This is a genomic window from Thainema salinarum CENA647 (genome assembly GCF_057732415.1).
Map to the genome: position 1 here is coordinate 6273418 of NZ_JBYJZJ010000022.1, position 57671 is coordinate 6331088.

A 57671-nucleotide genomic window follows, 5' to 3' on the forward strand; every position below is an offset into this window, starting at 1 on the left:
TGGAATCCGGCAGTGGCCAATGTTGTAGATGCCGTCTCTGGCCTTGAGGTGAACGGGGTGCGGCTATGTGTGATTACCAACGGCCAAATTGACGATGCGGTTGTGACGGTGCCTCGTGCAGTAGTAGATTTGCCCAACTTCGCGCCTCACGCTTACGTCCTGGTTGAGGTGCTAGAAGAGCAGGAGCAAGTCCGGGTTGCAGGTTACTTGCTGCGATCTCAACTCATGCAGCATCAGAGCGAGCTATCTGCTCAGCCGGACTGGACGTATCCATTACCGCTGAACTGGTTTGATGCTGATGTTGATCACTTCCTGCTCCAGCTGCGGCTCGGCCAGCTAGCCAAGCTGCCACTACCTGCACCCATCACCGTCGCTTCAGCCGACCAAGCTGCACTGCGTCAACGACTCCAACAGTTGGCCGCTGATTGGCAAACGCAGACCATACAGCCTTGGGATCGGCTCACCTGGGCAGAAGGACAAGTCTTGCTGCAGTCACCGGAACTGCTGCAATTGCTGTACCAGTGCCAGTCTATCGAGGCGGCAGCGACAGCAACTGCTGCTACTCATACTGCAAGAACTGCAACAACTGCTGTCGCAGTAGCCGAACCAATCGCCAATCAATTGCCTGCAGCGAGTCTCGCTAACCCCGTGATTAACGTTGCCAATTGGCTGCGCGATCGCTTAGATCAGGTTTCGCAGGAATTTAACTGGTTGCTGATGCCAACGCTGACGCCAGCGCTCGGTATGCGATCGATTGCCACCGATCAAGGCATTGATGCGATCGCAACAGCTCTAGATCAGCAGGGGCTTAATATTCCAGACGCAGCGCGGGGCGCTTACAAAGACCTCAAGTGGGGACGTGAGGGAATTCGGCTCTATCTCATCACCTGGCCAGTTAGCCCCAGCGATGAGACGACGCTGACTGAATGGACGATGCTAGTGGTCGCTGGTCATCACCCCGATGTCAGCTTGCCTGAGACTCTGCGAGTTATGGTACGAGACAACGTGCAAACCCTTTCCGATCAAACTCTAGAGGCGAATCGCGAACAATATCTCTATGCCCAAGTCATCGGTGAGCAGGCTGAACAGTTCTGGGTCACAGTTGATTTTATGGACGGCACCCTAATTACGCTGCCACCTTTGACCTACCTGCCGAATGTGAATTAGGACAAGCATCAAGGTGGGGGAAGAGAATTTTGAGTGCTGGGGACTAGGGACTGAGCACTGAGTGCTGAGGATTGGTGGGTTCTGGGTACTGGGTTCTGGGTTCTGGGTTTTAGGGTTTAGTCGTTGCAGCCGTCTACAGTCTTTACAGCCGCTCGCTCCTTACTGCTTCAAACGCTGAAATTGTTTTGTAATAAGCTTTTGGGGCAATAGTATAAGCAAACGTTACCGTCTTCGCAGTGTGGCATTGATGGGTGATCGTGAAAAAAATGCAGTTTTTTGGAAAAAGTTCTAGAAACCGGCTCGCGGTTGTGTTAATATCAATATCCGTTGGACAAACGCGGGTCGATGCCCGAGTGGTTAATGGGGGCGGACTGTAAATCCGCTGGCTATGCCTACGCTGGTTCGAATCCAGCTCGGCCCATGCGCGTCCCGCCCGTGTAGCTCAGTGGTAGAGCGCACCCTTGGTAAGGGTGAGGTCACGAGTTCAATCCTCGTCACGGGCTTTTAACGAAGCCTAATTTGCGATCTGGTCAGCTTGATAATCGCGGCTTTTGTGGTGTTAAGCTTCAGGATAATCGGGATTGAAGCCATCCATTGCTATGCGTGGTTTGATGAATGCTTTGATATGTGGCGGTGCGCGTTTGCAACATGGCGCGATCGCAATTTTTATTCTCTGTATTTTCAGTTTGAGTGGTTGCGATGTGCGATCGCAGATTGCAGGCGGTGGTTCTAATATTGCTCAAACGGATGCCGTAAAGATTTTACTTGTCACGGATCAGCTGTCCGAGCGCACCTTGCGCGTTGATCAGAGCCCAGTTGGATACGACTTTGATTCTCGGATCTTCAAAATTGGCCCGACGGTGATTCAGTACGACGCTCAGGATCGGATTCAGCGAATTGGTGATGATGCGATCACGTACAGCGACCAAGGGCAGATTGTGCAGATTGGTGATCAAGCCGTGACCTATAACGATGCGGGTTGGCTGGTTGCTCTCGGCGATACACCTGTTGCGTACAACCGTAGTGGAGGCATTGTGCAAATTGGGGCAGACGCTTTGCAGTACGACCGTAGGCGCAGAGTAACTGCTGTTGGTGATGTGGCTATTGAATATGGGCCTTGATTGGTGGATCAGGTGTGATGGCTCAGCGGTGCTGGATAGATGGACAGTTAGTTGTTGATCGGTCAGTCGAGCAATTCGTTTCTGAACAAGCTCAATCCGTTCAATTAGGTAACGGTCTGATTCCGGTTAATGATCCAGGTTGGCTCTATGGCGCAACCGTCTTTACGACGCTGCGGGTTTACAACCAATCGCTGTCTCATCCGCTCACGCACTGGTCGGCTCACTGCGATCGCATTCAACAATCTGTTCAATTCTTTAATTGGTCACCATCGAATTGGTCCCAAATCGAGCAGGGTGCTTCAATTTTGGCTGCCGATTATCCCGTCCTGCGTCTGGCAATTTTTCCGGATGGTAAAGAATTAGTTACGGGTCGCAATCTACCTGCGGATCTGGAACAGCGCCAGCAGCAGGGTGTTACGGCATGGATTGCAGAGGGAAAGCCGTATCAGCGCTGGCTACCTGAGCATAAAACTGGCAATTACTTACCCTGCTGGCTAGCGCGACAGACAGCTCTAGCGCAGGGATGTCAAGAAGCCATTTTGGTTAACGATGCGGGCGACTGGCTGGAAACCAGTACAGGCAATCTCTGGGGCTGGAAAGATGGCTGCTGGTGGACGCCGCCGCTGAGGGCTGGAATTTTGCCGGGAATTGTGCGATCGCACTTAATCCATTTACTCAAAGCCACCGGGCAAACGGTACGAGAAGAACCTTGGTCAGCCCAGCGGACAGTCGAATTTGAAGCCGTGGTCTACACTAATAGCATTGTCCAACTGATGCCGATTCACACTGTTCTCAGAAATGATCAGTATCAGTCCTATGACCCCAAACACACTGCTATCAAGATCTTAAGGAATCTCTACGTTCACGGGCAAAGCGAGAAATTCTGATCTAAGTTAATATTAGTTAACATCATTAATATTCGGATATGGCAATTGCTGTTTTAGGACGGAGATGAGCTGCGAGTGGCGGAGCCACTCACCAATACACTCCTGACCCAGGCAGCTAGCGCTATAACATCATTCGGATAAAGCCCTCAAGAGCTGAATATTCATAGGAGGATTAGCTCCAGTGAACAAACGATGGAGAAATGCAGGGCTCTACGCTCTTCTCGCAGTTGTTGTCATCGCCTTGGCAACAGCACTCTTCGATAGTCCTCGTCAAGAGGTCACCACTTGGTCATATAGCCCTCAATTTGTCAATGCAGTTGAGCAAGGCCAAATCGAGCGCGTCAGCATCAGTTCTGATAAGCAGACCGCTCAGTTCACCAATCCCGATGGCACAGGTCGCGTCACGGTTAACTTGCCGAACGACCCTGAGCTGATTGATATTTTGACTGCTAACGACGTTGATATCGTTGTTCAGCCACAGCAGGATGAAAACGTCTGGGCACGAGTGCTCAGCACGTTATTGATTCCCTTTCTGCTGCTGGTTGTTCTGTTCTTTGTCCTTCGCCGTGCTCAAAGTGGCCCTGGCAGTCAGGCCATGAACTTTGGGAAATCCAAAGCACGGGTTCAGATGGAGCCACAAACTCAGGTAACGTTCGGCGACGTGGCCGGAATTGAACAGGCCAAGCTTGAGCTGACTGAAGTTGTAGACTTCCTCAAAAATGCCGATCGCTTCACTGCAGTCGGCGCGAAGATTCCTAAGGGCGTACTCCTAGTGGGCCCGCCAGGAACAGGTAAAACACTGCTAGCTAAAGCTGTAGCGGGTGAAGCAGGCGTTCCCTTCTTCTCAATTTCTGGTTCTGAGTTTGTTGAAATGTTCGTCGGTGTGGGTGCGTCCCGTGTCCGCGACCTGTTTGAACAAGCGAAGTCCAATGCGCCCTGTATCGTCTTTATTGATGAAATTGACGCCGTTGGTCGTCAACGGGGTGCAGGTCTCGGCGGCGGTAACGATGAGCGGGAGCAAACGCTCAACCAGTTGCTGACCGAAATGGACGGCTTTGAAGGCAATACTGGCATTATCATTATTGCCGCAACCAACCGTCCCGATGTGCTCGACGCCGCACTGCTCCGTCCCGGACGTTTCGACCGTCAAGTGGTGGTTGATCGTCCCGACTATGCAGGTCGCTCTGAGATCCTGACCGTTCATGCTCGCGGCAAGACGTTTGCGAAGGACGTAGACCTCGACAAGATTGCTCGTCGGACACCTGGTTTCACGGGTGCTGACTTGGCTAACTTGCTCAACGAAGCAGCTATCCTGGCGGCTCGTCGCAATCTGACCGAAATTTCAATGGATGAAGTCAACGACGCGATTGATCGCGTACTGGCTGGGCCAGAGAAGAAAGACCGAGTGATGAGCGAAAAGCGCAAGCAGCTGGTGGCTTATCACGAAGCGGGTCACGCTTTAGTTGGTGCTCTGATGCCGGACTATGATCCTGTACAAAAAATCAGCATCATTCCTCGCGGTCGGGCTGGTGGTCTGACTTGGTTCACCCCCAGCGAAGATCGGATGGATTCCGGTTTATACTCTCGCTCCTATCTGCAAAATCAGATGGCGGTTGCACTTGGTGGCCGGATCGCTGAAGAGATTGTCTTCGGTGAGGAAGAAGTGACCACGGGAGCTTCCAATGACCTCCAGCAGGTGGCGCGGGTAGCGCGTCAGATGGTAACTCGCTTCGGGATGAGCGATCGGCTTGGCCCCGTGGCGCTGGGTCGTCAGCAGGGCAATATGTTCCTGGGTCGCGATATCAACTCTGAGCGCGACTTCTCTGAGGAAACCGCAGCAGCCATTGACGACGAGGTGCGCAACCTAGTTGAGCAAGCCTATCGCCGCGCCAAGCAGGTTCTGACCGAAAACCGGACGGTTCTAGATCACTTGTCTGAGATGCTGGTTGAGAAAGAAACGGTTGATGCAGAGGAACTACAGCAGTTGCTCAATGAGAGTGATGTCAGCGTAGCTGCGATCGCATAATCGCATAAGTTGCAACCCTGCATTTCTAAACGTTCAATTTGAGGATAAGGCGGCGCACATGCGTCGCCTTTACTCATAAATAGCCCTCTAAACCCCAACAGGATTGAAAAGTGGAGTTTTCCCCAGGGAAAACTCCACTTTTCAATCTAGATTTGGTTGAACAATTACGATTTAGCGATTAGCGGATGAGCCGTTGGCGTTTGCGATCGCATCCTTAGTGTAGTGGTCGTCGAACTTTTCTTGATTGAAATAGTAAAGTGTCCGAATCGGATAAGGAATATTGAAATCGGCCTCGTCGCAGGCTTTCTTCAGCGCAATCACCACACTAGACTGAATTTGTCGCACATGCACCTTTTGCGGCTTTGTCCAGTAGCGCACCACAAAATCAATTGAGCTTTCACCAAAGCCCACCAAATCCACCTCTGGCGCTGGCGTTGACAGAACACCGTCTACATCCGGGAGCGCCATTAGCAGGATCTGACGCGCCCGTTCCAGCGGCGTGTTGTAGTCGAGTCCAATCGCTAAATCCGTTCGACGATGGGGCAAATCCGTCAATACGCGCACGGCACTGGTGAACACGACCGAATTGGGAATGACGATTCGCTCACCCTGATAGGTACGAATTTCGGTCGAGCGGATATTAATCGCTTCTACCGTGCCTTCAAAATCCTCGACCAGAATCTGATCGTTGAGTTGAAACGGCTCATTCAGCAGGAGCAAGATTCCGGCCAAGAAGTTCTGGGCAATGTCCTTAAACGCAAAACCAATGGCGACTGAACTTAAACCAAGTAGCCCGATAATATCGCCCAACCCCAATTCTGGAAAAATGACAATACAGGCTAACAAGATACCGCTGGCCCACGTTGCCACGACCGCAATTTGCACCATTAAAGACTGCAACGAGCGGTTATCGAGAAACTTCTCAGACGTAGCTTTGGCGATACGTCGCACCATGCCCACGAGATAAATCGTCAGGGCAACAATAAAAATCGCCAGCAGCAGTGCAGGCAGGAACTTAATCCCTCCATCTAATAAGTCCAGTAGACTATCGTAAATGGTTTGGATTAAATCGTTAGGCGAGGATTCATTCACAGATTTCGCTAGAATTCGTCAGATATACGCTGAAGACAGCAAAAACGGATGTGCGCGATCGCAGTTTTGCATCACAAGTTTGCAAAGGATTTGCGATCGCAACTGGCCGTCACAGTGTTCCTACTAAGGTAATGAATGCAACGACAATACGCCACCTTGCCGTTGCGCGTATCTGCTTTGGGAAAGAATATTCACTCCGATGACCCATAGCGCATCTCAGCCGCAAAACGCTACAGTGCTAATGCATTCGTGAATAAGTAGGTTGGCATAAATAAAGAAATTCAAAGAAATCTAAAAGCTGGGGGAGCGCTCCGGCGGAGCACTCCCCCAGCTTTTAGATTTATGTGCAGCTACTTAATCCTGGTCAAAATGTGGAGCAGCAACGCATGATCGAGCTATATCAATTTGAGATGTCGCACTACAGCGAAAAAGTGCGGTTGATATTGGATTACAAGGAACTAGCCTATAAAAAGATCGAGGTGACACCAGGGGTGGGGCAGCTCGACCTCTATCGGATGTCGGGACAGCGACAGGTGCCCGTGATTAAAGACGATAAAACCGTGATTGGCGATTCCACTGCGATCGCAAAATATCTGGAGCGAACCTATCCCAGCAGACCCCTGATTCCGACCGATCCGAAGCAAAAAGCCCTGTGCCTGATGATGGAAGAGTGGGCCGATGAATCTATCGGTCTGAAGGGCCGCACGGCACTAATTGGCACCTTCAGTAAAAATTCAGCCTTCCGCAAAGCTGTGTTACCTAATTCCACGCCCGGCTTCTTGAAAGACTTAGTGGGAGCTGTACCGGGCGATATGCTGAGCGTTCTCGGCACAGGCGTTGGCTTTGGCCCGGATGCAGTCAAGGAAGCGATTGACGGACTGCGTCAGGATCTGGAAGTGCTCAGCACTCTGCTGGTCGATCAGCCGTTTCTGCTGGGAGATGCGCCAACACTGGCTGATTTTGCGGTTGCCGGTTTGAGCATGTACCTCAAATTCCCCACGGGCAGCTATCTTGATATTCCCACATCTCTGAAAGGCCAAGGCGTACCGGGTTTGATCGACGATCCGGCCTATCAGCCCTTTTGGGAATGGCGCGATCGCATTTATGCCGACTATCGCAGCATCACCATGCCCTCAGCCACATCCACTAAAACGGCTGCCAGCAGCGGCCCTACCCGCATCGATATTGACTAAATCCGTTGCTACCCACAAGCTAGCGCTCAAGCAGGAAGTTTGTCCCCGAAAGACGACAACAAACTTCCTGCTTTGGCATCTATATTCCGTTTTTTTACTCTCTAATTGCCTACCATTAAAACTGATCCCTCGTTCTATTCGCCTCTAGCATCTGTGAGTTCTGTTCTTCTCCAGTCACCATCTGCTGCTACTGCTGACATGGCTCCGCTGCTGGGCGATGTTTGGCTCGACATCGCAGTGCTTGTGCTGATGCTCGTGCTGTCCGGCTTTTTCTCCGGTTCGGAAACGGCTATTACCGCCCTCGATAATCTCAAACTACGGGCATTAATCCGGGAGCAGGGCGATCCACAAGGACTATTTTCGCTGGTGCTGAATAACCGCGCTCGGTTTATTACCACACTGCTAATTGGCAACAACCTGGTCAATAACTTTTCAGCGATTCTGACCAGTAACTTGTTCGCCATTTGGTTCGGCAGCGCGGGATTGGGGATCGCAACCGCCTTTGTCACCGTTTTGCTGCTGATCTTTGGGGAAATTACGCCAAAATCCCTAGCGATCAACAATGTGATGCCCTTCTTCAAGACAGCGGTGCGGCCCATTTACTGGTTTTCTCGCTTTCTGTCGTCGTTTGGCATTATCTATCTGCTGGAAACGATCGCTCAAACCGCGATTCGGATATTTCAAGGCAATGTCACCCAGCAGGGCGAATCGGTGAAAGATTTACAGTTGATGATCGAGATTTTGAGTGGCAAAGGTCAGCTATCACTCGATAAGCATCAGCTGTTGAGCAAAGCGCTGATGCTCGATCGGCTGACGGCGAAGGATGTAGTCAAGCCCCGTATTGATATGCGGACGATTGCCTATGATGCGACGCTGCAAGACTTGATTAATTTATGTTTGGAAACAGGCTATTCTCGAATTCCAGTGCAGGAGGAATCCAAGGATCAGATTGTGGGGGTCGTTCACCTGAAAAATGCGCTCCAGCGCCTGCAGCAGCTGCGTCAGGAAGAACAGCATGACGGTTCCGTCACTCTAGCAATGGATGCACCTGTCTATGTACCCGAAACGAAGCGGGTTGCTTCCCTCTTGAAGGAAATGCTCCAGCAGCGGCTGCATTTGGCAATTGTGGTAGATGAATATGGCGGCACAGTGGGGCTGGTGACGCTAGAGGATATTCTCGAAGAGTTAGTGGGTGAGATCTACGACGAGAGCGATATCCCACCGCGAGCCGAGCGCTACCGGAGCCGCCGTCCGGCAAGACAATAAGCCCAAGACAATAGACCTTATCGGAAATTGTTTTGTAGCGCGGCTCCGCCGCGCTACAAAACAATTTCCAACCCCAAAAACTTTATTTCCAATAAAGTCTAATAAGCTGATCTCTAGCCAAGAAAACCAAATTCCTGCATGATGGGCATCACAGCAATCGATCAGCGAGTCAAGGATTATGAGTCTCCGTTTGGGTTGGCCAGTTCTAGGATGCGTATCGTTGAGCATGGTGGGAACCATCAGCCTGCAAACCGTCGCATGGGCTGATGGGGCCTTATTTGTTGCCTATCCGCCGGAGAATCATGAAACGGTAGCGGATCAAATTTTCCTAATTGGCACTGCTGACCCAGAGATGGAGGTGCGGGTCAACGGTCAAGTGATTGAAAATCGCAGTGCCGATGGCCATTTTGCGCCCAGCTTTCCCCTGGAAATTGGTGAGAACACGTTTACTCTAACTCAGGATGAGGAGACGCTGACGCTGATGGTCACTCGTTTATCAACCGTGCCGCCAGTGCCGGAGGGGACAAATTTTTTGGCCGATTCTTTGTATCCCAATGTGGATATCGCGCGACGGCCAGAGGATTTGATTTGTTTTGATGCGATCGCACCTGCTAACGCCACCGTATCCGTTCAACTGGGACAAACAACGCTGCCGTTGATGGCCGAGTCACAAATTACGGAACTACCTCCCAACTATGCGGTTTTGACCCAAACCAATGCGCCACAGCAGATACCCGTTTCAGATCGCTACCGGGGCTGTACAACGGGCGAGACGTTCCTGCGCGATCGCACGACCAGCGTATCCAACCCATCGGCATCGGCGGCATTACCCGTCAATTTGGGCGCACCCGTTTATCAGCTGGCAATCAATGGTGAGACGACAACGCAATCCAGCGCAGGCTCCGTGGAACTGTTGTCTCTTAGCCAGTTTGAAGTAGCCGAAGTCACCGTTCCACAAGGCGTCGCACGGACTGGGCCTGGGACGGACTTTTCGCGCTTGACCCCATTGCCTCAAGGTACTCGTGCTGCCGTAACGGGACGGGACGGCGAATGGCTACGGTTGGACTATGGAGCCTGGATTCGAGCCAGTGAAACCCAGGTGTCACCCAGTACCGTGCCGCCCCGCTCCATCATTCGCAGCATTACATCACGCCAGATTCCTGGCTGGACAGAAGTGATTTTTCCGCTGCAAACGCCTGTACCCGTCACCGTCGATCAGCGCGATCTCACATTGACGCTGACGCTGCACAATACCACAGCTCAAACGGATACGATCTACTTCAGCGAAGATCCTGCTGTTTTGCGGATGGACTGGCAACCCGGCACAACGGCAGCACCGAGCTACACGTTTCAGTTTCGCGGCGATCAGCAGTGGGGCTACAAACTGCGCTACGACGATACCAGCTTAATTTTGTCGCTGAAGCATCCGCCCGCGACCGTTACCGATTCGCTGTTTGATATCAATACGCCCCTGACGGGTCTGTCCATTCTGCTCGATCCGGGACATGGGAGTGCCAATGATTTAGGGGCACGGGGGCCAACAGGCTATCCCGAGAAGGATGTGACGCTAATCGTATCAAAGCTGTTGCGGGATGAGCTAGAAGCGCGGGGCGCAACGGTGTATCTGACCCGTGAAGGCGACGAGGATCTATATCCTCAGGATCGGGTCGATATGATTGAGCAGATTGAGCCAGATTTGGCGCTCAGCGTTCACTACAATGCGCTGCCGGATAACGGCGATGCTTTAAATACGGCTGGCATCAGCACATTCTGGTATCACGCCCAGGCGCACGATTTAGCGGCCTTTCTGCACAATTATCTGGTCGAGCAACTGGGGCGGGAATCCTACGGCGTGTACTGGAACAACCTGGCGCTGACCCGTCCTGCGGTAGCGCCATCAGTGCTGCTAGAGCTGGGATTTATGATCAATCCCACTGAGTTCGAGTGGATTACTGACCCCGATGCCCAAGCAGAACTGGCGGCAGCCCTGGCAGATGGCATTGTGGCTTGGGTGGAAACTACCTCAGTTGCGGCTCAGTAGCTGAGTGAGTGTTGAGGACTGAGCACTCAGCGAGGGTCAGCCTTGTGCAGGGGAAGCCGGAATCCGAACTTTGCGGGTGGGCACAATTTGAACTTGTAAGTCCACTTCAGTTTGGAGTTCTTTGCTAATTTGATTGTGAACTGTCTGAATTTGCAGATCTGAAACTGAGTTGGGGGGAGCCATAAGTTCCATCTGGATCAGGAGCTGACCGGATTGAGATCGCACTGTCAATGATGCAATTTCGGCTTGCTCCACTGGCGAAAGCTGATCTTGGATAATTTGCAGTACCTGTTGGCGAACGTTGGCATTGACCAGCAGATTATTCAACGAAAAGCCCAGCGGAACGCCGAGAATTCCCAGAACCAGCAGGGAGGCGGTTAAGCCACTCTGGGCTCGCGCCAATGAGCCATAGCGCTGCCACAAGCAAACCATAATGCCGCTAAAGATGATGGCTGTGAGGTTGGTGAGAAATAACAGGCTGGCTCCTATCAACACGTCCAGATCACCAAACGCAATGCCAATGCCGATGACACTCAAAGGAGGCACCAGCGCAACTGCGATCGCAACTCCAGGAAAGGAATCTGCAACGTGACGCCGTGATTTAGCAAATGCTCCGGCGGCACCAGCGGCTAGCGCCACCCCTAAATCAATCAGGGTTGGCTGGGTACGGGCGGTAATTTCGGGATTGAGAGTCCGTAAGCCAATTAACCAGGTGATGACAGTGGCACTGATGATGGTTGCGAGCGTACCTGCCAACAGCGTCAATGCGGCTCGCTTAAACAAGCGACGATTGGCAATCGCCAGCGCATAGGCCATGCCAATAATTGGCCCCATGAGCGGCGCAATAATCATTGCGCCAATTACAGTGGCTGTGCTGCCTGCCAGTAATCCCAGCGTCGAAATCACGCCCGACAGGGAGAGCATGACAAAAAAGCTGAGGGAGGGCACCGACTCCCGCCACAGAATTTTGTTCAGCGCGGCAATGGTGACTGGCTTTTCGGCCAGCCAACGCCAGTCTCCGCTGTTGCTTTTCCAGAAGTTGCGCCGAAATCGACGGAGCCGAGCTGCAAACCTCAGCAGCGATCGTCGTTTTGCCATTGCCATATCCATCGGTTTGAGAAGATGCCTGAAATTATCGCAGTCTCCTGGCTCAAATGATATGGATCAAATGGCATTAATGGCATCAGCATTGCTTAGACATGAACGCTTGAACATTGTCGGCAGAAAACTTATGCCTGTCACTTCCGTCCTCAGTCAGAGAGATATCTCGATGCCAAGCGTTAACCTGCAAACACGAAGTCTTGATAGGAGGTAAGCGTTAGTCGAATAGTGGTTGGTTGACAGTTGGCTGGTTGATGGTTAAGAGTTGGGTGATTGACTGATTAGGTGCGTTGCGTGAGATAGGACAGCCGAGAAAGCTTCCTGCGCGATTGTGCCATGCAGTTCATAGCGGATTTCAACATCCTATCCAACCGTAAATCTTATTGTTGTATACCTTGCATGATGGATGAGGTTTGCTATGATTTGAGAACGATTATCATTCATTTCTTGCCTCACCTGAGTCCTATGCTTGAGGTTCAAAGCCTATCTATCTACTACCGAGCCGTCAAAGCCCTCGACAATATCGACCTCACGCTTCATGCAGGCGAGTTGGTGGGCTTGATTGGGCCAAATGGAGCAGGTAAAAGTTCACTGCTCAAGGCAATGCTGGGCTTGATTCCTGTGCATCAGGGGCGGATTTTGCTAAATGGACAGTCGCTGCAAAAACTGCGATCGCACATTGCCTATGTGCCTCAGCGATCGCAGATTGATTGGGATTACCCCATCACGGCGCAGCAGGTGGTGATGATGGCCTGTGCGGCACGGCAGGGCTGGTTCCAGTGGCCGAGTGCCCAATCCCAACAGCGAGCAATGGCTGCTCTCGATCGGGTGGAAATGGCGGATTTGGCGGAACGGCAAATTGGCGAATTATCCGGTGGGCAACAGCAGCGGGTCTTTTTGGCTCGGGCGATTGCCCAAGATGCCAGCGTGCTGCTGCTGGATGAACCGCTGGCGGGCGTCGATAAGCGCACTGAACAGATTGTGCTGGATGTGTTTGCGGCTTTAAAGACGGAAGGTAAGACCCTGTTAGTATCGAGCCACGAGTGGGGGCAGGCGCTCAATCACTATGATCGGCTGCTGCTGCTGAATCAACGGTTGCTGGCCGACGATGTGCCACAGACGGTCATGACGTTTGATAATATTCGGCGCGCCTTCGGTCGAGACATGTCCGCGTCATCTGCGGATGCGGCTGATTGGGAATCGATGCTGTTTTGTTAACGCTGCTGCTAGAGCCATTTGGGTATGAGTTTATTCGGAACGCTCTGATGGTGGGCGTTCTAATTGGTATTCTGTGTCCGGTCATGGGCACTTACCTGATTGTGCAGCGAATGGCGCTGTTGGGCGATGTTATTGCCCACGCGGTGCTGCCGGGAGTTGCGATCGCATATACGCTAAATGTTCCCCTATCAGTTGGAGCCTTCGCGTCCGGCTTTGTCAGCACCTTTGTCACGAGTTGGATTCGTACCCAGTCCCGCGTCAAAATCGATGCGGCGATGGCGCTGACTTTCTCCAGCTTTTTCGGTCTGGGCATTTTGCTCATTTCCGTTCTCAATGCGCGGATCGATCTAGAAGGGCTATTGTTTGGCGATATTCTCAGCGTGCTGCCGTCAGATGTCATCGCGACCGCCATCGTGACACTCTTTTTGGTCAGCATTGTGACGCTGTGCTACCGTCCACTGCTGTTTTACACCTTTGACCCACTTGGGGCTGAGGCGATGGGATTGCCGGTCAAGCTGTTGGATTTGGGCTTAATGGCCGGGATTACGCTGGCGATTATTACCAGTATGCAGATTGTGGGCGTAATTTTGGTCATCGCGCTACTGGTTGGCCCCGCCATCACCGCTTATCTGCTGGTGCGCAAGCTGCACTGGATGATGATTGTGGGGGCTGGGCTGGGCATCACAGATTGCGTCACAGGACTCTATCTGAGCTACTTTTTGGATTTACCGTCTGGGCCTGCGATCGCGCTTGTTGCGTTTGTATTATTCATAGCCGCACTATTGCTCAGCCCCACACAAGGTATTTTGACTCGGCCTGACCGGGTACAGCATGTGCAGCAGTGGTTTCAACGGTTGTTTAAGCAGCAGACGTAGCTGAAAAATGTCCCAATATCGCCGTCGCCACTGGGCTTGAGACAGTGACGCAGTCCAACGTTCAAACGGTTCAAATGATTAGACCGTTTGAAGGGGTTCCCAACGTCCTAACCAATAGGACTACTGCTAGAGACGTCCCTGATAGCAATAATGGTCACAGCCAGTCGCAAGCTAAACGTTACGTTTTGCTGCATTTGAGGAATCCTAAGGTTTAAGTCATTCAGCCGTCAACTGTCTGGTGCGACATCCGGTTAGAAAATTCCTAATAAATTCGCAAACGGATTTGGCTAGCGGATGTGAAACCATCCGAAATCCGGGGCTGGGGAATTGGAATATTTATTGCGAGATACCTGCAAGTATTTTGTCCCCTTAAAATTAGGATTTGATAACCCATCTAGCTAAACACCGCTGATGAACTGACGACTGAGCCGCCTGGAGAGAATCGTATGACCGACGTGCCTGGCAAGGTGCATCACCAAACCACACCCGAATTTGCGTCTAATCAGACCTCGTGTGATTCATCTCATGGCGATCAGAATGACTCTGACTTGCAGTCTGTCCTTGCGGCACTCCAGGCCGAAAACCAACGGCTGAAAGCAGAACTGGCAGACGCACACAGACAACTCTCTGCCAACTCTCCCAATTCTCCTGCTTCCCTATCAACTCTTCCACCATCAACTTCCCTACCCTCAACCCCTGCTTCACTATTAACCCCTCAACCCCCATCAACTTCTTCCCCCTCAACCCTCTCTTCTTCCCTCTCCCTCCCCGACCCAGCCTCACCCAAACCACTCGTTCAGGATCTATATAACTTTCTCGACCAGTTCACCATTGGCTGCGCGCAGGCCAACCTACGGACGGGCCAGTATGTCTTTGTGAACCGAGCCTTTTGCAACCTGTTGGGCTACAGTCGCGAGCAGCTAATGGCGATGACGTTCTATGACATCACTCATCCCGATGATTGCGATCGCAACTACACGATTGTTCAGCAGCATATTCATCAGCCCCAGCCCGCCTACCGTTTAGAAAAGCGCTATCGCCACAGGGACGGCCACTACATTTGGGTTGAGGTTACGGTGATGGCGGTGCAGCTACCGGATGGTCACTATAGTCCGCTGGGTGTGGTTCAGGATATTCGCGATCGCAAACAGGCGGAACAGCAGCTACAGCAGCAACAAGCCAGCTTACAGGCCATGTTTGAACAGGCGGGCGTGGGATTTGCTCTGGTTGATATGGCTGGGCAATATCAAAAGGTCAATCAAAAACTGTGTGAGCTGACGGGTTATACAGAAGCCGAACTCCTGCAGACGGGATTTCAAACGGTGACGCATCCAGAGGATTTACCTGCAGATGAGGCGCTGGTGCAGCGGATGTTAGCGGGTGAAATGAACCATTTCTCGCTGGAAAAGCGGTTTCTGCGAGCGAATGGTCACAGTGTCTGGACGCGGCTCACGGCCTCGCTCATTCGGGATAAGCAGGGGCAGCCGATCTCCGTTCTGGGCATCGTAGAAGATATTCATGAGCGAATTCAGGCTGAGGCAATGCGGCAGGCTTATCTGCACGATCTCAATACCTGGCGCAGTCGGTACGAGGCTGCCAGTCAAGCCAGTGGCCAAATTCTTTACGAATGGGATTTAGCGGCTGATGTGGCCGTCTATGGTGTCAATACGGAACGGATTTTGGGCTATCTCAATGTGGAAATGCCGACCACGTTTGCAGGATGGCTCCAACTGGTTCATCCCGACGATCGCCAGCGAATTCGGCAGGAAACCGAGCAATGCTGTCAGCAGGGAACCATGCTGCATCTGGACTATCGCTTGCGACATCGCCAGGGCTATTACATTTGGGTGGAAGATAACTGCCGCTTTTTTACAGATGGTCGGGGCAGCATTCATCGCTTGGTGGGGGCCATTCAAGATATTAGCGATCGCAAACAGGCTGAGGAACTGCTGATTCAGCAGGCTAAGCGAGAACGTGCTCTCAATCAGCTTGTTTATGCAATTCGGAACTCGCTCAATCTAGCTGATATTTTCGCGACTGCCGTGCGGGAAGTGGGCCGATTTCTGGAGCTGGACTGGGTCAAAGTGGTGCATTACGACTCTGATCAGGCCGTGTGGCGAGTGGTGGAAGCGTATCAGCGAATCGATTCAGACCCTAAGTCCCCAGCGGCTGTGGGGATGGAGATTCCAGATGCTTATGATCCGTTTGCTGCTCAGATTAAGCAAGGGCAACTAATCAAGCTGGACAGTCGTTCTCCGGACGGAATGGCGCTTGGCGGCGATTTGGCGGCAGACGATTTCAGCCATCACTCATCAATGGCCCAGCAGTTTCCGGGCGGCTGGCTGATTGTGCCCATTCGATTGGGCGATTCTACTTGGGGCAGCCTCACTCTGATGCGATCGCAGATGCAGGTGCAGTGGTCAAGCTTTGATATTGAACTGGCTCAGACGATTGCCGCTCAACTTGCGATCGCAATTCAGCAGTCAGAACTATATCAGCAGGTTCACCAGCTCAACGTCACCCTGGAGCAGCAGGTGCAAAACCGCACGGCTCAACTCCAGCAGGCCATGCACTTTGAGGCGCTGCTGAAACGGATTACTGACCGGGTGCGCGATTCCCTAAATGAACCGCAAATTCTCAATACGGTGGTGCAAGAGCTGGTGCATGGTTTGGGGGCGCTGAGCTGCGATTCGGGTCGCTACGACCTGGAAACCCAAACGTCGATCATTGCCTACGAATATGTCGATGCTGACAGCACATTCACGCCCCTCGACAGTATCGTTTGTCCAATGGCAAGCTTTCCTGATGTTTATTGCCAGCTGCTGCGGGGCCAGTCACTGCAAATTTGCTGGCTGCCGGAGCGCAATTTACTGCGGCCTTTTGAGCAACCCTGTACGGCGTTGGCCTGTCCGCTGATTGATGATCAGGGCGTCATTGGCGACTTGTGGCTGTATCGGGCGGCGGATGATTACTTTAGTGAAATGGAAGTGCGCTTGGTCGAACAGGTGGCCAACCAATGCGCGATCGCAGTCCGGCAGGCGCGACTTTATCAGGCGGCTCAGGCCCAAGTGGATGAATTGGCCCGCCTGAATCAGCTCAAGGATGACTTTCTCAGCACGGTGTCGCATGAGTTGCGCACGCCCATGTCCAGCATCCAGATGGCCGTCCAGATGCTCGAAATTACCTTTGAGAAACTGGGGCTCCAGTTTGCTCCGTCGCATCCGATTTCGACTTATCTGCAGATTTTGCAGTCTGAATGCAATCGCGAAATCTCGCTGATTAACGATTTGCTGGATTTGTCCCGTTTGGAAGCTGAGGTCGAACCGCTGGAGCTAATGCCGATTGAGCTGCATCTGTGGCTGTCCCATATTGCAGAACCATTTCTACAGCGTACGCGCCAGCAACAGCAGCTGCTGCTGCTGGATTTGCCAGCCAGTTTGCCAACCATCGTGACGGATTTGTCCTACCTGGAGCGAGCGATTACTGAGCTGTTGCACAATGCCTGTAAGTACACGTCACCCGGCGAGACAATCCAGATTGCTGCCCAAGCTGAGGCCACACAGGTGATAATTCGGGTGATGAATACGGGCATCACGATTCCCGATGCAGAGCGCGATCGCATTTTTGATAAGTTTTACCGTATTCCCAATGGCGACCCCTGGAAACACGGCGGCACCGGGCTGGGGTTGGCACTGGTGAAAAAGCTGATTGAGCGCCTCGATGGCACGATTACGCTGGAAAATCCCCCCAATCAGGCAATTTTCAAGATTCAATTACCGTTCTGTCATCGCCATGTCGGACAGGAAAGTGAATTCAAAATTCTGCGATCGCACGGTTAAGTTTTGGGTGATAATCCTCTGTTATGGCTGTAATCAACTTTGTTAGGGCACCGATGTTTTTGTGGCGTAGCGGAGCCACGCCACAAAAACATCCCAAGCAACATGACTATGGCTATAGTTGTTACCAATCGAGGACGATCAATTTTTAGACTAAGTCTTTAGATAGATTTGGTACGTTATTGTCGGTGCGTAGAATTTAAGCGCGGGAAAATCTGACTCACCCATTCAGTTTTAGGTAGCCATATCGTAGCGTCCCCATAGTGAACAAGCAGCGGATTCAGAGCAACTCAATGCTGGACTATTGGTGTGTTCAATGTTACGTTTTAGCCGCTTTTAGAACGGGTAATGATTCGGAAATTTAAGACAGATTAAGATAAGACTAATGGAATATGACAGTTAATTCGAAAGCTTTTCAGGAATAAAAAGCTTGGATTTTACTAATAAATTCAAGACAGAATTAAACGTGAGATAGCTTTGCCATAAAAGCAAGTAGATGGTAGTTGGAAAATGCTTTGCAGAACGTGAACAGGACTAGATGTAGACGCAGATGGCTGTTTGACGACACAGCACACTACTCTGGCACGGCCCAAGTTCTGAGTTGCTACAAACTACGGAACCTACTGTGTAATTTTTTCTCTGAGTAGTGGAGCCGTCTATGCAGAATCAGACTGTTCTGATTATCGAAAACTCTAATCAGGGAGATAGTCGATCCAAGCAGTTGTTGCAGGATGCTGCCAGCGCTTCGTTTCGGTTGCTGACCCAGTCCTGGAATGATTCGATTGCCGCTTTGGGCCAGTCACAGTCGATCGATGGCATTGTTATCGATGGCATTGTTTTAGATGTCGATATCGATCCGCTCAGGGCGTTAAGCCAAATGCGGCAGCAGATGGGTCAGTTCTGCCCTCCGATTGTGGTGGTGGGCGACGATACGGTGGAAACGGCTGTCCAATTGCTCAAAGCCGGAGCCGCAGACTATCTGGTGCGGGAGCGATTGACGGCTGAACGGCTCTGTCTTGCGCTGCAATCTGCGATCGCAACTCCGACCGATATTCCGACTGATACTCCAACCGAGACCCCAACCGAGACTCTAACCGAGATTGACGAGCAAAAGCCGCCAGAGGCCACCCTGTTGGATCAACTGGCGCGGCATCAGCAGACCGAGCAAGCGCTACAGGAGGCCAACCAGAGAATTTCCTGCATTTTGGAAAGCATGACCGATGCCTTTGTGGCACTGGATCGGGACTGGCGGATTACCTACATCAATCAGACTGCCGCTCGCATTAATCAGGTTGCTCCAGATGTGCTGATTGGCCAATCACACTGGACTGTCTGGTCGGATACGAGAGATGAACTGGAGGAGCGATATCAGTATGCGATCGCAACTCAAACTCCGCTTCATTTTGACTATTTCTACAAAGTTCGCCAGCGGTGGTATGAGATTCATGCTTATCCCTTGGCTGATGGCTTGGGCCTGTTCTTTCGGGATATCCACGAACGCAAGCAAGCCGAAGAAGCCCTACGCAAAGCGGAAGAACGACTGCGTGTTGCGCTACAGAATGCACCCGTTACCGTCTTTAATCAAGATTGCGACCTGAAATACACCTGGCTATATAAACCGGCGCTGTATAAGCCAGATGATGTCGTTGGCAAATGCGATCGCGATTTTCTGCCTGCAGATGATGCCGCAATTATTGTGGCTATTAAACAGCAGGTGCTGGATACCGGCGTCGGTGCCCGCCAAGAGGTCAAAGTCACCCAACACGGCATCAATCACTACTTTGACTTAACGGTTGAGCCACTGCGTGACGATCAGAACAGGGTGATCGGCATTACGGGCGCATCGGTCGATATTTCAGCTGTAAAGCGCACTGCAACTGAGCTAAGGAAGAACGAAGAACGGCTGCGTCTCGCGGTGGAAGGGGCGCAGATGGCGACTTGGGACGTGGATTTGGTCACGGGTCAAGCCATCTGGTCCGATCTCCACTTCACGGTGCTGGGCTATGAGCCAACCCCTACAGGAGAAGCATCGTCAGCCATGTGGAGCCAGTGCATCCATCCAGACGATCGGGAGCGAGTGTCCCAAGAGTGGCAGCAGTCTCGCCAAGAGCACCGCTCATTTCGCGTCGAATATCGGGTAATTCGCGCCGATAACGGCCAGATGTCCTGGCTAGAGGGATTGGGCAACTTTATCTACGACGATAATGGTGAGGCCATTCGTTCGTCAGGTGTGTTGTTTGATATTAGCGATCGCAAACAGACGGAAGCGGCTCTCCAGGAAAGTGAAGACCGATTTCGTACCTTGGCCGATAATATCTCGCAGTTTGCTTGGATGGCCGATGCGAGCGGCTGGATCTGCTGGTATAACCAGCGCTGGTTTGACTACACCGGCACGACCCTCGAAGAAATGCAGGGCTGGGGCTGGCAGCAGGTGCACCATCCGGATCATGTGGATCGGGTGGTTGAGTCTTTTCGTTGCTCTATCCAAACCGGGCAACCTTGGGAAGATGTCTTCCCTCTGCGCGGTAAAGACGGCATCTACCGCTGGTTTTTATCCCGTGCCCTGCCGATTCGCGACAAAGCCGGCAGCATTCTGCGCTGGTTTGGCACCAATACCGACATCACTAAGCGCAAGCAGGCAGAGGATGCGTTGGCGCAGCGGGAGGCCGAGCTACGCCTTGTTACGGATACTGTCCCCGCTCTAATTTCCTTTGTCGATGCCGAACAGCGCTTTCGCTTTAATAACAACCGTTACGAGGACTGGTTTGGTCAACCGACTACGGAAATGTATGGCAAGCATATCCGTGAGGTGTTAGGAGAGGCAACCTACAACAAAATTCGGCCCAAAGTTAGGCAGGTTCTAGCTGGACAGGAGGTTTCCTACGAGCTTCAATTTGTTAATAAAGATGGTGAAATTCGCTACGTCAGTGCCACCTATGTGCCCCGGTTTAGCAGTCAGGGAACTGTAGAAGGCTTCGTGGCCTTGATCAGCGATATTAGCGATCGCAAACAGGCCGAAGCCGCCCTGCGCCAGAGTGAAGATCGGCTGCGGATGGCGCTGGAGTCGGCTCAGCTCGGTACCTGGGATTGGAATTTAAGCACTAATGAGCTGCTTTGGGATGACTGCTGTAAGCAGATGTTTGGCCTGTCGCCGGATGCTGAAACCAGTATTGAGACCTTTTTCGCTGGTCTACATCCAGATGATCGCGATCGCGTAGAGCAAATTGTACAACGCTCTCTTGATCCAGCTAATGATGGAAATTATGAAGCTGAATTCCGTACAATTGGTCTGCAAGACGGCATTGAACGCTGGGTTTTAGCCAAAGGGCAAGCCTATTTTGATGCGGACGGCACCTCCCGTCGGTTTATCGGTACAGTGTTCAACATTACTGACCGCAAGCAGGTGGAAGCTGCTCTGCGCGACAGTGAAATCCGCTTCCGCCAGATGACAGACGTGGCTCCTATGCTGGTCTGGATATCGGACACAGACACGCTCTGTAGCTACTTCAATCAGTCTTGGCTCACCTTCACTGGGCGCACCCTAGAGCAAGAAATGGGTAATGGCTGGACAGAAGGCATTCACCCCGATGATTTTAAATACTGCTTGGATGTTTATAACAATGCCTTTGATGCTCGTCGTCCATTTGAAATGGAGTACCGCTTAAGACGCTTCGATGGAGAATACCGCTGGATTCTGGATGTGGGGGTACCCCGCTTTACCTCAGACGGCGAATTTCTTGGCTATATCGGCTCCTGTTTTGACATTCACGATCGCAAACAGGCGGAAAATGAGCGGGAGGAGCTACTCCAGCGGGAACAGGCCGCCAGAGAGGCCGCCGAGCGAGCCAATCGCGTCAAAGATGAGTTTCTCACCGTGCTTTCCCACGAGTTGCGATCGCCCTTGAACCCAATCTTGGGCTGGGCTAAACTGCTGCAGCGGCGCAAGTTCGATGCAGCCGAAACAGCTCAAGCTTTAGCCACTATTGAACGTAATGCTAAGCTGCAAACTCAGCTCATTGACGATCTGCTAGATGTGGCCCGCATTCTGCGCGGCAAGCTGAAGCTGAATCAAGTGCCGCTCAATCTAGCCAATGTGGTGGCAAGCGCAATTGAGACGATGCGGAAAACAGCAGAAGCCAAGTCAATCACGCTGAATGTGGATGTAGCCGATGTGGGTCAAGTCTACGGCGACAACACGCGCCTCCAGCAGATTTTGTGGAATCTGCTCTCGAACGCGATTAAGTTTACCCCCTCCGAGGGACAAGTGGATCTCCAGCTCCAGCGAATTGGCGATCAGGCACAAATTACGGTGCGCGACACGGGCAAAGGCATTAAGCCCGATTTTCTCAACCATATTTTCGAATCATTCCGTCAAGAAGATGCCTCAACTACGCGGCAGTACGGCGGCTTGGGCTTAGGTTTAGCCATTGTGCGATATCTCGTTAACGCCCACGGCGGCACGATTACAGCCGACAGTGCGGGTGAGGGACTCGGCGCAACTTTTACGGTGCGCTTGCCGCTACTCAAAACGGAATCTGTTGTGCAGCAGCCTGATGCTTGGTTGCTTCAAGCCGATGTCGATTTGGCTGGGATGCGGATTTTGGTTGTTGACGATGAACCCGATGCCAGTGAGCTTGTAGAGACGCTGCTGATTCAGTATGGAGCCGAGGTTAAGGCCGTTTCGTCTGCCACCGAAGCCTTGTCGGCACTGGCCGTATTTCAACCAGAACTGCTCGTCAGCGATATCGGGATGCCCGAGATGGATGGCTACGAATTGATTCGCCAGATTCGCGCTTTACCTGTCGATCAGGGCGGACACCTACCTGCGATCGCACTTACTGCCTATGCCCGCGAAGTTGATTATCAACAAGCCCTCGCCAGCGGCTACCAGCAACACATTGCTAAACCCGTCAATCTAGAGCAACTGCTGCAGGCGATTCTTTCACTAGCGCAGAGTCGTCTGAAGGTGGTGGATTAGGAGGTTGGTGTTGGGGTTTAGCTATAACTATGTGCAGATCAATGCTTCAAACCTACGGGGCAAACCGATAAACAGCGGGTACAGCTTTTACAGTGGCTCATTTTGACGAATCCAGTTGTCAAAGGCTCTTGAGGGCATTTCCGAGCGCAGACTAGACAGTCGGTGCAGCCCTGCTGCTCTGGCCATTGCGGTTTGACTGATAGGGGATAGTCTGTTTTCAGGGCCGTCAAAATCACCCTGGGGCCAAATTTGGGATGCACTAGCAATCCGTAGGGGCTGAAGTCGCCCAGGCCAGCACTGACCGCTAGCTGTGGCAGATTGATTCCTGGTGACAGCGGATCAAACGCTGTGGCCGCATAGCCTGCCTGCTGTACCAGGCGCGTGATTTGGGCGAGGAACACTTTGGCCTTCGCAAACACCACTGGGTCAAACTCCGTTGACGGCCAGCGATGCACAAACACCAGCGTATCCCCCGCTTGGCCAACATCATCGGTATTGGCCTGCAAGAATTCTGCAATCTCCTCATCAGGGGTTTGGCTCATTGCTCGGCGCAGTGACCAAAACTGGTCAGGAGCTTGCTTTAACAACAGCAGCGACGGCATTAGGGTGCCGAAAATTCTCAGCAGCGTTTTGTTCGTCGTGGCTGGAATGCAACGAATGTTGGGATGAACAGCAGTTGTCATAGTTCCTCCCGCCAGACCGGAACTGGCATTAGCTATATATAGCTTTATAGTAATGCTTTGTTTTCATCTCTGCGATCGCACTTCAAGATCCTAGTGGCGGATTACAGATCTGCGATCGCAGATGAAAGCTAACATTGAGGTAGCTTGATTTCTCATCATGAAAGAGATTCGTCTAAGTCAGCACATCGAGTTATGAAAAAGATTCGCTATAGCAAGGATGTAGATGCGCTTCTAGTTGAGCTATCCCAAGAGCCAATTGCTTATGCAGAGGAAGAGGGGCAAGTGATTTTGCACTATTCTCCTGATGACAAGCTTGTTTTAGTGGAAATTCTAGATTTCAAGCGCTTGATGTCGGATGAGACAGTTACTGCGCTGTTGGCCTCATGAAGTGAGAAGTAGAAAGTGCGATCGTATTTTTTACACGTTGTGACCTCAGAAATGACAGGGCTATTTCATTCTAAACAAGTAGCCTAATATGGGATCGAAGCTGACGCTCATCTACAGGTTCAGATGACTCAACTTGCGATTGTAGAAGCCTTTGTCGACTTACCCGATACCCGCCGTCGAGCCGGACAACGACATAGCCAAGCCTTATGTTTAGCCCTATTCACCTTGGCCGTTGCGGCAGGGAATCGGGGATTTCTGGCGATCGGGGATTGGCTCAAGGCGTATCACGATGAATTAGTGGCGTTGTTTTCGCCTCCTCAAGACCGTTTACCCTCCTACAGCACCATTCGACGAACGCTCTTGCGGGTGGATTATCACGAGTATGCCGCCTGTTTATCTCGGTTTTTCGGCGTTCATCCTCAGCCTGGAGAAACGATTGCGACTGATGGCAAAGTTGTGCGGGGGTCTTATGAAGCGCTCAGCGATGACCCACAGGTCGAGTCGCATCCAGCAATTCTGCTGGTCAGCGCTTACATTGTGGAACGAGGACTCATCCTGGAGCCCTATGAGGTGGAGTCCAAAACCAATGAAATCACAGCCTTGCCCATCTTCATTGAACAATTGGCGCTCAATGGAGTGGTGTTTGCCTTTGATGCGATCAGTACTCAAAAAAAACGGCTGAGGTGATTCTCAGCAGTGGCAACCATTATCTGGGGGCACTCAAAGGCAACCAATCTGGGCTGCTCCAGGCCGTAACGACTCATTTTCAGGCGCAGCAAACCGTCCAACAGCTCAACAAAGGGCATGGTCGCATTGAAAAACGAACGATCAGCATGAGTCACATCCTGGATAACATGCCCGAGTTTCCGGGATTGCAGACGCTGATTCGAGTTCAATCCGAGCGCCAGGTGCATCGAGCCGACATCGTTGAGGTGTCTCACGACACCCGTTACTACGTGGCTTCCTTTTGTGAGAGTGTCCAAGCCTTTGCTCAACGCATCCGAGGCTATTGGGGCGTAGAAAACAAGGTGCATTATGTCCGAGATGTGACTCAAGGGGAAGATGCCTCCCGCATTCGAACCCCTCCTCTGGTGCAAAATTGGGCACTGGCCCGTAATTTTGCGCTGAACTTATATCGCAATCATGGCTTTGAGAATATGGCTCAAGCTCAACGCCGGGCTGGATTTGGACTTAGCACTCTCAAGTCTCTATTTAGAATGCAATAGCCCTGTCAGAAATGATTAATTAAGACGACGCACAAGGCCAGTCAAACCAGCGACTCCAAGCGAAGTTAGAACCCATCCTGAAAAGATGTGAAACCACATATAATAGCGTAGATAAGTTCCTTTAAATTTGAGTCTAAGCTTGAACAAAAATATTTGTACACGTTCACTCCTAGATGGAGACCAAATAGGTGGCGGCGGCCATATATCAATAAACCTTTCTCGGTTGGCATTAGGAAGCCAGTAATCTTGTTGATGAAGATTGACAATTGGCACAAAAGTATCCAGAGAATAAATAATTGAATTAAATTTTGGATAGTATTCAGAAAGTTCTACAAATCTAGAGGAGTTGTCATTAAAAGGACGAACTTTAGAGGGACTGATTAACTCCGGATAGTCTGAACAACCTATTTCGAACAGAAAAGAACCTAGTTCCAACTTATTTTGTGTCAGCGTTCCTGAGCAATGGTCTTCTGCCATTCAACGATGAGGCAATCAGCCAATTGCGAACCCAGTTGTCGTGATAGCGGAAGCCGTTGAGTTGCTCAAAGGGGCATAAGCACCCGCCCATTGCTTTGCGAGTCTTGCGACAAAAGGGATGGAAGTTCCAGAGTAAGGCCATCGAGCGCACCGACTGTTCCGCCGAGTCCCAGAATCCATGAAAATCTTGCATGGCATACAAGATGCGGTCAAGATAGTTCATCGGACGGTCAACCTGATTGCTGGTGCGATAGGCGTCAGGGAAGTCAAAGGCGCGTTGGAAGACGTGAGATTTGTCGTTGAGGCGTCGCAAGCGAGCGTCAATGGCCTGGGGCAACGCGTGGGTGTTCACCCACTCCAGCAACCGACGCAACCGTTGAGCAAAGTGACGTTTGCTCTGGCCCCGATACAGATGCCAAAGCTTGTCGGCTAGTTGCTGACCCAGGACTGGTTTAGAGCGGCACCCATCGCGAATTTTAATCACCTCATGCAGGAAGCACAGAATCCAGACCAGGCCAGGGAATAGCTCCTCCCAAGCGGCTCGGGTGGCCTCCCAACCATCAGTCGTCACCGTCTCGGGCGCATAGTCGGGAACATGATGGGCAGCTTCCTGCTGGAATACCCCATAGGCTGCGGTTAATCCATCCTGACCCGCATTGGCACTGAGACTGGCTCCCAGGACGCACCCTTGCGCCGCTGTCACTGCCAGATAGACTCGCTGCCCGTGCCAATCACAATGCTTCTCATCGGCAACTAGATGGGGGGGAGCGCCGTTTCCCTTTTGAGGGTACTGCCCACAATCGAGGCTCGACCGAACGACTGACAGAGCCGATACCAGTGCATCTCAGAACGGCCCAGCACATAGGCAATCCCCTCATACGACAGGCCATGCTTTCTTAAATAGAGCGCTTTGTCGGCCATCTCCGCCGTCTCGCTCATGTACGGCATCACCAAATCGGGACGCAGTTGATAAGCCTCTCCGGTACTCGGCAGCAAAATCCGCCGGGTCTTGAGCTGTTGACGAGAGGACTCGACCCATCCGTGAAAGCGATAGCCTGCCTCAATCCCGTCGGGAAACAGTTCCGGGTGGGATGCGATCTGCTCGTTGAGATACTGGCGAAAGGCTTCCCGGTCTTCTACTAAGACCTCGTAGTCAAGGTCGTCTGCAATGGGCAGACAAATCGTTTTATCGCCTGCTGTGCCACGCTTGCGTCGTTGCTGAGCCATCGGCTTTGGCCTGCTGAACTCTCTGCCTCAATTCTACTCAACACAAACTTGGGTGGAACTAGAAAAGAACCTATTGCAACGAAGCAAACCATCCAGAATAAAACGCGAAAGGGTTTATATCCATAGGCAATAGTATATTCTAAAAAATAGTTACTAAGCCAACTGAGCCGACTAAGTCTTCCATATTTTCGAAGATCCTGTTGCTTGGCAATTAGAATCTTCTTCGCTGTCTCCTCATACCCGCTTTCTTTAAAAACCTTAGCAATTTGCTCGTAAGGCTGAAAAGAATACTCATCAACAGGCTGAAGCCGTAGCCATCTAAGTCGTGAGTCGTAATCAAAGGAAGAATTTCTGCTTATTTTTTCGTAAACCAATCCATCTAAAAAAAGCTGATTTTTCTGTGGCCAACTATTCGAATTATCAATAAGTGTTTGAATTTTGGCAAACCTTAAATCAAGGATAATTTCATCCAATTCTCGGATTGTATTAAATTCAAAAGTATTGTGAATTATGGCATTCATTAATGAAAATATACCCATGATGCTACAATCATGAATTATGACTGAGCGATTGACTTTTGTTCCCTGAAGTAAGATTGCATGTCCTCTTTCGTTATTAAAAGTTCCGCCATCGCACTCAAAATTTCCGTTGATAGCAGTTCCGGACAAAGAAACTTTTCCTATAGCTTTGAATTTTCGATTGGTTTCAATCTCTTGTTTAAGAGTAACAGAACCATCAATGCTTGTGTTTTGAACTAGAAGTGCATATCCTCCAGAGCCATTAAATATACTGCCAACACATCTAAACGATCCTCTAATGTTGGCACTGTCTATCCAAACGCTACCCTCAAATTCACAGTTCCTTATTTGAACAGAAGTTCCAATTCTGCCGCTTTCAAAGAGCACTGAACAACCTTCGTGGCCATAAAATTTTCCGCCATCGCACTTGAAGTCGCGATCGATTATGGCACCAATTAGCAGAATGGCTATTTTAGATGCAACGAATGTACTTCTAAAGATTAAAATTGAACCTCTAACTTCTATGCTTGAAGCATCTAATGCATTTCCTCTAGTGTTATTGAATTTGCCATCGGTACAAACAAGATCGCCGCCTATTTTAGCCCCGGCTAATATTAGCTCTCCAGTTACTTCAAACTGGTTACAGAAAAAAGCAGATCCTTTAACTGTAACTTCTTGTGCATAAATTGCTAATTTTTCAGCTTCGAAGCTTCCTTGTTGGCACTCAAGGCTCCCAACAGAAGCGTTGTATAGTGAAACTGTTCCAGAAGCTTGGAAACAAAGACCTAATAAGGCACTACCCTTAATCTCAGAGTTTTTAAGCTCAATAGCTATTCCTTTAGGATTATCAAATCTTCCATTCTCACAAACCAGATTTCCACTAATAGTAGCTCCTTCTAACCATACTGCTCCAGCGATATTGCTATTGCTTAGTATAACTGATCCGTTAACTTGAATATTAATTGCTTCTAAAGCTATAAATTCATTGGCTTGGAACTTACTTGTCTCTATTATTGTAGATTCTTCATTTGAAGTGATGTTAGAGTGGGATAAATCAAGAAAATCGAGCTTTGCATAATTAAGCCTAACAGTTTCAAGGAAATTGCAGTGACGGAATATTAGAGGGAAATCGAGTGTGGCAAAATTTAGATTGAGCGAATCTTCTATTGCTGCTCCAATAATATTGACACCTTGATTTGTGATAAACTGGCGGGTGCTACCATTTGTGCAAAGCCAAGCAATTAAAGATGCACGAAGAGTACGGATTTCCCAGGTAGAGTAGTTTGCTGCTTCTCCATCAACAACTTTCTGAAGTAATTCGCCTTCAGATATAGATAGATCTGTAAACTTAGCCTTTGCTAATTTAATTAGTTCCTCAGCTTTATTCGGCATATCCATGCTACTGGTGCAAGATTTCTATAGGCCTGTAAGTGTAGCGTAAACCAGCACTTACAGAGCAATTTCACACTTCATAGAATATTGCTCTAAAAAAACACCATTTAGCATTTCAAACAAGCAAGATAAAATCCTAAGCTGTGCCCCACATAGTGAGATTCCATGCAGGATACGGATGTAATTGTGATTGGTAGCGGTTTAGGCGGACTCACCGCTGCCGCATTGCTCGCTCGGTATGGTCAGCGGGTGATGGTTTGCGAGAGCCACACCATTCCCGGTGGTGCGGCCCATAGCTTTGAGCGGCAGGGTTTCGTCTTTGATTCTGGCCCCTCGTTTTACTGTGGGCTAGGTGATGCCAAGTCCCTCAATCCGCTGCGGCAGGTGTTAGACCTCCTTGGGGAAGAGATTGAAGCCATTCCTTACGATCCGCTCGGCTACTACCATTTCCCGGACGGGACGCTGCCCGTTTATGGGGATGCCCAGAAATATCGGCAGGCCATCGCCCAGTTTACGCCCCAAGGCGCAGCAGAATTTGAACGGCTTGAACAGCAGACGATGGCAATTTACAAAGCGCTGCGGGGGATTCCGACGCTGGCCTTACGGTCAGACTGGCAATTGATCTTGACGTTGCTCACCCGCTATCCTTTGGCGTTGCTCAAGCTATTGCCGCATATCGGCGCAATTCAGGGCTCCTTTGGTGACTTAGTCGAGCGCACCGTGCGCGATCCGTGGGTGCAGCGACTGCTGGATGTAGAGTGCTTTTTGCTGTCGGGCTTAAAGGCCAAAGATACCGTTGCCCCCGAAATGGCATTTATGTTTGGAGAGCGATCGCAATCTGTGGTGGACTATCCCAAAGGCGGTTCCGGTGCGATTATTGATGCCTTGGTGCGAGGTTTAGAGCGCTACAACGGCAAATTGCGGTTGGGCACCCACGTTGAGCGAATTTTGGTTGAAAACAATCAAGCCATTGGCGTAGAACTGCGGAATGGAGAGCAGTTGCGGGCGAAAACCGTTATCTCCAACGCCACAATTTGGGACACCTATACCAAACTATTGCAGGCCGATCAGTTACCAACCACTTATCGCCAGCAGTCGCTGCAAACCCAGCCCATTGAAAGCTTTATGCACCTCCATCTGGGCGTTCAGGCAGACGGTTTATCAGATCTGGCCATTCATCACGTCGTCGTTCACGATGATCGCGACATCACCACACCGGGCAATACCTGCATGATTTCGATTCCGACGGTGCTCGATCCCAGCTTGGCACCTGACGGGCATCATGTGGTTCATGCCTACACGCTGGAACCGTGGGAGGGTTGGCCAGAGCTACGCAACGATCGAGCAGCCTATGAAGAACGAAAACGCGATCGCACATCTACCCTCTTTCGCGCCGTTGAAAAAGTGATTCCTGATATCCGCGATCGCATTGTTCTCGAACTTACTGGCTCACCTCTCACCCATGCTCGCTTTCTACGACGACATCAGGGCACCTATGGACCAGCGATCCCCGCGAAAGAAGGCATGTTTCCCAGTTGCCACACTCCGATTCAAAACTTATATCGCGTTGGAGATAGCACAATACCCGGAATTGGCGTCCCAGCCGTCGTCGCCTCCGGGATTTTGTGTGCAAATACGTTGGTTAGACCAGAGGAAACGATGAATTTACTCAAGCATTGGGACTAATTATTAAGCGATGAGTAGGTTGAACGTGATTGGTTGAGACAAAATCCATTTAGTGGGGGCGCTTGCCCACACCCCCCGCTGGGAGACAGTTGCGTCTCCCAGCCCCCCTCCCAAAAAGCTAACGTGTTGAGCATCAACAGCATTCTGTTGGGTCTACTGGTTTGGCGTTCCGCCAAACCCAAGAAAGTCATAACAAGCAACCTCCGATCCATCCCAGCAAAGCGAAGCGACTTATCACGACTTACCGATCACCTCATCCGGGGGGGCCTGGGGCGTCGGAACGCACCAGTGGGGGAGCCTGAGGGGGCTAGTCCCCTCAGAACCAACCTCCAACACCTAAAACCAACCTCCAACACCTAAAACCAACCCAAAAACCCCACAGCCAACCCAAAAAACAAAACCAAAAGAAAACCGCTACTACTCACTCCCCACACCAAACCGATACCCCTTCCCATACACCGTATGAATCAACGCCGCCTCCTGCTTCTGCTCAACCTTCCGCCGCAAAAGCCGAATCTGCGCCGCCAGCACATTACTACTCGGCTGCGCCTGCTGCCCCCACAAATGCTCCTGAATCTGCTGATGCGTCAGCAACTGATTGGGATGCCGCATGAAATACTCCAGTAGCTGCGCCTCCTTCTCCGATAGCTCAATCGTGCGATCGCACCGATAAGCCACCTGATTCGCCAAATCCAGCTCCAAATCATCCAGCTTCAATCGAGCAGACGGACGAACTGCCTCCAGCGTTGGCGGACGCCGCAACAGCGCCCGCACCCGTGCCAGTAGCTCCCGCAGCTCAAACGGCTTCACCAGATAATCATCCGCGCCCGCATCCAGCCCCAGCACCCGATCATCCACCGTATCCTTTGCCGTCAGGAAGAGAACGGGCGTGATATTACCCTGCGATCGCAACCCCTGGCAAATCTCCAACCCCGACTGCCCTGGCAGCATCCAGTCCAAAATCAGCAAATCATACTCCTGATCCTGAGCCAATTCACTGCCGCGATCGCCATCGTGACTGATATCCACCTGATAGCCCTCCTGCCGCAGCAAGCGGCTCAGCGGATCGGTCAGCTCAACTTCATCATCAACCAGCAAAATTCGCATAGGTGGAATTTTGAAACCTAATCTTTCAAGAACGCCACTAGCTGCTCAACCTTCTGCCAAGCCGCACCACTCTGGAGAATTTCCCGCGCTGTGGTGATGCCTTGAGCATAGGTGTCCACCGAGGTGAGATCACCTGCGATCGCACCGCCAACCGCCAGCGCCAAAGCCGCATTCAGCGCCACCACATCCTGCTGCGCCGTCGTACCTTGACCTTGCAGCACCGCTTTCAAAATCGCCACGTTTTCTTCAACTTCACCACCGCGCAGGGCAGACGTAGGAGCAGCCGTTAAACCCAAAGCAGCAGGATCTAACTCAACCGTTTGCACCATCCCTGCACTGGAAACCGCCAAATCCGTCTTGTCCGCCAAACCCGCTTCATCCAGCTTCTCGCGACCGTGCAGCACAATCGCCCGCTCAATGCCCAACTGCGCCAGCGCCGACGCCATCGGTTCAATCACACTGGGATCGAAAACCCCAATCACCTGCCCCGTGGGTCGCAGCGGATTCACCAACGGGCCTAGCAAATTAAAGACCGTACGCACCTTCAGCGTACTGCGAATCGGCGCAACCGACTTCATCGCCGGATGCCAGCCCCGCGCAAACAGAAATGTCACGCCCACTTCCTTGACGGCAGCTTTAGCCTTTTCGGGATCAGCGGCTAAATTAACCCCCAGCGCTTCTAAAACGTCTGCCGAGCCAACTTTACTCGAAGCCGAGCGGTTACCATGCTTGGCCACAGCCACACCTGCTGCCGCCGCCACAAAAGCCACAGCCGTCGAAATATTGAAGGTAGACGCCCCATCGCCCCCTGTACCGCAGGTGTCGATCATCGGCGTGGGCAGGGACGGGTCGGCAGTTTCGCCACCGAGAGACTGGGACTGGAGCACCCGCGCCATCCCCGCCAGCTCGTCAGCCGACACCCCCTTGGCCTGAAGCGCCGCCAAAATCGCACCGGACAAAACGGGCGAAATTGACTCCGTTAGCCAGCCCTGCATCAGGTCTTCAGCCTGCGCTTCAAATAAGGATTGGCGATCGAGCAATTGCTGGAGCAGTCCTGACCAGTCGTAGGTTACCCAGTCTTGTGTCGTTGCTTGTGTCGTCTGTACCACTCGAACCATCCTCCAACGTGAGAGCCGCATCAAATCCTGAAAATAGCAAACTCTGGGGCGGATGGATAGGTGTGTGGGAGGGGAGGGAGAGACGTGAGGCGAGAGGCGTAAGGAGTTTAGTGTGTGAGGCTCTAGAGGCCGTAAAGGTCTGTAAAGGGAGTTAGTGGGAAGGTATGATGAAGCGCTTGAAAACGCTTACGCTTCACTCCTCTCGCCTCACATCTTCCCAAAGAATGCTTTACATTTTGCAACACAACTTTATAGAATGCAATACACAGGAGTTGATGAATCGCAACAGCTCCAAGCAATGCACAACTACAGATGGTTAGAGGAGTCTTGTTTGAGACTCCTTTTTTCTTGAGCTTGTTATTAGGCTATTAATTGACGTGGCTGATTGACGTGGCGAATGACAGTCTAGCTGTGGTGATCGTCTAGGCTGCGATAGAGCTGCAAACTCATGGTGGCGGATAGGCAAGCTGCGATCGCACTATTCCATTCCATGAGTGATTGGCATGTCCAGAACAAGACTATGCCAAATAGAGCTACAAGGCCAACGGGAGACACTACAAACTCCAGGAATTCGAGTATCCCTAAGAAACCGGCCAGTAGAGTCATCGCGCTGCTGTTTGTCATAATGTAAACTTTGTTTTTTCTAATCTTGCAAAATAGTTTGCCCTGTGCCTGTATCAATTGCTTCAGAAAAAAAGTCTTCCATTTCTGATCAGATTTGTGAGCGATGCCAAAATCATCGATAAGAAACGCGTAGCAGTTTCGTTTCTTATCTAATGAAATGCTGACTTTAACAGCGGTTTGTGCCCACTATCAGGAGGCGTAAACTGGGGCACTGGTACTGCTAATTTTTGTTGCTGGATTTAAATTGCCCAAAGTTGAACAGAACTCACCAAGCCGACATCTGTATGTACAGATCGGTGAGTTATCCAATTGGTGGTGTACGAGGTCTCGCTCGATATCCAATGCGCTACGCTGACGCTAGCGAGTCCTACGGAACAAGCGATTGGCAATGGCTCATCTTTTATTGCTGACTGAACGATTTCCGCCTGATATTGGGGGAGTGGCCCGCAGCGCGGGACGCATCGCAGCCTCCCTGTCTCAACTGGCAGTCTCCCAACTCCAGTCCAGCCCATCGTCCCTGCGCGTGACCGTTCTGACCTGGAGCCGCTACCTATCACCGGGAGAACTTGCGCCGCCGGAGGTGCTTGAGACATCACAGGTCACGGTGTATCGGCTGGGGCTATATCGTCACTGGGATATGACGCTGCCGCAAACGCTGAATGTGTTAGACGGCCTATTTGAGGCTCCAGACCCACCGACGCTGATCTGGGGGCACTATCTGTTTCCAGCGGGTTTTGTGGCCGCATATTACGGAAAACTGAGGGGCTTGCCGTCCGTCGTCAGCGCCCGTGGCAACGACATCGACCGCGCCATGTTTCCTCCCGGTGATTTTGCCCGCTTGCAGTGGACACTGACCCATGCGTCGGTTGTGACGGCTGTGAGCCAAGATATGGTGCGTAAAATCGACATTCTGAGCGGCTGTCCGGCACAACTGCATCACAATGTCGTGGATACGCAGATCTTTCAGATGGCTCCAACTTCGGATCAAGCGGTGCAGTCCAGAGCAGAGTTGAAAGCCGAGTTGGGCATTGAACCACAGGAGTGCGTCTTAGGCTTTTCCGGCGAACTGCGGGAGAAAAAAGGCCAGCAGTTTTTGCTCCAGGCATTGTTACAGGTGCAGACGGTGCGACCCGCGTGCTTGCTGATTATCGGCAGGCTACGCACCGAAAGCCAGACCCTGCTGCAAACGTTTCGCAGTCAGTACCCCGCTGCGGCGGGGCGAATTATCGTCACCGATCATCTGGAAGGGCCAGAACAAGTTGCTCAGCATTTACAGATCTGCGATATTTATCTGCAACCGTCTCTCTGGGAGGGAATGCCCAATGCGCTGTTGGAGGCGATGGCTTGCGGTTGTGTCTGTATTGCTAGCGATGCAGGCGGAATTCCGGAAGTATTGACATCCGGTCAGCAGGGATTTATTCTGCCGCGCAGTCAGCTCCATCGGCTGGGTGATGCGGTGCTGGATGTATTGACTTTGGCCGATGCTGAACGAGAACAAATTGGATGCAATGCGCGATCGCACATTTGTCAGCATTATTCTCTGGCTCACGAACGGGACTTCCTTAAACATTTGCTGAGCCAGTCCTGTTTTAGCGCGGCCATCGGTGAATAATTTTGGAGCAGGCGTTCGGCCAGATTAAGCCGTGCCGCTTCAGATGAGCTTAAGATGAATAGTCAACAAAGTTTTTTGTCGAGACGGCGGGATACAGACTGAAGAAACTACACTGGGTTTGAGTTCTTGGCGCATCAACTTGAAGTAAGTTCACGTCTTGCACCCCAACCTGAAGCGGTTATTGCGCTGCCAAACACGGTGGTACCGTAACCCTTTTGGGTTCCGAGTTGGCAAGGTGCGAGATATGAGGCAGCAACCATCATTTTGCATATTGAGAGAAGGAACCAAGGATATGTCAGCGGCGATAGCACAGCCGATTGCAACCCAGATTGTGGCCGTCACGGTTTATCGCGATCGCGCCCTGATTCAGCGACGGGGAACGGTTACGTGGCACGATGCCAATACGATTGTTGAAGTGGCGGGATTACCTCCCATGCTTCAGTCGGACTCAATACGAGTCGGCGTGATCAGCGATCAGGTGCAGATCCGGGAAGTGCAAGTGTCTCCTGCCCAGCCGCCCAAACCAGAACCGGCGAAGCTTCAGCAAATCCGACAGGACATTCAAGCGCTACAGCAGCAGCGGCAGCAGACCGCTGATCAGCTCAGCACGCTCAAGCTGCAGCAGAACTTTGTGATCGAGCTAGGTCAGAGCGCCATTCAGCCGTTTGCCCAGAGTTTGGCGCGGCAGCAAACGGATTTGCCGCAAGCTCAGGCGTTTCTGGATTTTGTGACTGAACGTCATCAGTCCTGTACGGCGAATATCACTGAACTAGAGCAAACCCATCAGTCCCTCTGCGATCGCATTCAAGTTCTTGAACAACAGCTGAAGGATTACAACACGCCAGCGCTCGCCAAAGGGTTTCGCCTGCTGGTTCATCTCGCTGCCACCGAGTCCGGTTCCTGCGAACTAGAGCTGTCCTACTTGGTGAATCAAGCCAGTTGGGAACCGTGCTACGACCTGTGCCTCACGCCGGATCATCAGATCCAAATCACCTACTTTGGCGAGGTGACGCAAACCAGCGGCGAAGACTGGAGCAATGTGGCGATGCAGTTTTCCACCGCCAAGCCAGAAGAGGGTAATTTGCCACCTGCGATCGCACCGTGGTCGATTGATATTGCGCCATCGTCCGCCGTCGCCAGAGCCGCAGAAGTTGAAACCAGCTTGCCGCTGCCCTACAACATGTCGCTGGCGGGCGCGGCGGGTAGCGAACTGCCCAGTGCCCTGCGGCGGGTGCAAGCCCAAGCGCAAGCCGCTCAAAAAACGGAATGGCAGGGGATGGTTTGTTTTCCGGTTGCTCATCGCTGTACGGTGCCGAGCGATGGAAACTCGCATAAAGTGGTGATTCTCCAGGATCAGTATCCCTGTCAGCTCAACTATCTGGCACAGCCGAAACAGGTGGGCTTTGCCTACACCCATGCTCAGGTTACGAATCCGCTGGAGCGGCTGCCGCTGCTGCCCGGAAAGGTAAATCTATTTCGGGGCAATACATTTGTTGGCTCAACTGCGATCGCAGCCCTGGTGCCGGGACAGGCGGTTGATCTCAGCCTTGGCGTGGATGACCGGATCACGCTCCAGCGAACGCAAGTTCAGCGAGAACTGGAGCCACATCATAGTGATCCTCGGCAGCGACTGACGTTGGCCTATCGCATCAGCCTCACCAACCACCATGCCCAGGCTGTGCAGGTCACTGTTCAAGAACCGATGCCAGTCAGCAAAAACGATCAGGTTGCGGTACACCTGGTTAGCACTAATCCGCTTGTGAACCCTGCTTCATCGACGCATGCTGCCAAGCTGCTGTCTTGGACAGTTGACGTTGCAGCCGAATCGACACAGGAACTGTTTTACCAGTTCACGGTTGATTGTCCCACCAATTTATCCCTCACCGAGTGTTCGGCCAGTCTGTCGTTAACCGGTTTAGATGGGTAGGATTAAAAGTAATCCCCTCTAGTGATACCGTGCGATAGCAGTGACTAACTCCGCGACTAACTTTGTGACCCCAGCAACTCAAAAAGCCGAGCAAATTCGTCAGTTTGACCCCAGCGGAATCGGCCTTGATAATGGCAACTTTGGTGGGTTCCCCTTCACGTTTGACACCGCCGATCTTATTTTGCTGCCCGTACCTTGGGAAGTGACCGTTTCCTACAATCCGGGTACGGCGGCTGGCCCCCAGATGATTTTGGATGCTTCCCGCCAGCTCGATTTGTACGACTTAGATAATCCCGACGGCTGGAAGCAAGGCATCTGGATGGCTCCTAGTCCCACCAGTCTGCAAGCGGAGAGCGATAGACTGCGGCAGGAAGCAAACCGGATTATCGAACATCTGGAGCAGGGCGGCGAGGTTCACACGCAACCCAATCTGGCTGAAACGTTAGACCGGATTAATCAGGCTTGCGAAGCCATGACTCAAACCGTGCTGGCCCAAGCCCAAACCGCGATCGCAACTGGTAAGCGAGTCGGCGTTATCGGCGGCGATCACAGTGTGCCGTTGGGAAATTTACGTGCGATCGCAACCCGCTATGCCGAATTTGGTGTTTTACATTTCGATGCCCATGCCGATCTGCGTGCAGCCTACGAAGGCTTTCAATATTCCCACGCCTCGATTATGTACAACGCCCTGCAAATTCCTCAGCTCACCAAGCTGGTGCAGGTTGGGATACGCGATATTTCTCAAGAAGAGGTGACGCGCATCCAGCAGTCAAGCGGCAGAGTGGTGACGTACTACGATGCCGTTTTACAGGAAAAGCTCTACAGCGGCCAGACCTGGCTGGCCCTATGCGAGCAAATTGTGGGGCAGTTGCCCAATCAGGTCTATGTCAGTTTTGACGTAGATGGCCTCGATCCCAAGCTCTGTCCCAATACCGGAACGCCCGTGCCGGGTGGATTAGAGCTAGAGCAAGCCTTTTGCCTCCTGCGCACGCTGGTACGCAGCGGCAGGACGATCATTGGCTTTGATGTCTGTGAAACGGGAGCCGATGAGTGGGACGGCAACGTGGCCGCGCGCGTAGTTTACAAACTGTGTAATCTGATGGGACTGTAGCAAGCTAGCTGCGGCTAGCTTGCCCTACGTAGGATGCCCTCATCCTACGTCTACGCTAATCACATACGGAGCGCGGCACTTCAATCATCAGAACTTGATTGGCACAACGCTACTTGGAGCGAATACTGACGTAGCGGTCGGTGCGAATGGTAGTGATGATGTTGTGAATGCGGGGTTGGGGTTCACCCAGCGTTGACAGCAGGTGCGAACCCAGCTCTAGGGCAGCCTCAAACTCCGGTTGCACCACCTCGCGCGCGCCGATTTGGCTCAGTAGGTCAATTTCGCGGTCATTATGCGATCGCACAATAATATCTAAATGAGGATTAATTGCTAAAGCCCGCTTCAGCAGTAACCGGGTGCTGTTCGGATCGGGAAGTGCGATCGCAAGTGCTTTCGATTTTTCCAGATGGGCTTTTTCCAGCACTAGTTCTGAATCACCGTCACCAAAAATATAGGGAATTTGCTCCATCCGTAAGCGCTGTACAGCGGCTTCGCTATTTTCAATCACCAGTACGGGATAGCCCTGAGCCAGCAGAATGCGGACAATTACCTGGCCGACGCGACCAAATCCGGCTACGACGACGTGATCTTGAATGGTTTCAGGAATGGAGAGACTTTTGGGCTGTTCAAACTGCCGTAAAAACCGCGCGAGGGCCGGGATTTTCATCACCTGATCAGCAGCAGGGGCCGACGACTTCACAAATACGGGCGTTAAAACTAGCGTGATGGCCGTGGTGCCTAGCAGCAGCAAATACTTGTTCTGCGTAATTAAGCCCAGATCTCGACCGACTAAGGCCAGAACAAACGAAAATTCCCCAATCTGATTAATGCCAACGCTGCTCATCAGCGCTGTTTTAAATGAGTAGCCAAATTTGAGAATAATCGGCAGGATAATCATGGCCTTGCCCAGCATGACGATAACCACTAGGCCAATGATTACGTCGAAATTTTCCCAGAGAATGACCGGATCAATCAGCATACCGATGGAGGCAAAAAACAGGCAGGCAAACGTATCTCGTAGGGGCAGAACTTTGGCCAGTGCCTGATCGGCATAGTCCACTTCTGAAATCATCAATCCGGCGACAAAGGCACCCATTTCAATCGATAGCCCCAAACTAGCCGTCACAATGGCAACGCCCAAACATAGAGCGATGACCGTCAGCAAGAACAGCTCGCTGCTCTCGGTCGCGGCAATCTTACGAATCAACATCGGTACAGCCCAGCGGCCAATTGCGATCGCAGCTCCCAGAAAAGCTGCCACCTTCAGCACCGCCTCCAACAGCGCCATGCCAATCTGTTCCGGCTGTGTCAAGGCGGGTAAAACAGCCAGCATTAGACCCAGGGCCAGATCTTGAGCAATCAGGATGGCTAGCATAATTTGTCCGTGCAGCGTATTCACTTCGCCCCGCTCGGTTAGCGTTTTTAGCACCACTGCGGTTGACGAGAGAGATAGCACGGTGCCCAAAAAGATCCCCTGAGTGATGTCTTCGGCCCAGCCAATCAGCACAGCAATCAGCGCCACCAGGATGGTGGTCAGGCCAATTTGCAGCAAACTGCCCTGAATGGCGATGTCTTTTACCCGCTTCAGTTCATTCAGCGAAAACTCAACGCCAAGCGCAAACAGCAAAAAGGCCACGCCGATTTCAGCCAGTGCTTGAATTTGCTCAACATCGTTTAGCAGCTTGAACCCATACGGCCCCACCAGCAGCCCTGTCGCCAAATAGCCCAGTAGAGCTGGTTGACGCAGGCGATTCGAGATGTAGCCTCCGATCGCAGATGCTGCTAGCACGATTGTCAGATCAAGGATAAATTGGTGCTCTGATGCCGCCATGACGATGTTGTGTACCTAAAAGCTTGCTTTCATCAAATCCTCTTTAACGTTAACGACGTCACAGAGTTAATAGATCTTTGTGCAGTATGCGTGTTTTTGTCGGGATGGAATGCTAAAACAGTGGGCAAACTCCATGATTTCGCCCCCTGATCCTAAATCCGGCTATAGAGTGCCAAAAAAAATCCTGGCGGAAGTCTTATGCAGTAAGGTTTCCACTCAGTATCAGAATGGGTCTTTATGCATGGATTTAGCATCCTACCCCGTTTGATTCATATTCGATTCATAGTTTTCGATTCATAGTTAACGTAGGACATCCTAGCTATGGCCAGCCCATCCCTCGGAAGGCAGCAGTCCTCTCCTCCCCCCTCTCAGCAGAAGCGTCGTCCTCGCATTCAGCGGTTGCCCCTGTCGCTCCGTCGCTTGGCAGCATGGACGCTGGAGGTCTCTTTTGTGGTGGTGAGCGCCGCCGTCCCTTACCAAATTGGTGCGATCGCAAATCAGCATCTAACGGCCAACCGTGCCCCCCTCAATCCACTGCTGTCATCCACCCGAGAGACCGTTGCTCAAACCCTGGCTATTCCAGTTGCCGATCGCCAGCCGACCGTCGCACCGTTGAGCAATTTATTCTGGTCAATTGCCGTCATTGCGCCAGTCGTCGTAGCCGGATCGCAGCTTTATTTACTGGGCAAAACCGGGCGCACCACGCCCAAACGCTGGCTAGGCTTGCGCGTTGTCACTGCAACGGGTGATCCTCCCGGCATTTCCGGTACCATTATGCGGGAATGTGTCGGTCGCTGGGGCTTGCCCGTCGGCTTGGCCTACCTGATCTGGCGCTACAGCGGAGCATTTCCCGGTTTAAGCATTCTGAGCGGCTTATCGGCCATTTTCCTGATTGGCGAAGAACTGAGCGCCCACTTTAATCCCCGCAAACGCGCCTTTCACGACCGCATTGCTGGGACTTATGTCATTGAAGCCAGTCGGGGGCAGCGTTCTGCCCCAGCGATTTACCCCACCTCGGTTTACCATCCTACGGGGGAACGGTCGCAGGATTGGCCAGACGATGACGGCGCAATTACCTCTATCGTGCTGACGCCACACAATCAACCGTTTAACCAAGGCATCGCAGGCTGGATCCGGCGACATCCGGGAGCCGCTTTAGTGATTAGCACCTCCAGTTTGGTCGGGTTGATTTTAATCACGCTGGTAGGCACGCAGGTTTACGTTCAGAGCCAAGCCAACTGGCGAGAAGCCCGCGCCCAGGACGATCATCTGTTTATCACTTTGGTGGATAAGCTGGCAGAACCGGGACAAGATGCTGTGCAATCTGTGGAAGAACGGCAGGCCGCGATCTTGACGCTGGGAACGATTCAAGATCAGCGGGCCGTCCCCTTACTGGTCGATTTGTTGGCGCAAGAGAATAATCCAACGCTGGTTGAAGCGATTCAGCAAGCGCTAGTCACCACGGGCGTACCTGCCCTTGAACCACTCCATCGACTGAATCAATCGCTGCAAAATGATCTGAAATCTCTCAATCGCAGCCAGCAGCCCGATGCGGCTATCGTTGTCTTGCGACGACAGCGGGCAACACAACAAGCGATCGCAAAAATTCTCAGCCTCTACGGCGCTGACCTAACGGCCACCAATATGCGGCGCGTCAACCTTGGCCAATCCACCGATCCGGCGGCTCCATTCACGCTGGTGTTAGATCAGGCCGATCTGGGCGCGGTGAGCTTTCGTGGGGCGCAGTTAGCCGGAGCTAGCCTGCGCGGAGCCCGCTTTTACAATCCCGGTACAGATGGTCGATTTGGCACCTACGACGATCAGATCGCTGATTTGAGTGGTGCCGACCTCAAAGAGGCGGACTTGACCGATGCCCTCTTGCAGAAAACCAGCTTGAGCCGCACCAGTTTCATTCAGGCCATTCTAGATCGAGCAAACTTAGCAACAGCCCAAATGTCCGGCACCAACTTCAGCAGCGCCCGCTTGATTCAAGCCAATCTTCAGCAGTCGATGCTGAATGAAGCCATCTTTACGGGAGCCGATTTAGCCGAGGCCAACTTGTCCAACTCTGAACTCAGACTAGCCCGAATGGGGAAAGCCAATGCTATTGGGGCCGATTTCAGCAATGCCAACTTGGCTCAGTCCGATTGGCAAGAGGCCGATTTATCGAACGCCGATCTGCAGCGGGCGAATCTGCGCGATGCTAACTTTAATCAGACTCGCTTGATTGACACCAATCTCAGTCATGCTAAGCTGCAAAATGCCAGCTTCAAGGACGCTGATTTAACGGCAACGATTTTGGTTGGAGCCAACTTGGATAACGCCGATTTTGCTGGAGCAATTTTGGCGGCTCCCACAACGGAAGATATCAATGGATTTGTTGCGACTCCTGTTGAATTTGAACCGGCAGATCATATCCGAGGCGTTGATTTTAGGACGGTGCGTAATCTAGATCCGCAGCAAATCGAGTATATCTGCGCCCAAGGTGGCATTCACCAAGCCTGTGCGAGCCGTCCGGCTGAGCCCGAAAATCCACCCTCCGCAGAAGCAGACGCTGTTCCAGCGGATCCCACAGCGAATTAAACCCATCGGTTTTAGAGTTTCCCAACGTCTTAACCAATAAACTTTATTGCCAATAAAGTTTTTGGAGTTGGAAATTGTTTTGTAGCGCGGCTCCGCTGCGCTACAAAACAATTTCCGATAAAGTCTAATGGCTACAGCTACATCTGTCTGGTTCTGAGCGCATAGCGCTATAACGGCTTTAAGGTCGGGTGAGATAGCAATGACAGTCCGGTTTTTCAATGAGAGTGTCCACCAGCGCATTGAACGTGACTGCTGCTAAAAGCCCTCCCCCCAGGCTGCCTTGAATGGTGATGTAGGGAACTGGCCGAACCATCAACTGGCGCTTGGCAGCAGGGGCATGGCTAAAGCCAATCGGCATGCCGATCACGAGAGCGGGTTGAAGTTTCCCCTGGTCAATCCGCTGACAGACGGTGAGTAAGACCGAAGGAGCATAGCCAATCACCAATACACAGCCTGCTGGGGTCTCCTGCAACTGCTGCTGCCAGAGGTCATCATCCCAAAATGCCTGCTCGGCATCATGGGCTCCGGCGATATGGGGATCATTAATCAGCGTTTTGACAGAACACCCCAGATGAGCCAGCCGCGTGTGATCTAGCGTGGCGGCAACGGCAGGTACATCAGTAACGACCAAGCAACCTGCCTTGAGTGCCGTTCGAGCAGCGGCGACGGCACCCTGACTGATCCGAACAAAGTTAGCTAGGCTCACATCACCACAGGCCAGCACCAGTTGATGCAGCAGGTGAACCGTGATTTCAGAATAGTGAGACAGGTCAGGCAGCAAGCGCTGCAGCGACTCTTGAAACTGTTCAGGGTGAGTCGCTACCTCGGCATCCAGATGGCTCCAGAGTTGATCTAGTTGCCCCAGTCCGGCCTGGGCATCCACGTCCAGCTGTTTTAGTTGCGCTAGCGCTTCGGCCTGAGTAATCTGACAGTTGCGATCGCGCCCCAACAGTCCCTCTAGGGCCGCTGCCGTTTGGCGCAGTCGGGTAATCTGCTGAATCACCGTATGGTACTGCTGCTGCAACTGGGTCATCAGAGATGAATCAAGGGTAGCCTCCGCCTGGTTGTCTAAAAGCTGGCGAATGTGGGATAGCTGAAATCCCTGCTGCTTCAGAGCCATCACCCGCTGCAGCCGCTGCACATCCTCTGGGGTATATAGGCGATAGTTCCCTTCAGACCGCTGGGGCTGAGGCAGTAGACCCAGCATATGGTAGTGCCGAACCATGCGAGGCGTCACGCCACCTCCCACAGCGTCTGTCAGTTCTTTAATCGTCAGATATTCAGTCTTCATTTCCTCAGTTTACTGACACCTTGTCATTGACACTAATGTCAGGGTTGAGGCTGATGGAAAAGATTCATGGGATCCTTGTTCAGCTACTCGAATTCATCACCTGATCTGATAAATACTCCTTCGTAGTTTTAGTTTTGTTAAAGGCTGGCAACTCGCGCAGGTCTTCTGGATTTGAAGATTGGGCAGATTGACTTGGCTGACTGGCGCGTGAGCGGTGTCGATCTGAGATGAATTGTTCTGGATCAATCCCATCAAACGTAGGAGGTAACCATACTCTAACGATCAGTAAGGCCCCCAATACGAGTAGGAAAACGCACGCCACCAAAACTTGAATCCAAGGAGTTTCTAAAACTCCGCGCACAATAATTTCCCTCAGCACAGACACAATTGAAACCTCAACCGCTACGCCGATGGAAACGCGGTGCTCTTGTAAATAAATAATCAGCAAGCGAAATAGCTCAACCAAAATCAGCAAAAACAAAATGTCTGATGTTACAGGTTGAAACTGCAACGGCGGCAGGAGCGATAGCACCATTTCTCGCAACTGCAACACCATAAAGCTAAACAGCCCAACACAGAGACAAACCACAATCAGATCTTGAACAGTTTCCAATAATCGAATGACACGATGGCTGTTGAGCCAGCGATACCAAGGCAGTGGAGAAGGATCATTCATGGTATTTGAGGAACGATTTGGTTTACAGAAAGTGAATATTTGGCAATAGCGGCAAATATCGGCAAAACACTCTTTAGCTAGATAGCTAGGTAACTGAGAGCCCGAAACCGTAAGCTCACAGTTTCTTTGTCAAAAGGATGACTGAGCCTAGAAGGATTGAGCATAGCTAGTTAGGAAGAGCGATGTGCGGGTGTTAATTCACAGCCTAGCTATAATTACATCAAATGCAAATACTCATCCAATATAAATATTGTTTATATCCAATAATTCCTGCTTAACCCTCGTTCGAGGATAGGTTGGTACCGGAGCCAAGCTGAAGCTGTGGGCCAAAGTACTGCCACTCACTACGACCTCGCAGGGATAGATAGTTACCTGCACGTTCGCACATTAATGTGCGAACAGCGACATTTAATGTGCGAACGTACAGTACAAAAGCCGATGGCGGGATTTGAACCCGCGACCGCTCGATTACGAATCGAGTGCTCTACCACTGAGCCACATCGGCAAGATGACAACGATATAGCAGTTTAATGCAATACCGGAAGTATAGTATAGCAGGCTGAACCTGTGTTTAAGCAAGGGCGCGATCGCAATTTGGGGATACTTTCATCCTGAACCTACGGCGCAAACCGCTACGTGGTAAAGCTGTGCAGCGATTTGGGCTTTGACTCAAGCCTTTTGCAGGGATTTCTTGTTTCTGATCTGGAGGTAGATTTTGCCACGCATTGCAACGGCAAAATCTACCTTTGAGCTTTTAGAAAAAAGGGTGCGGAATAGAAAGTCCTTACAATGATGGTGAAAACCAACAGTAAGAGGTCATCAATGGTCAAGCAAACTCCCAAACCCTATCATCAGCGCCCTGAAGCTGCTCGGAATATACCCCCCGATAAATATGCGCGCCTGCGAGCCGAAGCTCAAGCCCCTTACCGAGGATTGCGAAAATTTATCTACAGTGCGATCGCAGCATCGGGTGCGATTGGTGCCTTCGTATTTCTCACCCAGCTTCTGGCTGGACGTGATGTCGGTTCGGCTGCCCCAAACTTGATGATCCAGATTGGCGTGGTTGCTCTGATGGTTTGGCTATTCCGCATTGATCGGCAAAAGGATAAAGAATAACCTTAAGCCCGTTTAGAGTTCAGCTAACGCTTGATATCGAAACCATAGCCTCAACCAGGCGGTGGGCGAATTTGGCACTTTTGACTTGTGCAATTCGTCTAGAGAACAAATGCTGTGGTATAAGTCCTGTTGATGCATTGCACTGACTGGGAATACTTACAAAAGTAGCGGATGGTTGCAAGCTGCGGATTTGACATTCCGTCAAAACACAAGTTAAATCTCCGATCAGCTGCCGCGATCGTAAAATTTTACATATTTCTGACGATTAGCTCAGCGTTTTCGTCATTCATAGAATGTCTGAAACGTGATAAAGCTGATGTGTGGGAGCAATGGCACGTAAGAAACGAGATTAGGCCGCACCTCTAACGATCAAATAGCTGAATTTCTATCAGGGATATCAGATGGATACATCAGGTTTAGTTGAACAGGTTGCGCAAGTCCTGCAACAACATCCCGATCAGCTACGGATTAAGAAGCTGGCATTTGGCGTTTGTGAAAAACGCTGGGAAAACGATCCGGTCGTGCTGAATCGGCGAGATTTTATTAGCCTGATTAACCGTTTGTTAGCAGCCTATCGCTGTATTGATGATCTGCGCCAAGCTGTCCTCAAAGTAGTAGCCCGGTTGAATCGCCAGACCCGCTACTTACCCTTGGCTTATTTTTTGTTGGATCAGGTTGAGCCGCTATATGTTCGTGCCGCAACTGCAGATGATGAAGCGGGAATTACTCAGTTTGGTGAATTTTCAGCAGAAGAACCGACGCATTTAGATGCGGCTCCAGTGCCAGCGGGAGCGCCTGCAGCAGGCCGTATGGGCGTGGATAATGAGGAAACGGCTTTTGCGTCGTCAGCTCCTGCTGGATCGGGGTCTTCTGAGCAAACGGTAGGTTGGGGGGGGGCCGCGATCGCAACTCATCCTGCGTCCCCAGCGGAACTCACTGTAAATGTGCAGCCGAGTCCAGCCACTGCATCAGCTCCGAGGCAGGCTGCTTTCAATGGCATGACGGAAGCCAGCCTTTCTCCCTATGCGGCTATTGCTCGCAATCTTGAACGCCATGCCGAAGCCCATCGCATTCACAAGCTGATCTACGGGGTATGTCACCAAACTTGGGAAAACGACATGCTGAGGCTCCAGTCCCATCCGCTCCTCGATCTGCTGGAGCTTCTGCACCATAAGGCTCCTTCCCTGGCTCACCTTGCCGTGATGCTGAACCAAAAAGCCGCAACTCTGAATCGCAAACTGGTCTACATGCAAATTGCTCATGTGATTTGCGAACTCATGCGCCCCGTTTACAATGGCCAACCATCTGCTGCAGCGGTGTCACCTGGACAGGCTGCGATCGCAACGCCACCGTCTCCTGATTCCTCTTCGGCTACCGCTGCGATCGCAGCTGATATGACCTCTGATATGACTGCTCCGATATCGCCGATCACGGATTCTATCAGTCCGGCTGATAACGGCTGGGATGCCATCGTTGAAGGCGTTACCCAGGCTGAATGGGAACCCGCCATGAATTCTCTCAATCAGCATCCTGAGATGACAATACCCGAAATTCACAGCGAGCTATTGGCTGAGGGATTGCAGGAGCAGCCTCTATTGGGCTATGCCACGGGTGTTGATGACGAACAGACGCAGCCCTTCAGAGATCGGTCAGACTTATTTGAGCTACGGCTGCAAATCATTCGCTATGCCAATCCTTTACGAGCCAAGCTGATTTTGTTTTCGAGCCTGCAGCATACGTTCGATTTTAGTAGCCAAGATTGGTTGCTGCTGAAGGATGTCACGCTAGAAGATTTGCTGCGGCAACTGTTTAGGACGTATCACAGCATGGACGAAGTGGATGTCAATCTGACGCGGGCGGCCTATGCCTTGCCAAATATCTATCAGCAAGATGCAACCGTTACCAGTTTGATGCGTGCGATCGCGCCCTATTATCCCGCTGACTCATCGGTGAATGTTGCATAGTCCCTTTCACAGAACACTGGCTCTCGATTTCGATTTACGTAGGACGGCTGCACCCGCATGAACGCTGATGAACTGCTCGCTCACTATGCTGGTGGCTACACCAATTACCAACAGTGGAGTTTGGCCAAAATCGATTTGGCCCATGCCGATTTGATCGGGGCTGATTTTTCTAAAGCCGACCTGGGCTATGCTAACTTTTTGCTGGCGTTTCTCAATCGAGTCAACTTTTCTCAAGCTAATCTCAGTCATGCCTGCCTGAGTGGAGCTAACTTGAGTCAGGCCAATTTTATTCAGGCCAACCTGAGTGATGCAGATCTACATGGGGCTACCTTGGAAGGGGCAGATCTCCGCAGTGCTGACTTAACCCTGGCTGATTTACTCGATGCCAATCTGGTTAACGCCGATTTGCGCAATGCCGATTTGAATGGGGCCAATCTCACTGGAGCCTGCCTGCGAGGAGCCAATTTGCGGCAGGAAAACCGCAAGTATTCTGCTCAACTGCGAGGGGCGCGGCTGCATCAGTCTGATTTACGAGGAGCTAACCTCACCGGAGCCGATCTGGCCCGAGTTGATCTGAGTGAAGCGAACTTGGGTGAAGCCACCCTCCGAGGCGTTGATTTACGGGGTGCTAATTTGCAGGGCGCAACGTTGAAAGGAGCCTTTCTGACGGAGGCCAATCTTGAAGGAGCCAATTTAAGGGGCGCAAATCTATACAATGTCAAGCTGGAGCGAGCGAACTTAGCCACGGCAGATTTGCGGCAGGCCAATTTGACCCTCGCCATCATGCCAGGTACATGTCTGCATGAGGCCAATCTAGAGGAGGCAGTGCTGACGTCGGTGCGGCTCAGCAATGCTGATTTAAGCCGGGCAGTGCTGGTGCGAGCCAATCTCACGGGAGCTGCTTTGGTGGAAGCCTATCTAGCCAAAGCCAATTTGACCGAAGCCAATTTAACGGATGCCACAATGCTGCGAGCCGAGGCCAGTAGCGCCAATTTAAGCGGCGTGACGTTCCGCAATACCACCATGCCAGATGGTCAGATTTTTGATCATTAATTTCGGGACGGTCGAAATTATAGTGATTCCAGTTAAGAGTGAGAAAACGAGAGAGAGTGCCTCATCCTGAGGCACTCTCTCTCGTTCTTACCTAGAACCGCTATAGCTGTTGAAATCAACTGTCGAATTTATTAGATCTAACGGATTTTGGGTGAACTGAGCGCGACTAACATCAGCAACCACCAGGGAATCTGGAAATCGGGAATCCAGCCTGCGTTTTTGCGTAAAGCGGGCAGGGCAAATGGCAGAATGAACCGCAGCGATCGCAACGAGACGGGTCGCTTGCCGTCCTGATCGACTAGACCGTAGCGCCGCGCTACTTCCGCCACAATTTGTAGATGTCCGGTGTAGCGCATTCGATCAGGATCAGCGGCGAGAGCTGCGATCGCACGTCCAGCCAGTAGCGGAGTTTCCCAGTTGAAGCGGTCTTTGAGCAAGGCGCTGCGGGTGTTGAGGGCTGGATTTAGAACTGCTTCATCGGTTGTTTCACTCGTTTGCTCAGACGGCTCAGACGGCTCAGTCGCTGCATTGAGTTCGTCTACAAATTGCGAGATATGCTCTGTACCGACGATGCCGGGCCACAGGGACAGCGACGTGACATTGTAGGATTTGAGTTCAAGTGCCATGTCTGCCGCCATGCGATCGCAGGCTGACTTTCCGGCACCGTAGGCGACGCCAAAGATGTAAGACAGGCCGCCCCAGGAGGACAGCGTACAGATCAAGCCTTGTTTGCGAGCCGTCATCAACCGCGCCGCGTACACGCTAGCGATGTAGTGACTGCGTAAACCCACGTTGTTGCAAGCATCCCAGAGACTCGGCTCACTCTTCCAGAAGGGTTGACCGTTGGCATTGCGCAGGGCACGAACTCCGGCGTAGACGTTGTTGACCAGGATATCGAGCTGGCCGTTTTGCTCAGTTTCAATCTGCTCAAATAGCGATCGCACTTGCTCATCATCGGCATGATCGACCTGCACGGGAATGCAAACGCCGCCGACCTTTTCAATTGCGGCCTGCGTTTCCAGCAAACTGCCGGAAACGCCTTCATCACTATCGTCTGGCTGTAGACTGCGTCCGGTAATATAAACTGCTGCGCCTGCTTCAGCTAAACCGACGGCAATCCCTTTGCCCAGTCCTCGCGTGGCCCCCGTCACCAGGGCCACTTTATTGATGAGTGGCTTTGAACCCATTTCGATCCCGTATTCAACTTCTTTATTGTGGGCTATGTTGCGGTATAGCGTTAAGAAGATTGCCTTTCTTTGATGTCATCTTTAGCGAGTCTGCCAAAACGTACGGTGGAAGAAGCGGTTGAGAAGGCGGTGGCGGATTGTAGCAGGAAGAAGGCTTTGCAGCCAATGGGTTGCGATCGCATCCTGCCCAATCCTGATCCGTAGGCCGGAACGTTGTCCCTCGGCCAGGTCAGCGGTTACAGCCGCAACGCGAGCGGTATTGTCGGTGGCCGTAGCGCTGAGCTTTTCTTTGAAGCGATGAAAATTCTGGGTTTGGCGGCTGTAGGCATCTACGGCGGATTCAGCCCAAACTGCATTTTTGCCAAAGTTGGTGCGACTAGCACCGGGCTCCAGGATAGCGACGCGGACGCTATGGGGTTGCAGTTCGTAATAGAGGCTTTCGGCTAAGCCTTCAATGGCAAATTTGCTGGCGCAGTAGGCTGAGGTGAGGGGAAAGCCTAGAACGCCAAATGTAGATGAGAGAAAGATGACAGAGCCTCGGCTGTCTCGCAGATAGGGCAATAGCGATCGCGTTAGAGTCGCTGTGCCAAAGAAATTGGTTTCAAACTGTTGGCGCAGTTGGTCTTCACTCAGATCTTCAAATGCGCCCAGGTAGCAATTTCCAGCGTTGTTGACCAGGCAATCTAGGCGACCGTGAGTTCGCACAAACTCCCCAACTGCCTGACATTCGGCAGCATCGGTGACATCCAAGCTCAGCACCACAAGCTGCTGGTCGTACTGATTGAGCAGATCGGCAAAAATATGCGATCGCGCTTCTGCCTCTCGCATGGTGGCAATTACAGACCAGCCGCGCCGCAGAAACTCGTCCACCATGCCGCGCCCAAAACCGGATGAGCAACCCGTGATCAGCACTGTTTTCATGGCTTCGGTTCCGTTGCATTTAGGTGGCTGGGTGTGAGATGAGGTTCATGGGGCCGTAGATTATGAGTCGAGTTTAAAACCGGCGATGGATTGATGGTAGATGGGTGGACGGGTAGATGATTACACCCTAGCTCCCCTGCTCCCTTTCTCTCCCCCGCCTCCTTCGCTCCTGCTGCTCCCACATTAACCGCTCGCCAATCACCCCACGTCAGCGCTGTCTGCTCCTCCACGTGCTGAGCGAACTGAATAATTGACCTGTCTGCCTCAGTGGGTGTCTGGAAGTTGAATTTAATCGTCTGAAAAATCTGGGTGTCGCCCTTGGCAAAATAGTTGCCCACCTGCACCGTTAGCCAGAGAAGGAGTCGGTTAAACAGCCAGCCGCTCAGACCCCGTCGCTTCTTCGTCAGCAGTACCGTCTGCCCCTCGGTACGGCCATCGGCCAGCATCCGCAGCGTAAACATAATGTAGAAATGCAGAAAATCTGGGCCGACCGTCACCGTGCCCGTGCTGCCAAACCAGTAGCACATGCTGTAGGTCACTGCATTCTTGTAAAACGGGCGAATCAGCTTCACAAACCAGGAGTCCTCACCGCCGCGCGTCGTATTGTGAAATGCGATCGCATTTTCACTTTTTACCTCTTTGGCAAACACCACATCTAGCGGCAGATTATGCACCGTGTTGAAGTGATGGGCATCAATGGCGTTGATCATCACCACGTTGGGATGGCAGTTTTTCTCAAATCGTCGCCCAAACGCCGCGTCGCACTCAACCCTTTCTAGTTCCGGCGGAAAGGGCACAGGTGCCTTCGCCTCATCCCCCGTCCATACCCAGATCAGGCCATACTGCTCCGCTGTCGGGAAGGAGCGGACACAGGCCGCAGCGGGTTTCCGCAATGCTGGACTGTCAACACACTGCCCCGTCGCGTCAAATTTCCAGTTATGAAAAAAGCAGCGCAAGCCTTCCCCATCCACTTTCCCCTCCGCCAGATGCGCCCCCATATGAGGACAGTAGGCATCTAGGGCAGTGACGTGTCCGTTGCGATCGCGATAAATCGCCAAATCGCGACCCTGCACCGTCACCGCTTTCACTTGGTTGGCTTTGAGTCGATGCGATCGCAGCGCCCAATACCAGCCTTCAATAAAGCGGTCGGGGTGGTTAAAGATGTGGGGATGGAGGAGGGACATAGGAGCTTAATATCAGAAAAGTTTTTAGTCGTGTGGGTTGAGCTTTGCTCAACCCACACGACTAAAAACTTTTTGATGTTTACTAAACCACATTCTTCTCCCCACTCTGGTCAAATTATCCTCGCAGATTTCCGTCAAGCACACCAGTTCGTCGCCGTTGATATGGCCGGGATTGTGCTGATTGAAAAATTGAATGTGAGGATCGCTGAGGCGTTCCGTTGGAATACCGGATAGTTCTCCTTTCAGCCGATGGGGATGGGGAAAGCGAACAACGCCGCTGAGCGGATTGTAATACTGACCAAACTGCTGATTGGCTAGATGCTGCATTAGAGCCGCTGTATAAGTAGGGGTCGGCTGATCGTAGCGGGGGTAGAACTCGTTCCAAAAGACGGGCAGAAAGCGATAGGTGCGATAGCCAGAGGAAATTAGCAGCCAGTAGAGCTTACCAAAAGGGTAGATGTCGCGCAGGGTATTCACCGACTCGATCCAGGCACGGGAGAGGGTAGAGCTATTCCAGGCACTGGGATCCATGATCGTATCGCCAGAGTATACGACGCTGATTGGTTCTCCCTCAAACTCGGTTTGATACATCAGCAGCGTGGAAAACCCCTTGAGTTCTCCGGACTCCATATCGCTGAGCAGAATCACCCAGTTTTTCTGACACAAATCGGCGTTAAAAACGTCAATTCGCACACCAGCAAAGTGAGTGTTGAGCAGTTGGAACATAGAAGCGCGATCGCAACTGGCTAATTCTTCAACCCGAACGAGTCGATAATGCATAGTTTAAAAACATAAGACGGAAGTTATTCAAACTCTAGCGAAATCATTCTTTGCTTGATGGCATTCGTATCCAAATCGTCATCTGTCACAGGTGTCACAAGTGCCACAGGTGTGACGGTACGCGATCCGAAGATGGCATCGTTCAGGACTACAACTGATTTTCAAGTAGAAAGCCCCGTTATTGTGAGGCAATAACGAGGCTTTCTGCATAGCTTCAAAATTTGGGTCAACCGCGCCAACGCACGTGATGCTGAATCGTTTAGCGGCGTACTCGTCCAGCAAAACCAGAGGCTTTGAACTGCTCTAGCTTCAGCGGAGTTGGCTGATTGGCCGCGACCGAAATACGGATTTGAAAATCGCGGGTGCCGGGTTCGATATCGCCAATCGAGCCGAGGCGCGTCCGGTTCTGCATCACCGGATTCATGTTGGCATCGTAAACCCGACCAAACACATCGACGTTGTAGACGGACTTGCCAGAATCATTGTGTGCTTTGCCTTCAATCAAAAAGCAGTTGGCATCGCTGATGCTGCCAGCAGTGACCATGCCTTCTGCAAGTTCCGGGGGACATTCTCGGTAGGATAAATCCGTTAAGTTAATTGGGGTCAATGCCTGGGCCACTGGCGAAACCACACAGCTCACCACCCAAAAGCAAACTGACAAAGCCGCGATCGCAAAAACTCGAAAACGCATACCATCAACCGTAAAGAACTTGCAACTATATTATCTAAGTAAGTTGGCACAAATAAACGCATCTACAAAACCGAGGGAGCGCCCTGCTGAAGTACTCCCTCGGTTTTGTAGATTATGCATTAGACTTTTTGGAAATTGTTGTGTAGCGCGACGGAGCCGCGCTACACAACAATTTCCAAACCCAAAAACTTTCTTTCCAATAAAGTCTATTATGCTGTGATTCGTTTCACACCGATGCAGAACGGCAACTCGCTATGCTGAAAGAGCATCAGGGTTGGTGGTTCAAACACCTCAGTCATGGCGTTGGCGTTGCTTAATCTGGGTCTGAATTGAGATGTGGGGGCGGTGCCCCCACATCTCAATTCAGACTTAAAATCAGCAATCCCTTTGGGGCAGTCTGCTTCCAGTCGGCTAAATGGGTAAGTTATTTTAGATAGGTAGTATTGACTCTCGATACCAGGGTGATATTTACCGTCTATTTGCCATCTACGTGAGGATAACGCTGGAGATCTGGCCTGTTCGGCTTTAAATCTGCGAACTTATCCCACCATCTATCCGTCACATTTGGAGTGACCTGATTCAATGTGAGCCACAGATGACGGGTTAACCGGAGCAGGTGGTTCTGGCTGAGTAGAGAGAAATGGGTATTTTAAGTTAAGGCATCGGTTGAAATGAGTAGTAAGTTCTTGCGTCAAACAACCTCCGGATTTGTCGTTTTCGGAACAGCATTAGGCATGGCGGTCTGTGATGCGATCGCACCTTCTGCGGGGGCCATCCCATTCAACATTGGCCCCCAAGCCGCGCTGGCGCAAAGCTATGACGAAGAAGTCAGCGTTCGCGTCTATGAGCAGGCCAGTCCAGCGGTGATCTCCATCCGCACCGAAGACGGCACAGGCAGCGGCAGCATCATCAGTCCCGATGGTTTGGTGCTGACCAATGCTCACGTGGTTGGCCGCAACCGCAACTTGACCGTGCTGCTAGCCGATGGTCGGCAGGTAAATGGTCGAGTGGTGGGTTATGCCGATGATCGCCTTGACCTAGCGGCTATTCAGCTACAGGGAGTTAGCAATCTTCCCTATATTCCACTCGCTAGCAACAACTCTGTCCGGGTTGGCCAACGAGCCTACGCGATCGGCAACCCCTTTGGTCAGTTCCAGGGCACGTTCACCACAGGTATCGTCAGCCGGATTGACGCTGAGCGTGGACTAATTCAAACCGATGCGGCGATTAATCCCGGCAACTCCGGGGGCCCACTGCTAAACAGTCAGGGCGAACTGATTGGCGTAAATACATCGATTTTTACGATTGGTCGAGATGCTGGCAATATCGGCATTGGTTTTGCGATCGCAACCGACCAAGTGCAGCCATTTTTAACCGCAGTTCGTGAAGGTCGTGCTGCCCAAGAACCCGCCGCGTCACCGTTTGATCTGGAGCAAGCCAAACCGATTGCCCTGAATGGGCCAGCCGTCGAAGGGCAACTGGGACGTGAAAGCAGTGTCCTCCCTGCCGATAACAGCTACTTTGATCTGTATGCCTTTGAAGGACAGGCTGGTCAACAGGTCATCATCGAAATGACCAGTAGTGAAGTAGATGCCTATTTGATTCTGCTTGGCCCAAATGGTCAAGATGTAGCTCAAGATGATGACAGCGGTGGCCGCACCGATGCCCGCTTAGCGACGACCCTACCGGAAAATGGCACCTACACGGTTTTAGCAAACTCCTACGCACCGGGCGAACTGGGACGCTACAGCATTCGACTGGCCTCTTCCCAAGGCAGCGCTTCCTCCGCTAATCCCTCCCAAACTCCTAATCCTGGCTCTCGGCCTAACAACAGCGCTACCGCACCCTCCTCTGGCGACTACATTCTGCAAGAACAGGGCACGCTAGCCAGCGGCGGGCCAGTCTTACAAGACGGCAGCCTTTACCAGGAATATCAATTCGAAGGAGAATCTGGTCAGTCGGTCACGATCACGCTAGAAAGCACCGATTTTGATACGTACTTGATGCTGATTGATCCCAATGGTGACGTGTTGCAGTACAACGACGACATGGGCGACGACACCTACAACTCTCAAATCACGACGGTGCTGCCAGCGAACGGAACCTATCGCGTGATCGCCAACTCCTACGATCCGGCTGGGCAAGGCGATTACGAAATCACGGTGCGATAGCTCTTTACTCAGTAGGACACGGCAATGCCGTGTCTCTACCCAAAGGTTTAACCTTGTTAGATCCGCGTTCCTCAACACTCAGCACTAATCAATCACGACCTCACTTTGTAGAACTGGTACGAGATAGACAGTAAGCTGGATGAAGAAGTCATTTAGCCTAGCCTGATTATTAGCTCATGAGTAACCAAGTTCTTTCCATTACCGATCAAGACTTTGACGCTGAGGTAGTCCAGGCTGATCGACCTGTTTTAGTTTATTTTTGGGCAGGTTGGTGCGGCCCTTGTCGGCTGATGTCTCCTATCATCGAGTCCGTTGCGGAAGCCTATGCCGAGCGCCTGAAGGTTGTCAAAGTCGAGGTTGATCCCAATCCCGAATCCGTTGCTACGTACAAAGTAGAAGGTGTACCTGCGCTACGCTTGATTCATAACCAAGAAGTCTTGGCCGCAGAAGAAGGTGCAATGAACAAGCAGAAAGTCGAAGATCTGCTCAATGCCAATCTTTCGGCTGCCATATAAATTCCGTTTATGCTGAGAATCTCTGTGCTCGATGGCAATACAGAGATTCTCAAGATAGATTTAGTTTACGAATGCTAACCCAAAGCCCATAGCTTTCAGACCATCAGCAGAACAGTAGTCTCCTCATTCTCTAGCTGCCATGCAACTTGCTAACCGCCTCCAACCGCTGAGCACAAATGTGTTTGCTGACATGGATCAGGCAAAGGCGGACGCGATCGCAGCGGGGCAAACCTTGATTGATTTGTCATTGGGTTCCTCGGATTTACCGACCGCTAAGCCTGTGCTCGATGTAATTGCGGAATCGCTGTACGATCCGTCAACCCACGGCTATCTGTTGTTTCACGGCACCCGCAATTTTCGGCAGGCGGCGGCAGACTGGTATACCCGCAAGTACGGCGTTGCCGTCGATCCGGAAACGGAAGTCTTACCGCTAATTGGTTCTCAGGAAGGCACCGGGCATTTGCCGCTAGTGGTGCTCAATCCGGGCGATTTTGCGCTGCTGCTCGATCCGGGCTACCCCTCCCATGTCGGTGGCGTTTATTTAGCCGATGGACAAATCTACACGATGCCGCTGCTGGAGGAACGGGGATTTCTGCCCGATTTTTCAACCATTCCGGAAGCCGTCTTGGCCCAGTCGCGCCTGATGGTGCTGAGCTATCCCCACAATCCGACAACTGCGATCGCACCCCTATCGTTTTTCCAAGAAGCCGTCGCCTTTTGTCAGCAGCACAATATTGTCTTAGTGCATGATTTCCCCTACGGCGACATGGTATTCGAGGATGTTGAAATTCCTTCCGTCCTACAAGCCGATCCGGAGAAGTCCTGCTCCATTGAGTTTTTCACCCTGTCCAAGTCCTACAACATGGGCGGTTTTCGGGTTGGCTACGCCATTGGTAATGCGGAGCTAATTCGCGCTCTACGGCGTTTAAAGGCGGTGATTGATTTTAACCAGTATCGCGGCATCTTGAACGGTGCGATCGCAGCTTTGGAGGGTTCCCAAGATCACATTCCCTCGGTGGTGGCGACCTTCAAAGAGCGACGCGACGCATTCGTGCAGGCACTACACGACATCGGCTGGTCGGTGCCGACGCCTCCTGCCACTATGTACATTTGGGCCAAGCTGCCGCCCCAGTGGGCCAGTGATTCGGTGCGATTCTGTGTGGAACTGGTGAAAGCGACTGGAGTTGCGGTGTCGCCCGGTGCTGGATTTGGCAAATCGGGTGAAGGCTATGTTCGGTTCGCGCTGGTTCACAATCCAGACGTTCTGCGAGAAGCAGTCCAGCGCATTGCGTCGTTTTTATAACGATTTCATGAAGCTTGCTGATAGCGAGACAATCTTCTCTTTGCAACGCTTGAACATATGCTTTACTAAAATATGTGAAGTTATAAAATCTAACGCTATAGACAGATGCTTACTGCCGTATCTTCAGGCAGCAAAATCATTTAATTAAGTGATCGCGTCATCCATAATTAATCGCGCGATCGACTGATCAGGTGCTTAAGAAGGTCAAGCTTCGACAAAGGGTGTATACGTGAGTCAATTTACATAGCCTTGGTTACTACGCCGATTTCAATGCTTAGCCTAAAATCTCAGTCCGAACAGAGCAGTAGGCGACTGCTGCTGTTAGAGGATCATCCACTGAATCGGGCGCTGTTTGCCGAGTATCTTTGTCATCACGGCTTTGACGTTCATGCGATCGCAGATGGTGAGCATTTGTTCGAAACGCTAGAGCAGTTTCAACCACAGCTCATTCTCCTAGATCTGAAGCTGCCTTATATTGACGGATTCACCCTACTTGAGCAAATCCGTCA

At 51.7% G+C, this 57671-nt stretch carries 42 protein-coding genes, 3 tRNA genes and 1 pseudogene (2 of these 46 only partly in view); 27 read left to right on the plus strand and 19 right to left on the minus strand.

The genetic code is table 11. The annotated features are described in order from the left end of the window. The 6 genes from AC286M_RS34375 to ftsH3 form a co-directional block, all read left to right on the plus strand. A protein-coding gene (locus tag AC286M_RS34375) for a DUF1822 family protein (protein ID WP_488208681.1) crosses the window boundary here: on the plus strand, positions 1-1167 show its 3' portion. Its footprint begins 225 nt before the window's first position; the window shows 1167 of its 1392 coding nt (coding positions 226-1392); its start codon lies beyond the left edge, outside the window; its stop codon occupies positions 1165-1167. Positions 1168-1506: 339 nt separating this feature from the next. Next, positions 1507-1588, plus strand: a tRNA-Tyr gene (locus AC286M_RS34380). Between the two features lie 10 nt (positions 1589-1598). Continuing rightward, positions 1599-1670: transfer RNA gene (locus tag AC286M_RS34385), tRNA-Thr, on the plus strand. Between the two features lie 78 nt (positions 1671-1748). Further along, on the plus strand, positions 1749-2288 hold the full coding sequence (locus AC286M_RS34390; protein ID WP_488208682.1) for a hypothetical protein: 540 nt from the start codon (positions 1749-1751) through the stop codon (positions 2286-2288). Positions 2289-2305: 17 nt separating this feature from the next. Next, complete coding sequence (locus AC286M_RS34395; protein WP_488208683.1) at positions 2306-3175, plus strand: aminotransferase class IV; 870 nt, start codon at positions 2306-2308, stop codon at positions 3173-3175. Between the two features lie 181 nt (positions 3176-3356). Then, the gene (gene ftsH3 / locus AC286M_RS34400; protein WP_488208684.1) at positions 3357-5201 is read left to right on the plus strand and encodes an ATP-dependent zinc metalloprotease FtsH3; all 1845 of its coding nucleotides are present in this window, start codon (positions 3357-3359) and stop codon (positions 5199-5201) included. Between the two features lie 171 nt (positions 5202-5372). Here the strand turns inward: ftsH3 and AC286M_RS34405 are convergent, their stop codons facing one another. Further along, complete coding sequence (locus AC286M_RS34405; protein WP_488208685.1) at positions 5373-6293, minus strand: mechanosensitive ion channel family protein; 921 nt, start codon at positions 6291-6293, stop codon at positions 5373-5375. Between the two features lie 386 nt (positions 6294-6679). Between AC286M_RS34405 and AC286M_RS34410 the strand changes: the two genes are divergently transcribed. From AC286M_RS34410 to AC286M_RS34420, 3 genes are all read left to right on the plus strand, one after another. Further along, a complete protein-coding gene (locus AC286M_RS34410; RefSeq protein ID WP_488208686.1) occupies positions 6680-7486 on the plus strand; it encodes a glutathione S-transferase family protein in 807 nt (268 codons plus the stop codon). 153 nt (positions 7487-7639) lie between these two features. Continuing rightward, entirely contained in the window at positions 7640-8752 is a 1113-nt protein-coding gene (locus AC286M_RS34415) for a hemolysin family protein (protein ID WP_488208687.1), read from the plus strand. Positions 8753-8978: 226 nt separating this feature from the next. After that, positions 8979-10793 (plus strand): N-acetylmuramoyl-L-alanine amidase, encoded by a 1815-nt coding sequence (locus AC286M_RS34420; RefSeq protein ID WP_488208688.1) that lies wholly within the window; start codon positions 8979-8981, stop codon positions 10791-10793. 36 nt (positions 10794-10829) lie between these two features. Here AC286M_RS34420 and AC286M_RS34425 read toward each other — a convergent pair whose 3' ends face one another. Then, complete coding sequence (locus AC286M_RS34425) at positions 10830-11891, minus strand: TIGR00341 family protein (protein WP_488208689.1); 1062 nt, start codon at positions 11889-11891, stop codon at positions 10830-10832. A 468-nt stretch (positions 11892-12359) separates the two neighbouring features. Between AC286M_RS34425 and AC286M_RS34430 the strand changes: the two genes are divergently transcribed. The 4 genes from AC286M_RS34430 (at position 12360) to AC286M_RS34445 (ending at position 22801) form a co-directional block, all read left to right on the plus strand. Then, on the plus strand, positions 12360-13112 hold the full coding sequence (locus tag AC286M_RS34430) for a metal ABC transporter ATP-binding protein (protein WP_488208690.1): 753 nt from the start codon (positions 12360-12362) through the stop codon (positions 13110-13112). Then, positions 13088-13987: a metal ABC transporter permease gene (locus AC286M_RS34435; RefSeq protein ID WP_488208691.1), complete on the plus strand. Its 900-nt coding sequence runs from the start codon at positions 13088-13090 to the stop codon at positions 13985-13987. The genes AC286M_RS34430 and AC286M_RS34435 overlap by 25 nt, the downstream gene beginning before the upstream one ends. A 446-nt stretch (positions 13988-14433) precedes the next feature. Beyond that, positions 14434-17826, plus strand: a complete 3393-nt coding sequence (locus AC286M_RS34440; RefSeq protein WP_488208692.1) for a PAS domain S-box protein — start codon at positions 14434-14436, stop codon at positions 17824-17826. Positions 17827-18481: 655 nt separating this feature from the next. Continuing rightward, positions 18482-22801 carry a PAS domain S-box protein gene (locus AC286M_RS34445; RefSeq protein ID WP_488208693.1) on the plus strand — a complete coding sequence of 1440 codons (4320 nt, stop codon included), beginning with the start codon at positions 18482-18484 and terminating at the stop codon, positions 22799-22801. Positions 22802-22839: 38 nt separating this feature from the next. On the opposite strand, the gene AC286M_RS34450 is transcribed toward AC286M_RS34445, so the two are convergent. Continuing rightward, positions 22840-23484: a hypothetical protein gene (locus tag AC286M_RS34450; RefSeq protein WP_488208694.1), complete on the minus strand. Its 645-nt coding sequence runs from the start codon at positions 23482-23484 to the stop codon at positions 22840-22842. Positions 23485-23676: 192 nt separating this feature from the next. On the opposite strand from AC286M_RS34450, the gene AC286M_RS34455 reads away from it, so the two are divergent. Both AC286M_RS34455 and AC286M_RS34460 read left to right on the plus strand, forming a co-directional pair. Next, on the plus strand, positions 23677-23871 hold the full coding sequence (locus AC286M_RS34455; protein ID WP_488208695.1) for a DUF2283 domain-containing protein: 195 nt from the start codon (positions 23677-23679) through the stop codon (positions 23869-23871). Between the two features lie 123 nt (positions 23872-23994). Then, positions 23995-25097: pseudogene (locus AC286M_RS34460) on the plus strand (ISAs1 family transposase). Positions 25098-25112: 15 nt separating this feature from the next. Here the strand turns inward: AC286M_RS34460 and AC286M_RS34465 are convergent. The 4 genes from AC286M_RS34465 to AC286M_RS34480 are packed head-to-tail and all read right to left on the minus strand — an operon-like array spanning position 25113 to position 28717. Beyond that, positions 25113-25574 carry a hypothetical protein gene (locus AC286M_RS34465; protein WP_488208696.1) on the minus strand — a complete coding sequence of 154 codons (462 nt, stop codon included), beginning with the start codon at positions 25572-25574 and terminating at the stop codon, positions 25113-25115. Further along, entirely contained in the window at positions 25534-26277 is a 744-nt protein-coding gene (locus tag AC286M_RS34470; RefSeq protein WP_488202632.1) for a hypothetical protein, read from the minus strand. Before AC286M_RS34470 ends, AC286M_RS34465 begins: the two co-directional genes overlap by 41 nt. 50 nt (positions 26278-26327) lie before the next feature. Further along, complete coding sequence (locus tag AC286M_RS34475; protein ID WP_488202633.1) at positions 26328-26801, minus strand: hypothetical protein; 474 nt, start codon at positions 26799-26801, stop codon at positions 26328-26330. Continuing rightward, on the minus strand, positions 26714-28717 hold the full coding sequence (locus AC286M_RS34480) for a hypothetical protein (RefSeq protein WP_488208697.1): 2004 nt from the start codon (positions 28715-28717) through the stop codon (positions 26714-26716). Before AC286M_RS34480 ends, AC286M_RS34475 begins: the two co-directional genes overlap by 88 nt. A gap of 159 nt (positions 28718-28876) precedes the next feature. Here AC286M_RS34480 and AC286M_RS34485 point away from each other — a divergent pair, with 159 nt between their 5' ends. Next, the gene (locus AC286M_RS34485; protein ID WP_488208698.1) at positions 28877-30397 is read left to right on the plus strand and encodes a phytoene desaturase family protein; all 1521 of its coding nucleotides are present in this window, start codon (positions 28877-28879) and stop codon (positions 30395-30397) included. A gap of 417 nt (positions 30398-30814) precedes the next feature. Here the strand turns inward: AC286M_RS34485 and rppA are convergent, their stop codons facing one another. From rppA to AC286M_RS34500, 3 genes are all read right to left on the minus strand, one after another. Further along, positions 30815-31504 carry a two-component system response regulator RppA gene (rppA, locus tag AC286M_RS34490; RefSeq protein WP_488208699.1) on the minus strand — a complete coding sequence of 230 codons (690 nt, stop codon included), beginning with the start codon at positions 31502-31504 and terminating at the stop codon, positions 30815-30817. Positions 31505-31521: 17 nt separating this feature from the next. Next, entirely contained in the window at positions 31522-32613 is a 1092-nt protein-coding gene (gene trpD, locus AC286M_RS34495; protein ID WP_488208700.1) for an anthranilate phosphoribosyltransferase, read from the minus strand. 414 nt (positions 32614-33027) lie between these two features. After that, positions 33028-33246: a hypothetical protein gene (locus AC286M_RS34500; RefSeq protein WP_488208701.1), complete on the minus strand. Its 219-nt coding sequence runs from the start codon at positions 33244-33246 to the stop codon at positions 33028-33030. Between the two features lie 388 nt (positions 33247-33634). Between AC286M_RS34500 and AC286M_RS34505 the strand changes: the two genes are divergently transcribed. The 3 genes from AC286M_RS34505 (at position 33635) to AC286M_RS34515 (ending at position 37896) form a co-directional block, all read left to right on the plus strand. Further along, positions 33635-34858 carry a glycosyltransferase family 4 protein gene (locus tag AC286M_RS34505; RefSeq protein WP_488208702.1) on the plus strand — a complete coding sequence of 408 codons (1224 nt, stop codon included), beginning with the start codon at positions 33635-33637 and terminating at the stop codon, positions 34856-34858. A gap of 292 nt (positions 34859-35150) precedes the next feature. Further along, positions 35151-36785 carry a mucoidy inhibitor MuiA family protein gene (locus AC286M_RS34510; protein WP_488208703.1) on the plus strand — a complete coding sequence of 545 codons (1635 nt, stop codon included), beginning with the start codon at positions 35151-35153 and terminating at the stop codon, positions 36783-36785. Between the two features lie 64 nt (positions 36786-36849). Further along, the gene (locus AC286M_RS34515; protein WP_488208704.1) at positions 36850-37896 is read left to right on the plus strand and encodes an agmatinase family protein; all 1047 of its coding nucleotides are present in this window, start codon (positions 36850-36852) and stop codon (positions 37894-37896) included. A gap of 109 nt (positions 37897-38005) precedes the next feature. On the opposite strand, the gene AC286M_RS34520 is transcribed toward AC286M_RS34515, so the two are convergent. After that, on the minus strand, positions 38006-39727 hold the full coding sequence (locus AC286M_RS34520) for a cation:proton antiporter (RefSeq protein WP_488208705.1): 1722 nt from the start codon (positions 39725-39727) through the stop codon (positions 38006-38008). A gap of 321 nt (positions 39728-40048) precedes the next feature. Here AC286M_RS34520 and AC286M_RS34525 point away from each other — a divergent pair, with 321 nt between their 5' ends. Next, the gene (locus AC286M_RS34525) at positions 40049-42310 is read left to right on the plus strand and encodes a pentapeptide repeat-containing protein (RefSeq protein WP_488208706.1); all 2262 of its coding nucleotides are present in this window, start codon (positions 40049-40051) and stop codon (positions 42308-42310) included. Between the two features lie 178 nt (positions 42311-42488). On the opposite strand, the gene AC286M_RS34530 is transcribed toward AC286M_RS34525, so the two are convergent. The 3 genes from AC286M_RS34530 to AC286M_RS34540 all read right to left on the minus strand — a co-directional run bounded on the left by AC286M_RS34530 (position 42489) and on the right by AC286M_RS34540 (position 44782). Further along, entirely contained in the window at positions 42489-43601 is a 1113-nt protein-coding gene (locus tag AC286M_RS34530) for a precorrin-8X methylmutase (protein ID WP_488208707.1), read from the minus strand. A gap of 79 nt (positions 43602-43680) precedes the next feature. Next, positions 43681-44277 (minus strand): phosphate-starvation-inducible PsiE family protein, encoded by a 597-nt coding sequence (locus tag AC286M_RS34535; RefSeq protein ID WP_488208708.1) that lies wholly within the window; start codon positions 44275-44277, stop codon positions 43681-43683. Positions 44278-44710: 433 nt separating this feature from the next. Beyond that, positions 44711-44782 (minus strand) — tRNA-Thr (locus AC286M_RS34540). A gap of 317 nt (positions 44783-45099) precedes the next feature. Here AC286M_RS34540 and AC286M_RS34545 point away from each other — a divergent pair. From AC286M_RS34545 to AC286M_RS34555, 3 genes are all read left to right on the plus strand, one after another. Beyond that, on the plus strand, positions 45100-45393 hold the full coding sequence (locus AC286M_RS34545) for a DUF3493 domain-containing protein (RefSeq protein WP_488208709.1): 294 nt from the start codon (positions 45100-45102) through the stop codon (positions 45391-45393). A 401-nt stretch (positions 45394-45794) separates the two neighbouring features. Beyond that, positions 45795-47357, plus strand: a complete 1563-nt coding sequence (locus tag AC286M_RS34550; protein ID WP_488208710.1) for a hypothetical protein — start codon at positions 45795-45797, stop codon at positions 47355-47357. A 57-nt stretch (positions 47358-47414) separates the two neighbouring features. Beyond that, a complete protein-coding gene (locus AC286M_RS34555; protein WP_488208711.1) occupies positions 47415-48410 on the plus strand; it encodes a pentapeptide repeat-containing protein in 996 nt (331 codons plus the stop codon). A gap of 137 nt (positions 48411-48547) precedes the next feature. Here the strand turns inward: AC286M_RS34555 and AC286M_RS34560 are convergent, their stop codons facing one another. From AC286M_RS34560 to AC286M_RS34580, 5 genes are all read right to left on the minus strand, one after another. Then, positions 48548-49597 (minus strand): SDR family NAD(P)-dependent oxidoreductase, encoded by a 1050-nt coding sequence (locus tag AC286M_RS34560; protein ID WP_488208712.1) that lies wholly within the window; start codon positions 49595-49597, stop codon positions 48548-48550. An 81-nt stretch (positions 49598-49678) separates the two neighbouring features. After that, positions 49679-50518: an SDR family oxidoreductase gene (locus tag AC286M_RS34565; protein ID WP_488208713.1), complete on the minus strand. Its 840-nt coding sequence runs from the start codon at positions 50516-50518 to the stop codon at positions 49679-49681. Beyond that, the gene (locus AC286M_RS34570) at positions 50515-51702 is read right to left on the minus strand and encodes an aromatic ring-hydroxylating dioxygenase subunit alpha (protein ID WP_488208714.1); all 1188 of its coding nucleotides are present in this window, start codon (positions 51700-51702) and stop codon (positions 50515-50517) included. The genes AC286M_RS34565 and AC286M_RS34570 overlap by 4 nt, the downstream gene beginning before the upstream one ends. A 48-nt stretch (positions 51703-51750) precedes the next feature. Continuing rightward, positions 51751-52482 carry a hypothetical protein gene (locus AC286M_RS34575; protein WP_488208715.1) on the minus strand — a complete coding sequence of 244 codons (732 nt, stop codon included), beginning with the start codon at positions 52480-52482 and terminating at the stop codon, positions 51751-51753. Between the two features lie 259 nt (positions 52483-52741). Continuing rightward, positions 52742-53173: a hypothetical protein gene (locus AC286M_RS34580; protein WP_488208716.1), complete on the minus strand. Its 432-nt coding sequence runs from the start codon at positions 53171-53173 to the stop codon at positions 52742-52744. 671 nt (positions 53174-53844) lie between these two features. Between AC286M_RS34580 and AC286M_RS34585 the strand changes: the two genes are divergently transcribed. The 4 genes from AC286M_RS34585 to AC286M_RS34600 all read left to right on the plus strand — a co-directional run. Continuing rightward, entirely contained in the window at positions 53845-55344 is a 1500-nt protein-coding gene (locus tag AC286M_RS34585; RefSeq protein WP_488208717.1) for a trypsin-like peptidase domain-containing protein, read from the plus strand. A gap of 176 nt (positions 55345-55520) precedes the next feature. Beyond that, on the plus strand, positions 55521-55859 hold the full coding sequence (locus AC286M_RS34590; protein ID WP_488208718.1) for a thioredoxin family protein: 339 nt from the start codon (positions 55521-55523) through the stop codon (positions 55857-55859). A 139-nt stretch (positions 55860-55998) separates the two neighbouring features. Continuing rightward, the gene (locus AC286M_RS34595; RefSeq protein WP_488208719.1) at positions 55999-57162 is read left to right on the plus strand and encodes an LL-diaminopimelate aminotransferase; all 1164 of its coding nucleotides are present in this window, start codon (positions 55999-56001) and stop codon (positions 57160-57162) included. 270 nt (positions 57163-57432) lie between these two features. Beyond that, positions 57433-57671: the 5' portion of a response regulator gene (locus AC286M_RS34600; RefSeq protein WP_488208720.1), read on the plus strand. Its footprint extends 154 nt past the window's final position; 239 of the gene's 393 nt are visible here — the first part of the coding sequence; it begins with the start codon at positions 57433-57435; its stop codon lies beyond the right edge, outside the window.

Bases quoted from the DNA above. Each gene is read 5' to 3' on its own strand.
- AC286M_RS34450 (WP_488208694.1), bottom strand. From the start codon at position 23,484: ATGACAACTGCTGTTCATCCCAACATTCGTTGCATTCCAGCCACGACG.
- AC286M_RS34480 (WP_488208697.1), bottom strand. From the start codon at position 28,717: ATGGATATGCCGAATAAAGCTGAGGAACTAATTAAATTAGCAAAGGCT.
- AC286M_RS34475 (WP_488202633.1), bottom strand. From the start codon at position 26,801: ATGGCTCAGCAACGACGCAAGCGTGGCACAGCAGGCGATAAAACGATT.
- AC286M_RS34445 (WP_488208693.1), top strand. From the start codon at position 18,482: ATGCAGAATCAGACTGTTCTGATTATCGAAAACTCTAATCAGGGAGAT.
- AC286M_RS34520 (WP_488208705.1), bottom strand. From the start codon at position 39,727: ATGGCGGCATCAGAGCACCAATTTATCCTTGATCTGACAATCGTGCTA.
- AC286M_RS34500 (WP_488208701.1), bottom strand. From the start codon at position 33,246: ATGACAAACAGCAGCGCGATGACTCTACTGGCCGGTTTCTTAGGGATA.
- AC286M_RS34505 (WP_488208702.1), top strand. From the start codon at position 33,635: ATGGCTCATCTTTTATTGCTGACTGAACGATTTCCGCCTGATATTGGG.
- AC286M_RS34430 (WP_488208690.1), top strand. From the start codon at position 12,360: ATGCTTGAGGTTCAAAGCCTATCTATCTACTACCGAGCCGTCAAAGCC.
- AC286M_RS34530 (WP_488208707.1), bottom strand. From the start codon at position 43,601: ATGAAGACTGAATATCTGACGATTAAAGAACTGACAGACGCTGTGGGA.
- AC286M_RS34440 (WP_488208692.1), top strand. From the start codon at position 14,434: ATGACCGACGTGCCTGGCAAGGTGCATCACCAAACCACACCCGAATTT.
- AC286M_RS34485 (WP_488208698.1), top strand. From the start codon at position 28,877: ATGCAGGATACGGATGTAATTGTGATTGGTAGCGGTTTAGGCGGACTC.
- AC286M_RS34550 (WP_488208710.1), top strand. From the start codon at position 45,795: ATGGATACATCAGGTTTAGTTGAACAGGTTGCGCAAGTCCTGCAACAA.
- AC286M_RS34465 (WP_488208696.1), bottom strand. From the start codon at position 25,574: ATGGCAGAAGACCATTGCTCAGGAACGCTGACACAAAATAAGTTGGAA.
- AC286M_RS34555 (WP_488208711.1), top strand. From the start codon at position 47,415: ATGAACGCTGATGAACTGCTCGCTCACTATGCTGGTGGCTACACCAAT.
- AC286M_RS34410 (WP_488208686.1), top strand. From the start codon at position 6,680: ATGATCGAGCTATATCAATTTGAGATGTCGCACTACAGCGAAAAAGTG.
- AC286M_RS34570 (WP_488208714.1), bottom strand. From the start codon at position 51,702: ATGTCCCTCCTCCATCCCCACATCTTTAACCACCCCGACCGCTTTATT.
- AC286M_RS34545 (WP_488208709.1), top strand. From the start codon at position 45,100: ATGGTCAAGCAAACTCCCAAACCCTATCATCAGCGCCCTGAAGCTGCT.
- AC286M_RS34510 (WP_488208703.1), top strand. From the start codon at position 35,151: ATGTCAGCGGCGATAGCACAGCCGATTGCAACCCAGATTGTGGCCGTC.
- AC286M_RS34560 (WP_488208712.1), bottom strand. From the start codon at position 49,597: ATGGGTTCAAAGCCACTCATCAATAAAGTGGCCCTGGTGACGGGGGCC.
- AC286M_RS34455 (WP_488208695.1), top strand. From the start codon at position 23,677: ATGAAAAAGATTCGCTATAGCAAGGATGTAGATGCGCTTCTAGTTGAG.
- AC286M_RS34525 (WP_488208706.1), top strand. From the start codon at position 40,049: ATGGCCAGCCCATCCCTCGGAAGGCAGCAGTCCTCTCCTCCCCCCTCT.
- AC286M_RS34585 (WP_488208717.1), top strand. From the start codon at position 53,845: ATGAGTAGTAAGTTCTTGCGTCAAACAACCTCCGGATTTGTCGTTTTC.
- AC286M_RS34425 (WP_488208689.1), bottom strand. From the start codon at position 11,891: ATGGCAAAACGACGATCGCTGCTGAGGTTTGCAGCTCGGCTCCGTCGA.
- AC286M_RS34575 (WP_488208715.1), bottom strand. From the start codon at position 52,482: ATGCATTATCGACTCGTTCGGGTTGAAGAATTAGCCAGTTGCGATCGC.
- rppA (WP_488208699.1), bottom strand. From the start codon at position 31,504: ATGCGAATTTTGCTGGTTGATGATGAAGTTGAGCTGACCGATCCGCTG.
- AC286M_RS34590 (WP_488208718.1), top strand. From the start codon at position 55,521: ATGAGTAACCAAGTTCTTTCCATTACCGATCAAGACTTTGACGCTGAG.
- AC286M_RS34595 (WP_488208719.1), top strand. From the start codon at position 55,999: ATGCAACTTGCTAACCGCCTCCAACCGCTGAGCACAAATGTGTTTGCT.
- AC286M_RS34420 (WP_488208688.1), top strand. From the start codon at position 8,979: ATGGTGGGAACCATCAGCCTGCAAACCGTCGCATGGGCTGATGGGGCC.
- AC286M_RS34565 (WP_488208713.1), bottom strand. From the start codon at position 50,518: ATGAAAACAGTGCTGATCACGGGTTGCTCATCCGGTTTTGGGCGCGGC.
- AC286M_RS34395 (WP_488208683.1), top strand. From the start codon at position 2,306: ATGGCTCAGCGGTGCTGGATAGATGGACAGTTAGTTGTTGATCGGTCA.
- AC286M_RS34580 (WP_488208716.1), bottom strand. From the start codon at position 53,173: ATGCGTTTTCGAGTTTTTGCGATCGCGGCTTTGTCAGTTTGCTTTTGG.
- AC286M_RS34535 (WP_488208708.1), bottom strand. From the start codon at position 44,277: ATGAATGATCCTTCTCCACTGCCTTGGTATCGCTGGCTCAACAGCCAT.